Raw genomic sequence first — 57671 nt, 5'->3', positions numbered from 1 at the left:
AATAAAAGTTAACATACGTTCGCTCAGTACATTTTTATGATGAAACCACGAAAAACAGCTTGCGGTCTTCACACCAGCAAGCTGTTACACGCTTTAAAACGATATTTCATTTCGATAAGGCTTCATGACTTCAAGCACATGCTCAAATTCATCCTTTGTTCGAAAAGGAATGCCTTGCTCAAGCTGCTTTTCCACATGGCTTTCTAAACGGGACGTATCAATTTGAAAAAAGAGATGAATAGGCTCCGCCCAGCCGTCAGGCCTTCCATGAAACGTAGAAATCACACCGTCCTCTGATAATCCGATATATCCATTTGCTTTACTTAATGGAGAGATATCATCAATTTGCTTTCTAAAAAGGGCAAAATCCTCTTTTTGTTCTACCAGCGTCCAGCCTTTATACTGCGCCCAGAATGTGTCTTTGTCTTCTAATGAAGCCCGGTGTCTTTCAATACTCACATCGCCGTCTAGATAGACTTTTTCAAGCTGGACGGTAATAGAGTTTGACTGCTTTTGCAAGTGTTCTTTCCCTTCCATATCCGCAGCAAAAAAAAGCACACTTGTCATGATAAGTCCTGTAACGAAACATTTCATCTTCACTTTCACTATTTACACCTCTTTAGAACATGAGATCGATGCATGACATATGTAGTTTGACCCATTTTTCTAAACATTAACCAAATCGATGATTCAAATGTATGTTAAGAGTCTTTCGTTGTATCCTTCATTCGTAAATGTTATGTTTTATACAATCCATTGCTTTATCGAATGACACGGTTTTTTCATCATTCGTTTTTCAGCCGCATAAACTGAAACCAAAGAAGGTGAAGTCAATGTCAGATGTCAAAAGATTAGCCGAATCGATTCAGTATCATGAAGAGAAACGTTTTCATAAGCTTGCCTATAAACCGGCAGAGCTTGAACTGTGCGGCAAAGGAAGAAGTGCCTATGTCTTTTTATACAAAAAAGACGGCAAGAAAATGGCACTAAAAGTCTTTTTCCCTTCTTATCAGCATATTGCCCGCAAAGAGGCTGCCATTTACGAAAAACTTTCTGGTTCGTCTTACTACCCTGAGATTTATGAGTCTGGGGATCAGTATATTTTAATGGAATATATTAAAGGCTACACATTCTATGAATGCCTTACAAAAGGAATTCCTATTAAAAAACAAATGATTGAACAAGTCGATGATGCGCTGGAGGAAGCGCGCGAGAAAGGATTGAATCCTTCTGATATTCATCTGCGCAATCTGATCTTAACAAAAGAAGGGCGGATCAGGGTCATTGACGTTGCCAGGTTCACGCAAACGAAAGCATGTCATCAATGGGATGATTTAAAAGCCGCTTATGCCTATTACCAAAAACCTTTTTTCCCTAAAAAAGCACCGCGACTGTGGCTTGAAGTCATTGCTTATTTGTATAAAAAGAACTGGCTGTCCCGCGGGCAGCTTAATAATCGAAATGATTTTTCTGCATAATGAAAGCCGCTCTCTACGAGCGGCTTTCTGCGTTATTCTGTTTCTACATGGATACTATTGACGTTTAATAGGTTAATGATTTCATTATTCAGCTTAAACCAATGATTGGCTTCTTCAATTTTTTTATACACATCATAGGTAGCTGGACGTTTGAGCTCGAAATCAAGCACTTCCCCATTGTTCATATGAAATGTTACCTTAAATACTTTCATCATAAGATCACCTTCCACTCTTCTTGTTCGCTGGTCAAATAGATCAGCTCTTTTCATTCATTCTCTATTGAACTCGTTTCCCCTCCTTGTTTCCATTCAAACCCAAGAAGTTTAAATTTTGTTTAAATTCACACAAACATCTATCTCTCAAATCTGCAAAGAAGTATATTAGTTAAAAAGGAGGCTGCCCTTGATGAAGCAAAAAAAGAAACGAACATCTCCAGAAAGAAAAACAGTCTTTTTTCATTTAACAGATGCCCTCATTCCGAGTGTGGACATGATGGTATATGCAGTAAAGGCATTTTTTCACCTTTTAAGAAAAGCCTTCTCAGCCGTTTGATAAAACCCCGCACAGCATCGTGCGAGGTTCTTTTTTTAGGGCTGATAAATTTGACTTCCCTGGCTGACAAACTCCTTCGCCTTCTTTTCCATCTCTCTTTTCACTTCTTCAGATTGATTGCGGATATCATGAGAAATTTTCATACTGCAAAACTTCGGTCCGCACATCGAGCAAAAGTGAGCGGTCTTAGCACCTTCGGCAGGCAATGTTTCATCATGGAACGCCAAGGCTCTTTCTGGATCAAGTGACAGGTTAAATTGGTCCCGCCACCTAAATTCAAATCTCGCTTTCGATAAAGCATCATCGCGCTTTTGAGCCGCAGGATGTCCTTTTGCTAGATCAGCCGCATGTGCGGCAATTTTATAGGCGATTACGCCTTCTCTCACATCTTCTTTATTCGGCAGACCTAAATGCTCTTTTGGCGTTACATAGCATAGCATGGCTGTTCCGTACCAGCCGATCATGGCCGCACCGATGGCTGATGTAATGTGATCATACCCCGGCGCAATATCTGTTGTAAGAGGCCCTAACGTATAAAATGGGGCTTCCTTGCAAATGTCCATTTGCTTGTCCACATTCTCTTTAATTTTATCCATTGGCACATGACCGGGCCCTTCAATCATCACCTGCACATCATGTTTCCAAGCGATCTCTGTTAACTCACCTAACGTTTCCAGCTCTGCAAACTGCGCCTCATCATTGGCATCAGCAATCGAACCTGGTCTTAGTCCATCTCCAAGTGAAAAGGCAATATCATACGTTTTCATAATTTCACAAATGTCTTCGAAGTGAGTGTAGAGGAAATTCTCTTGATGATGAGCAAGACACCATCTTGCCATAATTGCCCCGCCTCTTGAAACAATTCCGGTCACCCGATCAACTGTGAGCGGAATATATCTTAACAGCACGCCCGCATGAATTGTAAAATAATCTACACCTTGTTCTGCTTGTTCAATTAATGTGTCCCTGTACACGTCCCACGTCAAATCTTCTGCGACTCCATTCACTTTTTCAAGGGCCTGATAGATAGGAACGGTTCCTACTGGAACTGGGCAATTCCGAATGATCCATTCTCTCGTTGTATGAATATCCTTTCCAGTAGACAGATCCATCATTGTGTCTGCCCCCCATCTGATCGCCCACGTCATCTTTTCTACCTCTTCATTAATGGATGACGTGACAGCTGAATTGCCAATATTCGCATTGATTTTGACATGAAAATTCCTTCCGATAATCATTGGTTCACTTTCTGGATGGTTAATATTCGAAGGAATAACGGCTCTTCCGCTCGCTACTTCCTCTCTAACGAACTCAGGGCTTAGCTCTTCTCTTATTGCGATAAACTCCATTTCAGGCGTAATGATGCCTTTTTTGGCATAATGCATTTGCGTCACGCGTGCTCCTTGTTTCGCGCGGAGCGGCTTATGATGAAAATCAGTTTGGACAGAATGGAAGGACTCCTTCTCCCTTGACCGATATCCGTTATCTTCCGGTTTTACATGACGCCCTTCATAGCTTTCTGTATCTCCTCTTTCTTCTATCCATGCTGCTCTAAGACGCTTTAATCCTTTTGTGACGTCAATATGAACGTTCTCATCAGTGTACGGTCCACTCGTATCGTATACTCGGACTGGTTCATTTTTTATGTCGCCCGCCTCTGTCACAGTATGTGAGAGCACAATCTCTCTTTTCGGTACTAAGATATCGGGCCTTGATCCTTTCTCATACACCTTTCGGCTGCCGTCAAAGCTGGATAATAATGATTGGTTGGATGGGACACTTTTCTTTTCCTTCATTTGCTGTTCTCTCCTTTTCTTCTTGTCACCGGACAGGATGGAATCAGCACCAGCAAAAAACCAGGCTCTATTTAAAGAACCTGGTTTCGTCGTCAGAAATAAACATGCATATCATTGATAGGATACATGCATCATCTTCAACTTCCCCACGCTGGTACGAGCCAGATCAGGTCCAAAGGGTTAAGAAGTTTATGCTTCTCTCTCAGCCCATTTACGGGCACCCCTAGTCACTTTTATTGATTTCCACATCAGTGTAGCACAGAGACATCATGAAGAAAAGAAGATTCAGGAAAATAGTTCCTTTCCCCTACAAGCGTTATGGATCATGTTGATATACAGTCTTCTATACATCATTTATCTCTATCATTTCAATCAAATCTGAAATAAACATTGATCCTTTTCTCCTATTATGTATAATTAATCTAAACGGAGAATTTTTATACAATTTAATCAAAGGAAGTTCTAGTCGATTGCAAACATTTCTCACATTTATCGTCGTAGGATTCTCAATTGCTCTGCCTGTTGGAGCAATCACGGTTGAAATGACAAAACAGGGACTCAAAAACGGATTCTTTCATGGTTTAACTGTCGGAGCAGGCGGTATGACCATAGACTTATTACTTATTTTGGCTTTATATGCTGGATTTGCTCAGTTTTTATCTTTGCCGTTTGTTCAAATCCCGCTCTGGCTGATCGGAGCTGTATTTTTAATGATTCTCGCATACGATTCCATTAAAAATGCGGATCAAGATATCCATTTAGCAGGAGAAAAGGTCAATAAATCATTCGCAAAAACATATCGTAACGGCTTGCTCGTGGCGGTATCTCCTGGAAATCTTGTGTTCTGGGTTTCTGTTTTTGGTGCTGTACTTGCGGATGCGTATACAAAAACAGATTCATCTGAATTTATGCTGGCTGCCGGCGGTATTTTGGCAGGGATTCTCCTTCATGACATCGGTCTTCTCACACTTGTATCCTTAACAAGAAAAGTGATGAATCGAACGATGATCAAGTGGACATCCATTATTGCTGGTATTTTATTACTAGGGTTTGGCTGTTATTTCTTTTACGAATTTTATATAGGCATCAAGGTTTATTTTTAAGAAAAGGCTAAAGTTCGTAATGAACTTTAGCCTTTTTGTGTCAAACTATCGGGTCATGCCTGTTTGGCCTGTTTCAAATTGCGTTCTTCTCATGTCTCTAAAGCGTGTGAATGCACCTTCATCTTTTATGACTTGGACTGCTCTTCCATCCGCATAACGAGTCGCTGCTTCTTCTACTTGTGATACGCCTTCTGACGTCAGGCGGCCATCTGATTTAATGGCAATATACACATTCTCATCCGTCACCATGACTTGAGAGTCTGCCACGTGATTCATTTTATTGATACGGTTGGCAATTTTTCTTGAACGCTGGATGTTCTCTTGTTTATCGTAGCCTGAGAACGACATTTGATTATGATAGTTCATATCTCCATGACTGTAGCGTCCATCTCCACCTGTGAGAGGCATTCGATCATCAGCTTGAGGACGTGTACGGTAATCAACATTTGTTGTATTTCTCCCGTTCATTCCCTCCATGAGTTCAGAAACTGGTCCTTGATGATCTTGGTTGTTGTCTTCCGCTCGTTGATTCGAATGATAACCAACCGGCTGGCCTGATTGATTATGACGTGTATCGACACCTGCGTTATTATTTGCACCACATGCCGTTAAACCAATAGGAAGAAGCACTAATGCGATTGTTTTTTGCCATTTTTGTCTCAAACGAAAAACCCCCTGTACAAATTCAATCTCATGAGCGCGAAACAGGCTCTGTTTTAGCATGTACAGTTAGGAAAAAAATCAAGCTGTCAGTTATAAACAAAAAAAGGAACGATTGAGATCGTTCCTTCTGTCATTAATCTTCTTCTTCTTCCTCTGGCCTTGCAAAAACGGATTGACCTGGATATGGCTGCATGTAAGGCTGAGCTGGATAAGCCCCCATTTGGCCATAAGGAACAGGATTCGGATAATGTCCTGGCCAAGGCTGATGATGCTTCATGCCATCATCGCATCCGCAATCTTCCTTGCCATATGCTGCATTTGGAACGTTTGGATAAAAGCCTTGATTTGCGTTGGCATTTGCATTGGCGTTTGGATGCGTATGGTGATGCCAGTGATGTCCGTCGTTTGCATGGTGCTCATAATTTTCTCCGTAGTAAGCAGGCGCTTGATACGCAGGATAATACGGATGAGCCGGGTATGGATATGGCATCATATGATGATGATAATATGGATGGATAGGATAACATAAGCCTGATCCCGGTAAAATTGGCGATGCCGGCACCATTTGCTGCGGATATGGATACATCGCCGGCATGTAATGACCATGACCATAACCAAAATAAGGATCATATGGTTCATGATGATGATGCTGGTGATGATGCTCGTTATTTTCAGCCACTCCCCCTACCGCTGCCCCTCCCACATTTGGCATTTGCGGGAAGTTAGGAAGGTTCGGATAATTGCCATGCTCCATGTCTTTTCCCTCCTCTTTTTGATGCGGAATATGAATAAATGGATCATACCCCTTTGCCACTTCATCTTTTAGATGACCTTTATTTTCATGATGCAAATGGTCCTTGTGATCTTTATGTTCCTTATTTTCATGATGGACATGACCCTTGTTATCTTTGTGGTCTTTATTTTCATGATGCAAATGATCCTTGTGATCCTTTTTGTCATGAACGTGATCTTTTTTTTCATGATGATCTTTTTTGGGAGGAGGTGTGAATGGCTGGTAGAGATTGGTCTGATAATAGTTCACATCCACTTGCGGAAAAACTGGCTGCTCGATTTTTGGCACTGGCGGTACATATGGTACCGGTTCATTTGGCTTTTCCTTCGGTTTCGTATCTTGCACTTGCACGACATCTTTTGGCTTTTCTTTCACATACGGATGTTCTTTCGTTTTTGGCATTTCTTTTGCTTTGTGATGATCTGTTTTCACAGGAACACCACTAGATGGAATTTTAATCTTCATACCCGGCATGATCAAATCAGGATTACTGAGCTGTGAATTTAGTTTTTTCAATTCTTGAAAGTCGACTCCGTATTTCTTTGAAATTTTCCAAAGGGAGTCTCCTTTTTGCACAATATGAATTTTCAACGTTTTCCCCTCCTATGCAAAACGTGAACGTAACGGTTATGTCAGAAGTACAATATGTTTCAACATAAATTTATGCCTATTTACAAGCCGATATGATAAAAACTTGTTTTCTGATAGGAGGGGCTGATTCATTATTTAATGGCGAGCATTTTCTCGAGTGCAAGCAAAGCGTCTTTCGTGATGTCTTCATTGACCTGTATCAACCCGGCCGGCTGACCCTTCTCAATGCTTTCCAGTGACCATAACAAATGAGGCAAATCAATCCGGTTCATAGTCAAACATGGACACATATCTGGGTTAAGGGATTCAATTTGTTTATCTGGGTGCTGCGCAATGATCCGTTTGACTAAATTCATCTCTGTTCCAATCGCCCATTTGCTTCCTGCTGGTGCCTGTTTAATCGTATCAATAATAAATTTCGTTGAACCTGCTAGGTCAGAAGCCCTTACGACCTCATGCGTGCATTCAGGGTGAACAAGAATTTGAATGTCACGGTCTTTTTTTCTCATTTCTTCTATATTTCGAACAGTAAATTTCTCATGTACGGAGCAATGGCCTTTCCATAAAATCATCTTAATACGGGAAAGCGGCTGATCGGTGATGAGCTTTTCTTCTATCTGATCCCAGACAGCCATTTCTTCTAGCGGAATACCTAAATCAAATGCTGTATTACGTCCTAGGTGCTGATCAGGGAGAAACAGAATCCGTTCTTTTTGTGTCAGCGCCCACTCGAGTACTTTTTTAGCATTTGATGAAGTCACTGTTGCCCCGCCATGTTTGCCAACAAATGCTTTAATGTCTGCTGTTGAATTGACATACGTAAGCGGAAGTATTGTATCCCCAAACAAATCAGTGAGCTGCTCCCATGCTCTGTCTGTTTGTTTCATATTTGCCATATCTGCCATGGAACAGCCTGCCCTCATATCTGGCAATACAACGCTTTGATTTTTGTTTGACAGCATATCTGCCGTTTCTGCCATAAAATGAACACCGCAGAACACAATGTATTCAGCCTCATGATTGTCAGCAGCTATTTGTGCCAGCTGCAATGAATCTCCTGTTGCATCTGCAAATTCAATGACCTCATCCTTTTGATAATGGTGGCCTGGTATAAAAAGCTTTGAACCAAAAGCACGCTTAATGTCTAACACTCGCTGCTTCATCTCATCATCAGAGCGGTGTTTATATTCATCTGGCATCATGACTGCATGTTGATTGGCTAATACATTAAGCATGGACATGAGTTGTTCCCCCTTTATGACTGAATTCCATATTCATACTAAAATCAAATGCTGGAGCAGAATGTGTCAGAAAGCCAAGTGAAATAAGGTCGACTCCTGTGCCCCTGTAGCTTGGCAATGTCTCTAGCGTGATGCCTCCTGAAGCCTCTGTCAGAATGGACTCTGGCGTCATTTGTTTAAAACGTTTTACTTCGTCTGGAGAGCAGTTATCAAACATAATGACATCTGCTTTTGCATCAATGGCTTCTATAAGCTGCGTTTCTGATTCAATTTCCACTTCAATTTTCACCATATGACCGGCATATGCTCTTGCTTTCTCTACAGCTTCACGAATAGAACCGCATGCTGCAATATGATTATCTTTAATCATCACCCCATCCGATAAGCCAAAGCGATGATTCTTTCCACCGCCTGTCTTTACTGCGTATTTCTCTAACATACGCAGGCCGGGTGTCGTTTTTCTCGTATCACAAATCGTAATAGACGGGTCAGCTAATCTGCGGACCGCCTCATGTGTTAAGGTGGCGATACCTGTCATTCGCTGCAAAAGATTTAAAATGACCCTCTCTCCCTTTAATAAGTCGTTGACTGGGCCCTTTATTTTCGCTAGTACAGCGCCTGAATGAATCCAATCACCTTCTTGAAAATACAGCTCAGTTTGAATCTGTTCATTCAACAGGCGGTACCCTAAATCAATCACTTGTGATCCTGCCAACACACCAGATTGTTTCGCAATGATAAAAGCTGTTCCCTTCTTGTCTCCAAAGATGGCATCTGCTGATACATCTCCAAAGCCAATATCTTCTGTGAAAAAATGAGTGAGCATTTGTTTTAACTGTAAACGTTCCATTTGGCACCGATCCTTTCATTTTTCATGATATGAATGTGACCTTTTTCATGAACAATCTGCCTGCCCCGCCACAACGCATCGCTCCGCTCTGGATAATCCATTCGATAATGGCCGCCTCTGCTTTCTGTACGGAGTAATGCAGATTTGGCAAGGCAAACCGCTAATGCCCATTGATTGCTTAATTCGATCTGTTCATTTGTGATATCCTTCACATTAATTTGCTGAAAATTGACACGTTGCAACGAATGAAGCAAGGTCTGCAAGCCTTTTTCATCTCTCACAATGGCCGCAAATGTAGTCATCCATTGTCTCAGCTGAGTTGTTGAAATCATTGGAACCATCCATATTTCTTGAATTGAAAAAGGTGGACTTGTTTCTTTCTGTTTAGGCAGTTGTTCAATTCTCTGTGCCGCTTTGCTGCCTAACACGAGACCTTCCAGAAGAGAATTACTCGCCAATCGATTCGCACCGTGTAAGCCAGTACAGGCCGCTTCTCCAATGGCAAATAGCGCTGGAACAGTCGTTTCTCCATATTCATTGACGCTGATGCCGCCCATTAAAAAGTGCATACCGGGGGAAATTGGCAGCCTGCCGTTTTCCATATCGACGCCTGCACGCTGGCACATCTGAGCTATGGCCGGAAAACGAGCTGAAAAATGCGGAATATCATGGATGTTAAGATACAATTGATGACCTAATTGCTGCTCATGAAAAATAGCTCTAGCGACCACATCTCTAGGTGCTAAATCAGCTTGTGGGTGAATACCTTTCATGATCCGCCTGCCTGTTTCATCTTCTAAATAAGCTCCCTCTCCCCGTACTGCCTCTGAAATGAGGCCAACTGCTTTTCCAGCGATTGTTAAAAGAGTTGGATGGAATTGAACAAATTCGAGATCCACTAATTGTGCCCCGGCTCGATAGGCCATCATCAGTCCGTCTCCTGTGATAGAAGGATCATTTGTATTTGTCTCATACAGGGAGCCGCAGCCGCCAGTTGATAAAACAACGGCATCTGCGGTCATCGTATGTACGTGTCCTGTCTCGTCTTTCCATACAACACCCGTACATGTCCCTTCATGAATCAATAGATCAATGACATGATGATATTCGTATAAATGAATATGTGAGCCGAGCTGACTTTTCAGAAACTGTACAAGGGTTTTACCTGATTGATCTCCTCCTGCATGCAAGATGCGATGAGTGGTATGTGCTCCCTCTTTGCCTAATTGCGGCTCTCCTGCCTCATCTTGATCAAATGGACAGCCTTCTGCTACGAGCTGCTCCACAAGGCGTTTTCCAAGTCTCACGATTTCTTGTACCGTTCTTTCATCATTGTGATCACAGCCGGCAGCTAGTGTATCTTGCACATGCTGCTCAGCTGAATCATGTGCTGAAAAGGCAGCAGCGATTCCTCCTTGTGCCAGCATGGAATTACTAGATGAACATTGTTTTTTTGTCATCATGATGACCTGGCAGCTTTTCGAAATGGTTTTTGCAAAGGAAAGCGCTGCAATGCCTGATCCCACCACAATGACTTTTTTGATTGATGACACCATCGCCCCTCCTGTCATTTACACCTGTCTTGACACATATCATTACACAACACTAAAATAAATACAAGAAAAAATTTTCACACGGGAGATGGATGGGTTGGTTTATTTAGATTACGCAGCTTCTACACCTGTTTCAGAGGAAGCACTGCATGTTTTTGAGCAGCTAAGCAAAAATTTCTACGGAAATGCAAGCAGCCTTCATGATGCTGGGGGAAAAGCAAATGACATATTGACTTACAGCAGACAATCACTAGCTGCCATGATCGAGGGTGAACCGGATGGGATCTATTTTACAAGCGGTGGAACTGAATCCAATCTCCTTGCGATTCAATCGATCATCAATGGACTGCCAGCACATCAACAGCATGTCATCACAACTTCAGTTGAGCATCCTTCTGTTCATTATGCAGTTAGCAGCTTAGAGCGTCTTGGCGTAAAAGTCACGATCATTGAACCGAATCAGGATGGAATCATAACAAAGGACATTCTCAAAAAAGCATTATTGCCTGAAACAGGACTAGTATCTATTCAGCATGCTAATTCAGAAACAGGAATTATCCAGCCGCTTGCTGAATTAGCGCCTCTTTTAAAAGAAAGGAACATTCTTTTTCATACAGATGCTGTGCAAACATTTGGAAAGATTCGTGTGTCCATCAAAGAACTTGGAGTCGATGCCGTGTCCATCTCAAGTCATAAAGTGTATGCTCCTAAAGGCGCTGGTGCCGTTTATATGGGGGCTCATGTTCCTTGGAAACCTTTATATACAGGAGCAGTTCAGGAAAATGGCTTACGTCCAGGGACAGTAAACGTTCCATGTATCGGTGCTTTTGCTGCCGCAAGTGAACAAGCGATGCTTAGGCTGGATGAACAGCAAAAATTAGATAAGCAGCTGCGTGATTATTTTCTTCAGCAGTTAAAAATAAGACAGCTGCCAGTTCGTACGCTTCAGGACAATGATAATCGCCTCGCGCTTCCTCATATTATTGGTTGTTTTTTTGAAGGGTTTGAAGGACAATATGTAATGTTAGCATGTAACCGGCATGGGATTTGTCTATCTACTGGAAGCGCATGTGCTTCCGGTTATCACCATCCTTCCCCTGCTGTGAAGGCATTGCGTGTATCAGATCGTGATGCCCTACAATTTATTCGACTATCATTTGGATATCAGTCATCAAAAGATGACATCGATCAGCTTTTGCATACATTTGAGCATTTGCAAAAGGAGAAGAAGGGAGCTTAGGACGTGGAGCAAGAGAGGAAACTCATTGGTGAAGAAAGAAGAAACGCCATTTTAGAGTGGCTGAAAGAAACAGTCACACCGCTTACTGGAAGCTTTTTAGCTAAAAAGGCGGCTGTCTCTCGGCAAGTCATTGTACAAGATATTTCATTATTAAAAGCAAAAAACGAACCCATTATTGCCACAAGCCAAGGCTATGTGTATATGGCAGCTCAGCATGCGCCAGAAAGAGAAATTGAACAAATCATCGCCTGCAAACATGATCCTGCTCGTACAGAAGAGGAACTGACCTTGATTGTAGACTTTGGAGTGACGGTGAAAGATGTGATCATTGAGCACCCTGTTTATGGTGAACTGACGGCCTCTATTCGCGTCAGCACACGGAAACAAGTCGCTGATTTTGTCCATCATATTTCTAACACCGGCGCGTCCTACTTGTCAGAACTAACAGACGGCGTGCACCTGCATACTCTCACTTCTTACAGCCAAAAGCAGCTTGACCAAGCCATTCAAGCGCTGGATGATGCTGGGTTTTTAATAAAAGACTAAAAAAATAGTGTCCTGCACGGGACACTATTTTTCATTCGTTAATTCATATGTTTGATAGCTGCCAAGCAGCTTGACCTCACAGCCAATCGCTTCTAATTCTTGAATCGCACCAGGGACGAGGACATCATCCATTTCTTTTTCAATGTCAATAATAAATAAATAATGTCCAAGACCTGTTTTTGTCGGACGAGATTCAATTTTTGACAAGTTAAGATTCCGCCAAGAAAAAGCAGACAGCACGCGGTGCAATGCGCCTGATTGGTCATCCTTAGGCAGACTGACCACAATGGTCGTTTTTGGCTTTGATGAGAAACCAGAATTCATTGGGAACGATGCGTTAGGATCTTTATGTAAAATCACAAAGCGTGTATGGTTGTGCGGATAATCATGAATGTCTTTTTTCGCAATCGTCAAACCATACGTTTTTGCGGCAATTTCATTGGCAATAGCCCCGACAGCTTCATCTGGATGCTCACTGATGTATTTTGCTGCATAGCCTGTTGATTCCACTGGCCGATGAGGAATATGAGGGTACTGCTTTTTCAGAAATTGATGACACTGGGCAATAGCGTGAGGATGCGATTGAATGACATCTAACGTCTCCCAGCTCTCCGCTCTTGATGGGTGGACAAGCAAATGCTGCCGAATTGGTGCTGTCATCTCCCCCACAATGGACAGCGCTTCTTCATGAATTAAATAATCAATCGTTAAGTTCACAGAGCCTTCGAGTGCATTTTCAAGTGGAACGACCGCCAAATCGACTTCGCCCTTTGACACAGCATCCATACATTGCGGAATCGTTGCATAGGCACGCTGCACCGCATCTTTTGGAAAACAAGAGCATACGGCCAAATGAGTAAATGTTGCCTCTGGTCCAAAATAACCTACAGTTAATTGCTTCATCTGCTATGATCTCTCCTTTTACGCCCCAGAACCTAGAATTTCGACTTTTTCGACAAATTCAAGCTTTCTTAATTGATTCATGACGGTGTTGATATCATCTGCCATACCAGCTGTACTAATCGATAGGGTAACATTCGCTCTTCCTTGCAGCGGAATCGTTTGGTGAATGGATAACACATTACAGCCAGAGTCAGCCACAATTTGAAGCAGTCTTGACAGAGCCCCAGACCGGTCTTCAAGGTGGAAAAACAATGTGATGATCTGCTCTTTCACCATTGTATAAAATGGAAAAACAGCATCTCGGTATTTATAAAAAGCACTGCGGCTTAAATCCGCTTTTTGAACAGCATCGGCAACTGAATCCGCTTTTTTGCGATCGAGAAGCTTTTTGACTTCAAGCGTTTTTCGCATCGCATCTGGAAGTACATCCTCTCTTACTAAATAGAACGTTTCTTCTTTCACCTGTTTTCTCCCCTTTTAAAAACGGGAGAGCCCATGGTCTGGACCCTCCTGTTGATCAATCAATAAATTCGAATTCAAATTCAAGCAGACGAATGATGTCGCCATCTTTTGCACCGCGCTCACGCAACGCATCATCGACACCCATTCCGCGCAGCTGTCTAGAGAATCGTTTAACAGATTCATCTCTTGAGAAGTCTGTCATCTTAAAGAGACGCTCAAGTGCTTTACCCGTTAAGACAAATGTGCCATCAGGATCTCTAGAGATCTCAAATGGTGCATCGCCTTCATCAAACCTGTACATCACGCGATTATCCGACAGCTCCTCTTCATTATAGAGCGGGAATTCCGGTGTTGTTTCAAGCTGATTGGCGATTTCAAATAAGAGCTCACGAAGCCCTTCTCTTGTGATCGCACTAATCGGGAACACTTTATAGTCATCCGTTAATTTTTCTTTAAATGCCTCTAGATTGTCAGCTGCATCTGGCATGTCCATTTTGTTCGCAACAATGATTTGCGGACGCTCAGTCAATCTCATATTGTACTGCTCAAGCTCTTCATTAATCGTCACATAGTCTTCGTATGGGTCACGCCCTTCAAGTCCAGACATATCAATGACATGGACAATGACACGTGTACGCTCAATATGACGTAAAAATTGATGACCTAAGCCAACGCCTTCGTGCGCTCCTTCGATCAGTCCTGGCAGATCCGCCATAACAAAGCTTCGGTTATCGTCTGTTTCAACAACCCCGAGGTTCGGTACAAGCGTTGTAAAATGATAATCCGCAATTTTTGGTTTCGCAGAAGAGACAATCGAGAGCAGCGTTGACTTCCCGACACTTGGGAAACCAACAAGTCCAACATCTGCAAGTACTTTTAATTCTAAGATGACGTCACGTTCTTTACCTGGCTCACCGTTTTCAGACAGCTGTGGTGCAGGGTTTGCTGGTGTTGCGAAGCGTGAATTCCCACGTCCGCCACGTCCGCCTTTGGCAATGACAGCCCGCTGCCCATGCTCTGTCAAGTCAGCTAGTACTTGTTCCGTCTCTGCATCTGTCACAACCGTACCCGGCGGAACTTTGACAATCATTTCTTCCGCATTTCGGCCATGCTGGTTTTTACTCATTCCGTGCTCGCCGCGGTCAGCCTTGAAATGGCGCTTATAACGAAAGTCCATTAACGTTCTAAGTCCTTCGTCTACTTCAAATACAACATCTGCACCATTTCCGCCGTCACCGCCTGCTGGACCGCCCTTTGGTACATATTTTTCACGACGGAACGCCACCATACCGTTTCCGCCGTCACCGCCTTTAACATACACTTTAACCTGATCTACAAACATAACTTCCTCCGTTTCTCTGCATCACATATCTCGTTCTTGCCTCAAACAAAGCTCAATCATGGACTCATGAGGCGTCACATGAAATTGCGTTATACTCATACATGGATAGTTTGCGTCATGAAACGCATTTAACGCATCCAAACTTGTTAATTTTCCTTTGAAATCAAAATATAAGATCACATCATTTTCTTCATGATCTGTTTGGAAAGTGACCGTTAAATGATTTTCAGTTTTTTGACAAACTGATTGATCGAATATCGAAAACAACTCCTGTGATACCGTTAGCAGCTGCGATTCATATGCTGATAAGTCTCGGGTTTCACCAAGCACTTCATATTCTAAGGTGATAAAATGCGACTCCCAATTAAATGTTAGAAAGTAATAGGCCAATTGGGGAATTTTTAAATTTGAGAGTTTGGATTCATGCTGTGCTTCAATGACCATTTCTTCTATAATTTCAAACACGCGGTCATATTTTTCTAATGTCAAGTTGCCTTTGATCAGCTGTAATTTATTCATCCAGTCGTGTCTTGAACGACTGAGCAGATAGATCAATTCATTTGTTAATGCAACGTGAGTTAATTTTTCATTTTCTTTACTTGGTATCTCTTCCATTATCGCACTCCCAATCGTTTGGTCTCTCTTTTAGGAGTCTTATCATCAATATGTCTCCCTGAATTATAACAGAGAAGACAGCATAGAAAAACACTAGTTATGTGAGGAAAGGTTGTTTTTTCTGATCGTATAGGAGAAAATGAGGCAAAGTCAGCAAACGTTCTTTGATATTTATGGAGTGCATCTTCTTTTATCATCTTCGGTACTGCTTGTAAAAAGTGAAAAAACTCCAGTCAATGACCGGAGTTTTTAGCAATTATTGTGCCGCAGGATATACGCTCACTTTTTTACGGTCACGACCGAAACGTTCGAATTTAACCGTTCCGTCGATTTTAGCGAAAAGAGTGTCGTCGCCTCCGCGTCCAACGTTTTCACCTGGATAGATTTTCGTTCCACGTTGACGATAAAGGATAGAACCACCAGTTACGAATTGACCATCAGCACGTTTAGCGCCTAAACGTTTAGACTCAGAGTCACGTCCGTTCTTTGTAGAACCTACCCCTTTTTTAGATGCGAAAAATTGAAGATCTAATCTAAGCATGAAGTTCACCTCCTATTTTTTTGTTGATATTCTCACATAATCGTGATAATCTCGTTCAATTGTCTCTAAGGAAACGACCATGCCTTCTAAAAGCAGCTGGGCTTTTTCAAAGGATACTGGATCTGTATCAGCCGGCAGTTCAAAAGAGAAGTAGCCGCCATCTTCACCAATATCAAGCAGTGGGTCCAATCCTGTCAGTGCAATAATTGAATTGACTGAGCCGAAAACAACAGCAGATACACCTGCACAAACGAGATCCTGACCTTTTTCAGCAAACTCGGCATGTCCAGTCATCTGAAAAGACGTAATGCTTTCATCTGCTGATGACCGAGTAATGGTTGCTTTGATCATATCACTCACACGCCTTAAGCGTTGATTTTTTCGATAACAACTTTAGTGTAAGGTTGACGATGACCTTGTTTCTTGTGGTTGTTTTTCTTCGGTTTGTACTTGAACACAGTAATTTTCTTACCGCGACCTTGTTTTTCAACTTTAGCCGTTACTGTTGCTCCAGCAACTGAAGGGTTACCCACTTTGACAGTGTCTCCGCCGACAAACAATACGTTTTCGAAAGTTACTGTTTCACCTGCTTCAGCAGCTAGTTTTTCAACATAAACAGTTTGACCTTCTTCAACTTTTACTTGTTTACCACCAGTTTCGATAATTGCGTACATCTCTGCACCTCCTAATAAACTCAGACTCGCCGAATACAGGGGGCCATAGGCACTTTACACCTGCTCCGCGCGGTTGTAGCACGGGTGCTACATATCCATAACATTAAAAAATATATCAAACTAGACGCAGAATGTCAATGTATTTTCACCATTAGTACGGTAAAAGAAGCTCTTCCATTGAGGAGGTGGTTCTGCGATCTGAAAAATACGCATGGAGCAGTTCATTTTCATCAAGCTGGCTCATCTTCACGCCATCTCTTTCAATAATAATTGGATGCTTACAGCCCCTTTGAAATCGTGCCATCACTTCGTATACTTTTTCCTCTGCACTTGCTCTCAGCGGAATCAGTTTTTCTACCTTCTGCTCTTTTTTACCGTAATACCGTTCTAGTAAGAAGCGAACCCTGACGTAATGCCGCTGCCTGTGCTCCATCACGAGTGAATAAGCTAAAAAAGTAAGCAGCACCCAGCCATTGAATTGCAGCGGTGCAAATAAAAGTAACCCTCCTGTCAATAGACCGAAAAAGACAAGTGAGCCTTTTATTGCTAGGGCATGTGCACGTTGGAAAGGGTAAAAAACAGATAAGAGCAAAAAGAATAATTTTCCGCCATCAAGCGGCCAAACGGGCAAAAGATTCACAAGGAAAATCGCCATATTATAAAAGGTAAACATGGTAAAGACATCGTGCGAGATAAGAGAAGCCTCCATGAAAAGCCATGCCATGAGCTGGAGCGGTACATGCTGAAGCGGCCCGCACAAAATGACCGCCAGCTCTTCTTTTAACGGACGGTTCCCATGTTCCTCTACTTCCACCGTTCCGCCAAATGGCAGTAAAAAAATACGCCGAATGCGCCAATGATAATAGCAGGCAGCCGCTGCATGTCCAAGTTCATGGACACAGACAATCACGAGCAGACAAAGCAGCGGCTTGATTTGACCTGACAGAATCGCAAACGCCATCACAATCCACAGCAGCGGATGGATGTGAATTTTCGTCAGCATGAGCAGCCATCTATTCAAAGGTCATCACCTGAATAGGATCGATAAATTGTTCATTTTGCTTAATGGCAAAGTAATACGTGCCCTTCCCTTGATCATCAAGCGAAATCTGGCCAATTTTTTCACCCTTATCAACAAAATCGTATAAGGCCACATCGGCTTTCTTTAATTGACCGTACCAGCTATAGCTGTTATCTGCATGCTGCACTACAACGGTTAGCCCTGTATCGCTTTGTTTTTTCACCTCGACCACGTAGCCTTCCTTCATACTATCAATGGCTTCAGCGGATGTCTCCACTTTGACACCTGCTCCATTTTGCGTAAAGGATTCCTGCACTTTACCAGAGGCAGGAACAGCTAGTTCTTGATTCGCTTGTACGTCCTTTTGGCCATCTTTTTTCTCTGTTAAAAAGGCCAGCGGATGTCCAACTGTTTTTTCAAACCAGCGGTTAGCAGCAGCAAATTGAAAATCTTGCTCAAAAGTCTGAGTAATCATTGGCTTCAGCTGCTGAAACGGACCTGTCTGACCTTTAAATGAAATGGCTGCAATCAAGACAAGGGACGCTGATAATAAGCATTTAAGCACAAAGGTATTCGGGTTAAATAAGGGATGACGGTATTTCTTTGGCTGATGGGACGCCGGTTCATAGGAGGTCGAGCCAGAATGCTTTTCTTCCTCTGTCAGCATAACCCATGGCGGGATATCTTCTTTTTTCTTGAAAGCCGTCTTCTTAGGAGGAGCGGCTGGCTGCATCATTTTGCGGCGCTGCGCGATTTTCTTTCGGTACTCGTCCACTCTTTTCATGAGATCACCCTTTACATACAAACAGTTTGTACATTTTATGTGACAACCCCATCTGATATGCAACAAAAAGACCGATTCTCATCGAATCGGCCTCTGCGTGCAGACAAACCCTCGCATTCGGTGTCAGGTCTGCGCTCCGGTACTCACGAATGTCAAATTCGCTTCGCAAAGGCAGCCGTCTTTCCTAGACTGCAAAGGTTTTCTATCACGGTTCAGTGATTATGCTCTTACACCAAAAAATGCTTTGAGCTTTGCAAACATTCCCTTGTTTTCTTCTTCAAAAGATTGAAGCGGAACAGATTCGCCTAGTACCCGGCGGGCAATATTGCGATAGGCAATCGATACTTTGTTTTTAGCATCCATAACAATTGGTTCACCATTGTTTGAAGCCTTAATCACATCATCATCATCTGCTACAATGCCAAGTAGATCAATCGATAAGTGATGTACCACTTCATCTACATCCATTGAATCGCCATTTTTCGCCATGTGTGTACGAATACGATTGACAATCAAACGAGGCGGTTCGATATCTTCTTGTTCTAACAAACCGATGATTCGGTCCGCATCTCTCACAGCTGAGATTTCAGGCGTCGTCACGACAATGGCCTTGTCTGCACCGGATACAGCATTTTTAAAGCCTTGCTCAATTCCAGCAGGGCAGTCAATAACAACATAATCAAAGTCTTGTTTCAATGATTGAATTAATTCTTTGATCTGTTCCGGCTCTACAGCCGTTTTATCACTTGTTTGAGCAGCAGGTAAAAGATACAAAAGATCCTCGAAACGCTTATCTTTTACAAGCGCTTGATGAATTTTGCATCTTCCTTCTACTACATCGACTAGATCATAAATAATGCGGTTTTCTAGCCCCATCACGACATCCAGATTCCGAAGGCCGATATCGGTATCAACTAGACACACTTTTTTCCCTTGAATTGCTAGTGCTGTGCCTAAGTTTGCAGATGTTGTTGTTTTGCCAACGCCGCCTTTTCCTGAGGTAATCACAATAGCCTCGCCCAATTTCACATTCCTCCCTCAAGCCTTGTCAGATTAGGTCTTATATGAGCCAATTGCTGCAGGCGTTCAATGATCATATTGCCATCTATATCTAAATAAGCACATTCCATTTCATTTCCATCTTCTTTTTGGTCTGGTGCACGGTTAAAAACTTGTGCGATGCGAAGCTGTGTTGGAATCATATGAGATGCCGCAATAACAGCCTGTTTGTTGCCATTACATCCAGCATGCGCCACACCTTTTAATGCGCCAAGCACAAAAATATTTCCTCCTGCGCGAATCGTTCCGCCAGGATTGACATCTCCTATTAATAAAAGATCTCCTTCGACATGCAACACCTGTCCAGAGCGCACAATTTTTGCTACAGAAGTAATTTCAGCCTCTGCTTTTAATCGTCTCGCCTCTTCAGTTGACATGACTTCACTTTCAATGGAGTGGATGACGAGATGTTCATTTTCAGACACCGCTTCAGTCAAACGTGTCTCCTGATCCTCTGTTAAATACCGAAAACCAAGCTTAATATGCACATTGACCTTATGTCCTTCTCTTCCATCTGTATATTGCTCAAGTAATAGAACCTCTCGCAAGCCGGAAAGAAGGTCATCAAACGAACAGTCATCATTTAACTGTAATGTTAATCCGTTTTTTGTACCTTTTATCGTCACATATTGCTGTTTTTGAGTTTTCAAGATGCTCACCTCAACAACATACTCATTTCGCCGTAATTGGACAAACTCCTGCTTTTATTCGTCGATCAGTCCTTGTTTCACGTGGGTGAAAAAGAGCCTAAACGGCACAACAAGTATGAGAGACGCAGCAGTATTTAAAAGAATCGTTGGAATAAAGCGTTCGATGACATACGTATTAAACGGCATAATCCCTGGTTGAATTGTCGCTTGAACGCCGTATACATAAAACTCCATCACGGAAACAGCAATAATCGACAGAAAGACAACGACTAACATATTCGTTTGCAGAACTTTAAAGGCTTTTGCTAACAAATAGCAAAGCGCCCCAAAGCCAAACATATGAACACCAAGTATGCCTGTATATGAAATATCATATAAAAGTCCAAAGATAAATCCGTAAATCACACCATATTTTTGATTCACAAAAGCAGTCATAAATACAAGTGCGAGTAAAATGAAATGAGGAGCTAAAATTTGATTCTCTGAAACAAATGGGAGCTTCACTAAATCAACAAAAATGCTGTCAAATACGAAGATAAACAACATGACGAAAGCAAGAAGGACACGTTTCACGAGCCTTCCTCCTTCGTCAATTCAGATGCATCTGCTGTACTTGTGCTGCGATTCACCACAATCACGCGGTCTAAATTGTTGAGTTCAGCCGCTGGTTCTACGTAAATGATCTTTGTCAGGCCGTAATGGTCTGGCTCGATTTCACTTACCTTACCAATCGTTAAGCCTTGCGGGAATACGCCCCCTGCTCCAGATGTTTCAACAAGATCTCCTTTTTTGACATCCCCATCTGCATCGGATTTCAGAATATTCATAGTCAGCATTTTTTTCTTGCTGTCATAACCGTTAATGATTCCATTGAGTTCTTCTTTGCCCTTTTTCGCAAAAATTTTCGTTGAAATTCTATTATTTTGGTCAGTAGAGCTTAGCAATCTTACAGTCGAAGTAAAATTGTTGAGCTTATCACTTTCAATCTTCCCAATTAATGCGCCACTCTCATTAGTGACTGCCATATCTTTTTCCACGCCTTGTTTTTTCCCTTTATCAATCATCACAAAGCTATCCCAAAGAGAAGGGTTTCTTGCGATAACAGTTGATAGAATTGGCGTGTAGTCACGAATAGAGTTCACATAGCCAAGCTGTTTGCGAAGCTTTTTGTTCTCATCTTCTAGTTCTTGAAGTTTCGCCTCATATTGAGTTTGTCCATCAAGTTTTTTTCGAAGACGCTCGTTTTCATCATATGTGTTCTTTAAATCTTGTACGTTCCCATAAATACCGGCAATAAATTGTGATGGTTTATGAAAGACACCTTGAAAAAAGCCTGTCGTATCCCCCACTAATTTTTCCGGCCATGAAGCACCTCTGCCGCTTTTCACTGAAAAACCAATCATGGCCACCAGTACGATGACACAGACAAGGAGCAACATTAATCTTTTATTCATAAAAAACTGCGGCATGTCTTACACCTCTTTAATTACGCCCGATTATCGATTATCTTTTGATTTTCCTTTGAACAAATGAATATGTTCTAGTGCTTTCCCTGTCCCGATTGCCACACAGTCAAGCGGGTCTTCTGCAATAATGACTGGCATTTTCGTTTCATCGCTAATGACTTTGTCAAGATTACGCAGCAGTGCACCGCCTCCTGTTAAAACAATTCCGCGGTCCATAATATCTGCTGCGAGCTCAGGCGGGGTTTTTTCAAGAGTCATTTTCACTGCATCGACAATTGTTTCCACCGTATCGCGAAGCGCTTTTGCAATCTCTTCTGCCGTAATAGAGATTGTTTTTGGCAGACCTGTTAAAAGGTCACGTCCGCGAATGTCCATCTCATCATGTACGTCAGGCTGCGCAGAACCGATTTCCATTTTAATCGCTTCTGATGTACGATCACCGATCATTAGGTTATACGTTTTACGGATGTAGCTGCTGATCGCATCATCCATCTCATCTCCTGCCACGCGGATTGATTGTGATGTCACAATGCCGCCAAGAGAAATAATCGCTACTTCTGTTGTACCGCCGCCAATATCCACAACCATACTTCCTGTTGGTTCCCATACAGGAAGGTTAGCACCGATTGCCGCAGCAAATGGTTCTTCAATAGGGTATGCGTCACGTGCACCAGCTTGTCTTGTTGCATCAATGACTGCACGCTCTTCTACAGCTGTAATACCAGATGGTACACATACCATGACGTAAGGTTTACGAGCAAAAAGCCCTTTGCCTTTTAATGCTTGATTAATGTAATATTTCATCATTGTTGCTGTCGTCTCGTAATCTGCAATGACACCGTCTTTCATTGGGCGTAGTGCCACAACATTACCAGGTGTACGGCCAATCATGTTTCTAGCATCATTTCCGACTGCCACTATAGACTTCGTATCAGTTTCCAAGGCTACGACCGAAGGTTCTCTTACAACAATGCCTTTTCCTTTAATAAAAACAAGCGTATTCGCTGTGCCAAGATCTATTCCAAGGTCTTTTGTACCAATTCCAAACATATGTATGTATCTTCCTTTCTTAAACCAAAATTCCCTTAGGGAAAAACTCATAAACTCTATTATATCGTAAAACATTGAAAAAAAAAGTGTTACAAATACCCTTTTTCCTTCAAACTCACAAATTTTTGATCACCTATGACAAGATGATCAAGCAGCTGTATTCCAATCAGCTGTCCACATTCAAAAAGTCGCTGTGTGACTTCAATATCTTCCCTGCTCGGCGTCGGATCTCCAGATGGATGGTTGTGCACACATATAAATGAAGCAGCGGACCGTTTAAAGGCCTCTTTGAAAATTTCACGCGGGTGAACGATGGATGAGTTCAAACTTCCAATAAACACGGTATGTTTATGAAGAACTTGATTTTTAGTATTGAGATAAAGACAAACGAAATTTTCCTGTTGTAAAAACCTCATATCTTCCATCACAAAGTTTGCCCCATCCTCTGGTGTGCGGATCACATAGCGGTTGTCCGTCGTTTGATGGTGTAATCTAGTGCCGAGTTCTAAAGCAGCTAAAAGAGAGACCGCCTTCGCCTTTCCAACTCCTCGAATCTTCGACATTTCTTCAATTGAGGCTTCTCTTACAGAGCGAAGACCGCCAAATGTTTGCAGAAGTCTTGCGGAAATTTGAAGAACTGATTCCTTTTTTGTGCCTGTCCTTAAAAGAATCGCAACAAGTTCATGGTTTGACAGACTGCCGGGACCATGTTTGATCAATCGTTCTCTCGGCTTTTCATCTTGAGGAAAATGCTTTAGCAACATAGGGAAATCGTTCATGATGCCCACTCCTTTTAGATTCCTTCCTGTCATCAAAAAGGGGTGATTCCAAATGTTTCGAGCACTCTAACTGTTTTAGCAATAGGGAGACCTACAACGGAAAAATAATCACCATCTATTTTTTGAACAAACAGTGCGCCTTTTCCTTGAATGCCATAGCTTCCCGCTTTATCAAGCGGTTCTCCCGTTTCGATATAGCGGTCTATTTCATTTTGCGTAAGTGTCCAAAACGTCACTTCTGTCTGTTCATAAAATGTTTCTTTTCTATTCTCTGACTGAATCGTGACACCCGTCAAGACTTGATGTGTCTTTCCTGACAATAATTGAAGCATTGAGGCCGCTTCTTCCTTGTCTTTTGGTTTACCAAGACATTTGCCGTCAATTGCAACAATCGTATCTGCACCAATAATCACAGCTTCGGGATATAATCTTTGAATATCACTTGCTTTTTGTTCTGCCAACCATTGGACGTTCTCTGCAGGAGAAAAGTTTCGATTTATTTCTTCTTTTAATTGACTTGCTTGAATGTCATAAGAAAACCCTGCTAGATCAAGCAATTCTTTTCTTCTAGGGGATTGAGATGCGAGAATCAATTGGTTCATGTTTGTTCATCCTTTCAGGGTTTAGCCTAAGAAGTAAGATACCCATTCATCCTATCAAATGTACATCTTACCGACAATTTACGAAAATTCATTTTTCATGTTCCTTCATCATTATGTTGGATGCAAAAGAAAAAAACTAGTCATTTTTTGACTAGTTTGGTTTCTTAAAATATGATTTTACGTATTTAATTGATCAAGCAGTGCCTGCTGAGATTTCCACCCGTTTTCAGCAGTAGGTTCATTTAACAGCTGCACCGCTTTCAGCAAACTGCTTTTAGCTGGTGCGTCCGTTGTTTTAGCACTTTCAAGCTCAGAGATCAGCTGCGCAACGTCCTTTTGATCCACATCATCCCCTGCAATGACCTTAGAGGATAAAACAGATGCCTTTTCTATTAAACTAGTCAGCTCCTCCGGTACTTGAAATGAGAGCTCCTTGCCTCCCCACGCCTCAAAGTGCTGATCAATCAGCTTCTTCCCAACAGCACTTGTCATGCCCTGTTCTGTCGCAAGCCCAGCAATGACATAATAGCCATCATCCATCGAGACCTTTTTCCCCGCATATCCTGCTTCTTTTAAACTGCCAACTAATTCATCTGCTCCTTTTTCAGAGGAAAACTTTCCAGCCTGTACGACATAGGTTGAAAAACTGCCAGAGGCGCTTTTTTCATCCTTATTCTCTTTTGATTCATCAGCAGTATCTGCTGGGGGCGCATCCCCGCCCGCTTTCATTGATGATTGATTTCCGGACGCTGAAACGCTGATATCTCCCCCTGATGGATTCTGAGTACCATCTTGACTTAAGCTAAGTGCAAACACACCAAGGCCTGTCCCAAGAACCACTGCAAACACAATCGTTGTCATCACTCTCTTAAACGGGCCGCGGTTTTTACCGAACTTCTGGTCAAAGGAGCCTTTTTTCTTTTGATAAGGTGTGACGACCTTTGGGTCAGAATGATAAATATGATCAGCTGCGTCATCCCACTGGAAGTCTTCTTCTTTCGGTTTAGCCGGTTCTTCCTCGGAAGCAGCTGTCTCCTGTTCTGACTGCCTTTTTTCCTCCCAATTCGAAAACGTCACTTGATCATCCTCTTGCTGTTTTGGCGGCTGGTGGTCATCTTCATGAAGCATTTCTTCTTTGCCATTAATATTGACTTTTAACCCTTGTTTTTTTGCCTGCCTTTTTTTCACTGTCATTCCCCGCTTTCTGACATTGTTTGTAAGAAAGACCTTTTTGTCCAATGAATCAGCGCGAATGTAACCCGTCCTTCTTTCTGTTTCACACTTTAACATAGCGGATAAAAAAAAGAACAAGACTTTTGTCGGCACGGAAAAAAAGTGTTCGCCAATTTTTTCAACCGATCGACCCGGCCAACGGGAGCATGACATGAGCGCCATAGAGATACAGCCAAAAAGAAAAAGAGATCGCAGGAACAAAGGGAAATGGCTCATCTAATCGAAAAGAAAAAACCTTCGCATAGACGATTCCAGCGATACACGAGAGAAAAAGAATGAGAAGGAATGGCTTTAAGCCAAAGCAAAATGCAAGCACACCGAACAGCTTCATATCAGCTCCACCCATGCTATTTGGCTTGAAACGATCTAAACTATAAAACAAGAGAAAGCAAAAAAGAAGCGAAGCCGCTCCTTCCCACCAAATAAGAAGAGGTTCAAGCGTGCGGTATATGACGAAAAGAGGGAAAAAGAAGAGAAACAGCTCGTTTGGCACCCTCATATAAAGGAGATCGCTCACGACAGCAATCACAAATAAACTACAAAGAATCACAAGAAAAAGACCTTCAAACGAAATACCAGCGATTCTATACATGAGCAAAAAAAGACTGCCTGACAGCAGCTCAATCAGTGGATATAGCATTGGCAGCCGAGTGCCGCAATGTTTACAAGTCCCCCTCAATAATGCATACGAAACTAGCGGAATCATCTCACGCAAGGAAAGCGGCTGTTTACAGGCTGTGCAGTGAGAACGAGGAAAAAGAATAGACCGCTTCAGTGGCAGCCTTTCACCGACTAGATGAAAGAATGACCCCATGGTGACGCCCGCAAGAAACACAAAAATGCCTATCATATATCGTGACCCCTTCCGAGAATAAGATAGACCGGATTTTACCATAGCGATTCACCTTGAACACCTAATGAAAATGTGATTTCCCCTCTCATTTACATTTCAAAAGAAAAAAGACGCACATTGCATAGAAGAAATTGCGTCTTTTGCTTACCTTAAAATACGATTTCGGATATCTTGTATAAGCAATTATTTTTACGCTCATTTTGTAAGAAGAGCACTAAAATTAACACCATATATTATCTCAACAACACTTCCATCACTATTAAATAATAATTTATTTAATAGTTTCTAGATTTTTTTTCCATTATTTTTATCATTACCTTGATCGTCTTCATTCTCTTCTTCATTTTGCTCTTCATGAAATTCAATACTGGTGTTTCCAGTAATATTGTCAAAGGGAGTATAGTAAACACCTATGCTTTTCCTTAAAATAATTCGTTTAAAAAGGATGACAACTATTAAAACAACTATTAATAACATAAAAGAAAGAAGTACTCCACTGATAATAAACAAGTTATTCCTCCTTTCAGGTGAAAATTGAGGGAAAGCGTTTTAAAAATTAAATTACAATCTGTTAATTTATAAATTAATACTACGCGATGCACCTTTTTATCCATTGTACTATACAGTTACATTAAACCCAAAATAATCCATCATAAAAAGTAGCAGTCATTACTTGAAGTGAAATTTGATTAAAAATATCTCATATATCATCATAGAGGGAATAAGAAAGGATGGGCATCGAATAAAAAATGTTCACTCCATATAGAATTCCTTCCCGTCATCAACGCTGCAACTTGAGTACCTAGTAAACCCGCTCTTTTACATTTCAAAAGAAAAAGACGCACATTGCATAAAAGCAATTGCGTCTTTTGATTACCTTAAAATACGATTTCGTATATCTGAAATAAAATAAAGAGAGCCAGTCACAAGAATCACCGCTGAAGGATCATCACTTTTTTTCTGAATGAACTCAAGCACTGTACGAGGGTCATCATCATACGACTTTGCGTCTAATTGACTGCATACATAAAGCTTTTCAGCTGATTCGGCTCTTGGAAAATCAAATGAAACAAAATGAATAGAAGAACTTACAGCATCAAGCTTTTGAATCATTTGCTTGTACGGCTTATCTTTTAAAGCACTAAAACATATATGCACCTGTTTACTAGAAAAATGAGCTTGTACGGTTTCAATTAAACGGTCGATCCCTTCTTCATTATGTGCGCCGTCTAAATACACTGGAGGATGATCTTTAACCTTTTCAAACCTCCCAGCCCAAACTGCCTGCCGAATGCCTTCATATATTTGCTCTTCTGTCACGCTAATATAGCCTTCTTGCTCCAGCCATTCAATGAGTAAAACAGCAAGGGAAGCATTTTGCCTTTGATGCGTTCCAATTAATCCTGTTTCAAGCTGAGGATACTGCCCTTTTGATGTGCGTAATGTGAAACGTTCACCTGTTTCTGTCGGCTGCTGCTCATCAAAGCTGCATCTATCTTGTAAAGAAATACATTCGGCATTCTTTTCTTTGGCTGTGTTTTGAATGACAGCAAGAGCTTCTGGCTGGTGGACTGCCGTAATCATTGGAATACCCGCTTTGATAATACCCGCTTTTTCAGCTGCAATCTGTTCAAGTGTGTCACCTAAAATGGCCATATGATCATGACCAATCGACGTAATTGCTGTTAAGATTGGCACAGCAATATTTGTAGAATCAAGCCTTCCGCCAAGCCCTGTTTCCAAGAGGACAAAGTCTACTTGGTGCACATGAGCAAAATAAGCAAATGCACATGCTGTAATGATTTCAAATTCTGTTGCTGCGCCAAGCTCTGTTTGATCTAATTCATCAACAAGAGGCTTGATTTCATTCACCAAACTCAGCCATTCTTCATCCTCTATAGGCGCTCCGTTCACGCTGATTCTTTCATTGAACGTTAGTATAAACGGAGAGGTGAAGGTTCCGACTGAATAGCCGGCTTCCTGTAAAACAGAACGTGTAAACGCAATGGTTGATCCTTTGCCATTTGTACCTGCAACATGTACTGCTTTTATGCTTTGTTCCGGATTTCCTAGTCTGTTCATCAGCCATTTCATTCGTTCAAGACCCGGTTTTACGCCAAAGGCCAGTCTGCTGTGAATCCACTCAATCGCTTCATGGTAGGTTGTAAACAATGTCATCTCTCATTTCATACGAAATTTTCAAAAAAGACGACTCCATTTCATTAGGAGCCGTCTTTTCACTCTTATGCTTTCAGCTCTTCAATACGCTTTTGAACAGCTTCGCGTTTTGCGACATAATCACGTTCTTTCGCACGCTCTTCTTCTACGACACTTTCAGGCGCTTTTTTCATAAAGCCTTCATTGCCAAGCTTTTTCTGAACTCGTTCCACTTCTTTTGTCAGTTTATCAAGCTCTTTTTGCAGACGAGCAATTTCTTCATCTAAGTTGATTAAGCCTTCAAGCGGCAGAATGAGTTCTGCTCCAGAAATGACAGCCGTCATCGCTTTATCACTAGCTGGGACATCTGTGCCAATTTCAAGAACACTTGGGTTCGTGAATCGCTCAATATATGAACGATTTTTCTCTAAACGTTCCTGAACATCAGACGTAGATGCTTTAATGTAAAGCTCAACTTGTTTGCTCATTGGCGTGTTCACTTCACTGCGAATGTTACGAACAGAGCGGATGAGTTCAACAAGCAGCTTCATATCAGCAGAAGCTTGTTCGTTGGAAAGCTCCGGCTTCACTTCAGGCCATGCCGCTACAGTAATAGACTCACCTTCATGCGGTAGATGCTGCCAGATTTCTTCTGTTAAGAACGGCATAAACGGATGTAAAAGTCTCATTGTTTGATCTAATACATACGCAAGGATCGAACGAGTCGTTTTCTTTGCTGCTTCGTCTTCACCATAAAGCGGAAGCTTCGCCATTTCAATGTACCAATCACAGAAATCATCCCAAATGAAGTTGTATAAATGTCTGCCCACTTCACCGAATTCATACTTGTCAGCAAGCTGTGTGACACTTTCAATTGTTTCATTTAAGCGTGTTAAAATCCATTGATCAGCAACTGATTTTTCTCCTGATAAATCAAGCTCATCATACGTTAAACCATCCATATTCATTAAAGCAAAACGGGATGCGTTCCAAATTTTGTTCGCAAAGTTCCAAGTGGATTCAACCTTTTCAAAGCTAAAACGAAGATCCTGGCCTGGTGAGCTTCCAGTCGCTAAGAAATATCTTAATGAATCCGCACCGTATTTGTCGATGACCTCCATTGGATCAATTCCGTTGCCAAGCGACTTACTCATTTTACGTCCTTGTTCGTCGCGGATGAGCCCATGAATGAGGACATCTTTAAACGGTTTTTCTCCTGTGAATTCAAGACCTTGGAAGATCATACGGGACACCCAGAAGAAAATGATGTCATAGCCTGTTACAAGCAGATTGGTTGGGTAGTAGCGCTTGAAGTCTTCACTGTCTGCATCTGGCCAGCCCATTGTAGAAAACGGCCACAGCGCTGAACTAAACCATGTATCAAGTACATCGTTATCCTGTTCCCAGTTCTCAATATCTTCTGGCGCTTCAAGTCCAACGTATACTTCTTTCGTTTCTTTATGATACCAAGCCGGAATGCGGTGTCCCCACCATAGCTGACGAGAAATACACCAGTCACGGATATTTTCCATCCAATGTAAATATGTCTTTTCAAATCGGTCTGGAACAAATTGAACTTGGTCGTCCCCTTTTTGCAGATGAATGGCTTCGTCTGCCAGCGGCTGCATTTTCACAAACCATTGTGTCGATAAATACGGTTCAACGACAGCTCCACTTCGCTCACTATGACCAACTGAATGCATGTGATCCTCAATTTTGAACAAAATGCCTTCCTCTTGTAAATCCTTCACAAGCTGTTTGCGGCATTCGAAGCGGTCCATTCCTTTGTATTTCAGGGCATTCGCATTCATTGTGCCATCTTCATTCATGACAAGAATACGCTCAAGCCCATGGCGGTTTCCAAGCTCAAAGTCATTCGGATCATGAGCAGGTGTAATTTTCACAGCACCTGAACCAAACTCCATATCGACATAATCATCACCGACGATTGGGATTTCACGGCCTGTGATTGGTAAAACCACTGTTTTTCCAATCAAATGCTGATAGCGTTCGTCATCAGGGTGTACGGCTACGGCTGTATCCCCCAGCATTGTTTCAGGTCTTGTTGTTGCAATTTCAATTGAACCTGTTCCATCTGAAAGCGGATATCTCAAGTGATAAAACGCACCTTGAACATCCTTATAAATCACTTCAATATCAGAAAGTGCCGTTTTCGTTGCTGGATCCCAGTTAATGATGTACTCTCCGCGATAAATAAGCCCTTTTTCATACAATTGAACAAACACTTGGCGAACGGCTTTATTCAGACCTTCATCTAAAGTAAAACGTTCACGGGAGTAATCGAGCCCAAGACCCATTTTCGCCCACTGGCTGCGAATAAAATCTGCATATTCTTCTTTCCACTTCCACGTTTCTTCCACAAATTTCTCCCGGCCAAGGTCATACCGGCTTACGCCTTCTTCGCGAAGCTTTGCCTCGACTTTTGCTTGAGTCGCAATACCGGCATGGTCCATACCTGGAAGCCAAAGAACGTCATAGCCCTGCATCCGTTTCATACGTGTCACGATGTCTTGTAGTGTAGAATCCCATGCATGCCCAAGGTGCAGTTTTCCTGTCACGTTTGGTGGAGGAATGACGACTGTATATGGATCTTTCGTTTTGTCATTTTGTGCTTCGAAGAATTTCCCTTCAAGCCAGTACGTATAGCGGTCTTTTTCAATCGCATTTGGATCGTACTTTGTTGGCATTTCTTGATTATTTGTTTCCATTTGTGTAACCTCCACATTTTTTCGGCTGATGAAACATAAAAAAAGCCTTTCCATCCTTATAAAAGGACGAAAAAGCTTTTTCGCGGTACCACCTTTTTTCACGAGACACATACACGTGTCCCATACACTCTAAAGGATAACGGGGTTCTCCCGAATTTCTCTACTTGTTCATTCAAGAAATTAAGCTCACAGGCGACCTTCCAAACAAGTACATCCTAGGAAACCTTTCAGCTCTTGGCTTCCCTCTCTTTAGGGTCTTGCTCGTACTCTTCCTGATCCACGCTTACGATATATCACGTTCATCAGCACATACTCATCTTTTATTAATATTACTAAATGCCTTTTGTTTTCGTCAATCATCTTTTCCGCTTTTCTTCTTCTTTATACAAATTGGGCAGGCACCCTTCGCCCTTTTGCCCATATGATAATAACAAAATGAAGAAGGAGGGCGTTTGATTTGAAGAAGATCAATCCTTACACACTCCCCCCCTGGCTGAGACAAATTCGGGCAGTTGCCTCCCAAGTCGTTCTCCCGATTGCTATATTTCAAGGATTTCGTACGATCATTTTCCCTACAACATTTGACGTCCTCATTCTAGGTATTCTTATTTTTCTCGCCTGTGCCTTTCATCTTGATTGGTTTTAAAAAACTCATGCTTATGTACCTGTCCATATAAAGCCAACGCAGCATAACCTCGTCATTCCGCTGATGACGAGGCACTTTGTTCTTCTTCAAGCCGTCTAGCCTGCTCAATCTCATGAATCTTCATAACGGTCGGCTCAGAATTTTTCATCTGCCAATACGCTCTTAACAGCTGCTGACAGCTTTCCATTTCATCCTGTCCGCCTGCTTCATAAGCTTTTACTGTATCAAACAGCCCTTGCGGATAAGCAAGGTAGCTTAGGAACAAATGCAGTTCTTCCTCCCGAAGAGGGTTTCCTTTTTGATACTTATAAAACAAAGAAGTGCATTCAGGACAAGACGTGGGATAGGTTTTGAATGTCCGAAAGAAATAGGTCAGAAGATCATAGATGGGGGCGGCTTTTTTAGACCGCTCGAAATTGGTGAAATGTCCTGTTCCTACATCATTATACAAAAAATGATGGATCGATAGCTGTCCATGATTTAGCACAACACGCGTTGTCTCTTTGTCTTTCATTTCTTCATGCCAATCTTCTAAACGCTCAAGCGCAAATTCGCTGGCAGACATCGCCTCTGAAAAATACATAGCAGCGGCCAGCTCAAATGGCGACATATACCACGTTTGTTCTGCCCGCTCTATAAATCGTTCATACATGTCTTTCTCTGTTTCCCATCTGCTCTTGATTTGGGTGTAATGCGCTTCTATCTCTTGCTCTGTGATATCCATCATGACTTCAGTACGCTTATGAAGTCTTGCAATCTCTTGAAATAAATATTCGTGCTTATCGTCCTGCTCTTCTCTCTTTTCATTCGTCAGCCACGGCATCAGATAGTATGCATACTGGCTTTCCCGATGACTTGAGAAAAAGGAACCGCTCTTCGTCCGATAAATCGGCACAAAGGAGCGATATCCCTTTGATTCTAGTTCAAGCATTTGTTCAGTAAATTGCATATGCCGGTTGGCTTTTACTCGCTTCAAGGCAAATACACCCTGCTTTGTATATACCTTGATGACAACAGGACTGACAGGTTCAATATATTCAGCCTCAAGTCCGTATTCGTATAAGACAGATTGGATTTCATCCACGTTCACTCACCACATTTTCTCGGTCAGTCATCGCTTGCTATGCATTACTTTTTTGATATTCAGGAATATAAAGAATCTGCCCTTCCTCAAGCTCCGCATCAATCGATAATGAGTTTGTGCGAAGAAGCTGCTGCACATTCAATTGATATCTCTCACAAATACGATCGACCGTATCTTCTTGCTGAACTATACATATTTTCATGCGGGAAAAATCTTCCTCCTCCTGCTTAGCGAACAGCTTTGTTAAATAAAGAGAGTTCTCACTGCCAGACGTTTCTCTCACGTCTTCTTCAAGCTCCTCTTCTTCTTGAGCTGACTCATATATTTTAGGTGCTTCCCGTTCATATAACCGCCCGAGCTGATATTCATCATCGTGCGCCTCATGCTCAGGCTCCACTTGATCAGCAGGTGATTCAAAAACCGGATACGACTGTACCGTTTCTTCCTGCTCTTCAGCAGCTTCCGGATCCTTTCTTACTTCCACTTCAAAGAACGGCTCTTCCCGCTCCTCTTCTTCTAATAGCTTTGGCGGTTCAAAAAATGGCGGTTCCTGCACCTGAGCTTCAGGGATGGATCGATAACCAAGCGCCACAGCTTCTTCTTGATTATTCGGCTGTTCTGGTTGTTCCGGTTGTTCTGGCTCTTCAGGTTCTTCTAATTCTTCAGGTTCGTCGGACGCTTCCTCTACTTCCCTGTTCACCAATTCTATCTCAATTTCTTCTTCATCTTCTTGTACTTCCTGCACTTCCTGTTCCTCTTGCTCCGCGCGGGTGTCATGTTGGAATACAGGCTGATTCTCATCATGCTCACGTTCTTCGCCTTGCAGCTCTTCTTGTTCTTCATGTTCCGGCTGCAACTGATAATCGTAGGCCATATCGCCATAATCCACTTCAGAACGATGGACAAATTCATACGGCTCCTCTACAGGCGCAGGAGGCGTTTCCTCGTCTAATAAGCCCTCAATGGCTAAATCAGCCTGAATGGTAAGCAAACGATTCTCTGTCAGCTGGTAATCAAACGCATCAATAAACACAAACACATCATTTAAATGACTAATTTTGTTCTTCGGAATGGTGATATCGACTGGAAATTGATGCAGAAGCTCCGCCGTTCCGTCTTCTCTGACCTTTACCTCATCTGCTTCCCTGTATGTTGGAAAGGAACTCAATTCACCCAATAGCTCCTCTTGATTTATGTTGTATTCTCCTGTTAGCTCGAGTGAACCTCTAATAGAAACATAATCATTCACTTCTTGAACGAGAATGTCAGGGTCGAGAGAAATTGACAGCAGCTCACTGACTTCCTGTCCGCTTTTGAAATAAATGGATTCTTCTACCGAAAACTGTAATCGATTGTTTTGAGACAAGTCGGTGTCCTCCTTTCATCTAATCCTTAAAAAATAAAATTAGATGTCAATACAGTTGTATGTGGGAGGAAGTGAAAATATGATTGGTTTTCTCCAATGCAAAAAGCCGATATGTCTCCATATCGGCTTTTGTTTTATCGACGTAGTTTTTGAAAAACCTTTTCCACTGTCTCAATCGTATATTCGATGTCTTCGTCTGTATGAGCTGTTGACAGGAATAGTCCTTCAAATTGAGAAGGCGGGAGGAAGATGCCGTGATCGGCCATTTCCTTGTAAAATTCAGCGAATAAAGCAAGATCAGCTGTTTTTGCTTTGTCATAATTGATCACTTCTTCATTTGTAAAGAAGAATCCGATCATGGAACCCGCACGGTTAAACGTTAATGGAATTCCGTATGCTTTTGCCGCTTTCGAAATGCCTTCTTCTAAACGGTCACCTTTTCGTTTAAATTCTTCATAAGACTCAGGTGTCAGCTGTTTTAGGGTTTCTAAGCCTGCTGTCATCGCAAGAGGGTTACCAGATAACGTTCCTGCTTGATAAATTGGACCACTTGGTGCAATTTGTCTCATAATATCCGCTCTTCCGCCATAAGCACCGACCGGAAGACCGCCGCCAATGACTTTACCAAGGCACGTCAGATCAGGTGTGATGCCAAAATAGCCTTGCGCGCAGTGATAATCCACACGGAAGCCTGTCATGACCTCATCAAAAATAAGCAATGATCCGTATTGCTTCGTGATGTCTCTTAGCCCTTGCAAGAAACCTTCTTGCGGAGGGACAACCCCCATATTTCCTGCGACCGGCTCTACAATAACACCAGCGATATCATCTCCGAATTCTTGAAAAGCAACTTGAATACTTTCTAAATCATTGTACGGCACTGTGATTGTGTTGCTTGCAGTCCCTTCAGGAACACCAGGACTATCTGGCAGTCCAAGCGTTGCCACTCCAGAACCCGCTTTAATGAGTAAAGAATCACCGTGGCCATGATAGCAGCCTTCAAATTTCACAATTTTATTTCTGCCTGTAAAACCACGAGCTAGACGAAGTGCACTCATCGTCGCCTCTGTACCAGAGCTGACCATGCGAATAACTTCGATGGAAGGAACCCGTTCTGATACAAGTTTAGCTAATTCATTTTCAACTAACGTAGAAGCACCGAAGCTTGTCCCATTTTCCGCTACTCGCTGAATGCTTTCAACAACACGGTCATTCGTATGTCCTAAAATAAGCGGTCCCCATGATAAGACATAATCGATGTATTCATTTCCATCAATATCATAGATCTTGGCGCCTTTGCCTCGTTCCATAAAAATTGGGTCTGTGTTGACTGATTTAAATGCACGCACAGGGCTGTTGACACCACCAGGCATTAAATGCTGTGCTTCTTCAAATGCTTGCTTTGATTTTTCATAGCTACGTCCCATTTCAACGTCCTCCTGTCTATCCGTTCTTTATTCTGAGAGCCATTTTGCTGCATCTTTTGCATGATACGTGATAATGAGTTCTGCTCCTGCACGTTTCATACTTGTCAGCATTTCAAGAACAAGCTCTTTTTCAGAAATCCAGCCATTTTGAGCAGCGGCTTTCACCATTGCATACTCTCCGCTCACATTGTAAGCAACAACAGGGAGTGTAAATTCATTTTTCACATCACGCATAATGTCTAAGTAAGAAAGGGATGGTTTGACAATTAAGAAGTCAGCTCCCTCTTCTACATCAGATTGCGCTTCTCTTAGTGCTTCTAAACGGTTTGCAGGGTCCATTTGATATGTTTTACGATCTCCAAACTGCGGTGTACTATGTGCCGCATCACGGAACGGACCGTAAAAAGCACTTGCATATTTCACCGCATATGACATGACAGGTACATGAATAAAGCCTGCTTCATCAAGTGCCTCACGAATGGCAACAACAAATCCGTCCATCATATTTGAAGGCGCGATGATATCTGCACCTGCACGCGCTTGGCTGACAGCAGTTTTCGCTAATAGCTGAAGAGATTCATCATTTAAGATTTCTCCATCTTCAACGATTCCGCAATGTCCGTGATCTGTATATTGGCATAAGCAAGTGTCTGCAATAACCACGAGCTCTGGGAAATGCTTTTTGATCTCAAGCGTTGCTCTTTGAACAATGCCGTGATCGTGATACGCCTCACTGCCTACATGATCTTTATGATCTGGCACACCAAATACAATGATTGATTTGATGCCAAGGTCCACAAGCTCTTGGACTTCTTCTTTCACAAGATCTACAGAAATGTGATATACACCTGGCATTGAAGAGACTTCTTTTCGGACATTTTCTCCCTCTACAAAAAAGATCGGGTAAATGAAATCAGATGGTCTTAAAAAGGTTTCTCTGACTAATTCTCTCATTCCTGCGCTTGTCCGCAATCTGCGGTGTCTGTTAAATTTCATCAATGGTTCAACTTCCTTTCAGATAAACGGCACATTAAATCAAGCATTCCGTCTATCGTATAAGTTTCTGGGGTTTCAGATGAAATCCCGTATTGAAGCAGTGCCTCTTTTGTCAGAGGACCGATCGTCACAAAACAGGTGTCAGATGCAGCAAGCTTCGCTGCATCTGCTTCCATCACATGCATAAAAGAATGAACAGTGGATGAGCTCGTAAATGTAATAAAATCAAATGATTGCTTCGTCATTGCCGATTTAAGAGCAGCAATTCCTTCCTCATCCTTGACTGTTTCATATAAAATCCATTCTTTTACGTCTATGCCGAGCGGAATGAGGGTCTCTTTGACCACATCTCGTGACAGATGCCCTTTTGCTACAAACACACGCTCTCCTGGGCGTACATGGTCAAGTAATGCATCTGCCAGCTCTTCCGCTATGAATCGTTCTGGCACCACATCCACCTTCAAGCCGTGCTGCTCAAGATAGGCAGAGGTTTTCTCTCCTACAGCAGCCACTTTCAAATGGGTTAAGCTCTTATGTAAATGATGGTCTTTTATGTAATTTAGAAAAAAAGACGCACCATTCACACTCGTGAAAACAAGCCATTGGCTATTTTGTAAGTCCTTTAAAAAGGCCTGCGCTTTTTCTTTTGTGAGCGTAGCCTCAAACCGAATAAGAGAGGTTAAAACCGCATGGCCGTTCAGCGCTTCGATCTTTTGCTGAAACACGCCCGCTTGACGTTCATTTCGAGTGACAAGCACCGTCTGTCCGTGAAGCGATTTGCCTATGCTCATTGAGACAGATCCTTTTTCACCTTGTCGATCAAATCCTTTGCTCCCTTATCGGCCATCTGCTTCGCACACGCTGTTCCAATAGCTTCAGGGTCAGTGCCTGTGACGGTTTCTCGAATAATCGTGTGCCCATCAGCAGATGCAACAAGACCTGTTAGTTCAATTTCATGATGCTCATTCATTGTTGCATAGCCAGCGATCGGCACCTGACAGCTTCCATCCATTTGTTTGAGGAAGGCTCTTTCTGCAAGGACCGTTTTCTTCGTATATTCATTCGTAAATTGGGCGAGAAGCTTAAGCAGCTCTTCATCATCCCCGCGGCACTCAATCGATAGCGCGCCTTGTCCAACGGCAGGAAGGCAAGTCTCAGGAGATAAAAATTCCGATACGACCTCTTTGCTCCATCCCATTCTGGACAGACCGGCAGCCGCTAGAATAATGGCATCATACTCTTCATTTTTCAGCTTTTCCAATCTCGTATCAATGTTTCCTCGAATCCATTTAATCTCAAGATCTGGTCTTTCCTGAAGAAGCTGGGCGCTGCGCCGTAAGCTGCTTGTTCCCACAATTGCGCCCTTAGGCAGTTCGCTGAGACTTAGATGATCCTTCGAAATAAGTGCATCCCGCACATCTTCACGCTCAGGAATACAGCCAATAACTAAACCTTCTGGAAGAGCAGCCGGCATATCCTTCATGCTGTGCACCGCCATATCGATATCATGATTCAGCATCGCCTGCTCGATCTCTTTAACAAACAGTCCTTTTCCGCCAACCTTAGATAAAGTCACATCTAAAATTTGATCACCCTTTGTCACAATTTCTTTTATTTCAAAAGAATAAGAAGGGTTTAGTTCAGACAACTTTTGAATGACCCATTTTGTTTGTGTAATTGCCAGCTTACTTCGTCTAGAACCTACTTTAATTGTACGCAATACGTCTTCCTCCCGACAATGCCTTTAAGACTCATCATTATTGAAACCAATGAAAGGTTGATAAGCTACCAAGCAGAAAATAATTGATCATCAGCACAAGAAATGAAGCGACATTCCATAGTGCCACGATTTTGCCCTGCATATTTCTCACCAATCTGATATATAAGTAAAAGCCGTATAAAAACAGCATAATAAACGAACCAAGCACCTTTGCATCTGTCCAGTACAACGTATCATACGAAATATATGCCCAAATGATGCCAAGAATTAAACTAAGCAAGAGCATAGGCACACCAATAATGTTTAATACGTACGCCATATGATCCAGCTTTGATAAGTCTTCAATTCTCAAAAGCCATTTTCCCCATTTTTTCTTTTTCAGCAAACGATATTGAAAGAGATAAAGCAGTGAAAACGCAAATGAAAGTGAAAAGGCACCGTAGGATAAAATCGCCATCGTAATATGAATCACGAGCAGTTCACTCGTCAGCTTCCCCGTTAGTTCTGCTGAATGGAGATCAGATGGTGTAAAGGTGTGAATCGCCATCATGGAAAAGCCGATCACATTTGTAAAAAAGACAATAAATTCAACGCGCAATACCTTTGTGAGCACAAGAGACAGTGTCACAAGCACCCACGTATAAAAATATAACCCCTCTGCTACATTCAACACAGGGAATCGGTCTGTTTCCATCATAATATAGAACATGTAGACTGTTTGCAGCAGCCAGACAATAGAAAGCAACCAGAAAGCCATTTTTCCAGCCTTCCGGTTGTGTTGAAGAAAATCTATGAAATAGAACAAGACACTTAGCGCATAGATTAAGATCGTTGCTTCATTGAGTCTCGCTACAATGGATTCCATCATCGCTTAATCACTCACTGGCAACTGTAGCAAAGCCTTGCGCCATATTTGGTTTGAACAGCTGAAATGATCCTTGCTCCACCTGCATCGGCTCGACCTTTTGCTCTTCATCTTCAACCTGTAAATCAAAGATTTCTTTAAAGAGTAAAAGCTTTTCCTCTGCATTTGGCTCCGCGGCAATTTCTTTTGCCTTTAAGATAGGATCTTTCAGCATTTGGTTGATGATGCTTTTTGTATGTTTATTTAACAGCTTCATTTCACGGTTTGTGAGGTTTGGAAGCTTCCGCTCAATACTCTGCATCGTATCGGCTTGAATAGTGAGTGCTTTTTCTCTAAGTGCAGAAATGACCGGAACAACACCTAACGTATTCAGCCATTGCTTAAATTCTACAATTTCTGCTTCAATCAGGAGCTCAACCTGCTCAGCCACTGCACGGCGCTCTTTTAAGTTAGCAGCCACGATGCCTTCAAGGTCATCAATGTCATACAAAAAAGCACCTTCTACTTCAGAAATGGCTGGATCTAAATCACGGGGTACAGCAATATCTACCATAAATAGAGGTCTGCCCTTCCGCTTTTTATTCGCACTTTCGACCATTTCTTTTGTAATGACAAATTGTTTCGCACCCGTTGAGCTAATTAAAATGTCCGCTTCGGATAATGTTTTTTCTAATTGGTTTAAGCTCTTAGGCTCTCCTGAAAAACGACCGGCCAATTCCTTTGCCTTCTCAAACGTTCGGTTGATGACCGTTACTTGGCCAATTCCTTGACCTTGAAGGTTTTGAGCTGCCAGTTCGCCCATTTTGCCCGCACCAAGAATCAGGACATGCTTATCAGAAAGACGCCCAAAGATTTTTTTGGCAAGCTCAACAGCTGCATAGCTGACAGACACGGCATTAGACGCAATATCCGTTTCCGCATGAGAGCGCTTCGCAACGGTTACCGCCTGTTTAAATAAATAATTGAAAACGGTACCAATGGTCTTCTCCTCTTGAGCTACTTTAAAGCTGGAACGTACTTGACCGAGTATTTGCGTTTCACCAATGACCATGGAATCAAGTCCACAAGCCACACGGAATAAATGCTCAACCGCTCCATCGTTTTCATAGAACTTCAAATATGGAGAGACATCTTCCTTTTCTAAACCGAACCAATCGGCTAAAAATCTTTTTATATAAAACCGTCCAGTATGAAGCTGATCTACTACTGCGTAGATCTCTGTTCGATTACATGTTGAGATGACGATATTCTCTAGAATGCTTTTTTCTTCTTTAAGCTTGGACATCGCTGTTCCGAGCTCACTCGGTTCAAAGCTCAGCTGTTCCCGTATCTCAACAGGGGCTGTTTTATAATCTAAACCCACAACAAGAATATGCATAACTTCAGCTTGCACCCCCAACGCCCTGTCTAATTTATAATAATTACAATATAGAATTTATTATTTATAATGATTATAACATATATTCATTTTTAACTGGATAAAAATTGTGAACAGATTTCAAAAATGTTGTGATATAGTAGAAAAATGTTCGACACCAATTATGCCAGATCATCACTTCAAGCAATTTACCAGATTTGGCGCGTGCGGACAAATGATCTGCTTAAAAGAAGGTGACATCTTTGAAGAAGAAATCCATTTTGCTGCCGCTCACTTTATTGGCTGTAGCGCTATATGCCATTCTCTCAGGAGGTCAATTTGACATTTGGAAGGATCAAGAGAAATGGTATACACTTATACTGCTTTTTGGCCTCGCGTTCTTATATCAAGGAAAAAAGGAGCAAGAAAGCGCTCATGTGTTTATCGGTATGCTCATGACAGGCCTTTCGCTACACTTTATTCTACAGCCTAAATTGGACCACTGGCCAGACACATTTACAATGATTGTGTTCATCGTAGGACTTGCACTCTTTGTGAAATCATCTCAGAAAAAAGAATATCGAATTGAAAGTGTTGTGCTGATCGCACTCGGTTTGTTCCTTTATTTCTTTCAGCAAATTACAAAACAGCTAAGTTCCCTTTCAATCCCTACTTCCGGCTTTGAATTGTACTGGCCTTATGTACTGATTGCTGTCAGTCTCCTCTTATTATTTTTAAAAAGGAAATAACTTATACAATAAAAAAGGCATCTGCTCATGGCAGATGCCTTCAGCGTAAAGAGACAAACCCTCGCATTCGGTGTCAGTCCTGCGTGCTGGTGCTCACGAATAGCAAATTCGCTCCGCGCCAGTACTCGTGCTTTCTAGACTTCAAGGGTTTTCTTATCTTGCCGAAAAGAAGACAAAGAATAAAAAAAGCACCTGCTCATCGCAGATGCTTTTTTTAGCCGTTTACCTTCGCAAGAATCGCATTCCAGGCTTCATCTTTTCCCTTTTTTGTTTCAGAAGAGAATAGGATGAGTTCATCTGAAGGGTCAATGTCGAGCGTCTGTTTGACGACTTTCGCATGTTTTTCCCATTTGCCTTTTGGAATTTTATCCGCTTTTGTTGCGATGACGATCACGGGAACTCCGTAATATTTAAGGAACTCATACATGTTCACATCATCTACTGATGGCTTATGGCGCAGATCCACAATTTGGACGACTGCTTTTAATTCTTCACGCATTGTAATATACGTTTCGATCATTCTACCCCAGGCTTCGCGCTCTGTTTTTGATACTTTGGCAAAACCGTAGCCCGGAACGTCCACAAAATGGAGCATATCATTAATAATGTAGAAATTAAGCGTCTGGGTCTTACCTGGTTTAGAAGACGTACGCGCTAAATTTTTACGATTAATCAATGAGTTGATGAACGAGGACTTTCCAACATTTGATCGTCCAGCAAGCGCAATTTCAGGCAGTCCGCCGCTCGGGTACTGCTCTGGTTTCACCGCACTAATGACGATATCTGATTTTGTTACTTTCATCTTCCCTCTCCTACCAACGCTTTCTCAAGCACCTCATCTAAATGTGAGACCGGAATAAAGGTTAGTCCTTCTCTCACACTTTCAGGAATATCATCAATATCCTTCTCATTGTCCTTTGGAAGAATAATGGTTTTCAATCCTGCACGATGTGCGCCTAATGCTTTTTCTTTTAGTCCGCCAATCGGAAGCACTCTTCCTCTTAACGTTATCTCTCCTGTCATACCAACCTCTTTTGACACAGGACGTCCTGTGAGTGCTGATACAAGAGCCGTCGCAATGGTGATACCAGCTGATGGCCCGTCCTTTGGAACCGCACCCTCTGGAACATGGATATGAATATCGTGCTTTTCATTAAAATTAGGATCAATGTTCAGTTCATCTGCTTTGGATCGAATATAACTGAATGCCGCCTGTGCAGATTCTCTCATGACATCACCAAGCTTACCTGTTAACAAGAGCTTGCCTTTACCAGGAGAAAGCGATACCTCAATTGATAAGGTGTCTCCGCCAACAGTCGTATACGCAAGTCCTGTGACAACCCCGACTTGGTCTGTCGTTTCAGCCTGACCATAACGGTAAAGTCTTTTTCCGAGAAATTCAGATAAGTTCTTTTCCGTCACTGTGATGCGCTTGCGGTCTTCAGCCACAATCGCTCTTGCCGCTTTTCGGCAAATGGCTGCAAGCTGACGCTCTAATCCACGAACTCCTGCTTCTCTTGTGTAATAGCGAATCATATCATAAATCGCTGCTTCACGAAGCTGCAAGTTCCCTTTCTTTAATCCGTGCTCCTTTAGCTGCTTCGGCAGAAGATGATCTTTCACAATCTCTGCTTTTTCAACCTCTGTATACCCTGCAATCGTGATAATCTCCATTCTATCACGAAGTGGACCTGGAATGGTTGCTAAATTGTTGGCAGTGGCAATAAATAACACCTGCGATAAATCAAATGTCTCTTCAATATAGTGATCGCTAAAGTTGTGATTTTGCTCTGGATCCAGCACTTCAAGCATCGCAGAAGACGGATCACCTCTAAAATCAGAGGACATCTTATCGATTTCATCTAAAAGAAACACTGGATTCATTGTGCCTGCCTTACTCATCCCACGAATGATACGGCCTGGCATCGCCCCTACATATGTTCTTCTATGTCCGCGAATTTCAGATTCATCACGCACCCCGCCAAGAGAGATACGGATAAACTTTCGGTCAAGTGATTTAGCAATCGATTTGGCAAGTGACGTTTTCCCTACCCCAGGAGGTCCTGCTAAGCAAAGAATCGGTCCTTTTAATGAATTGGTCAGCTTCTGTACAGCAAGGTATTCAAGTACACGTTCTTTGACTTTTTCCAGTCCATGATGCTCATCATCTAAAATTTCACTTGCAAGCTTTAAATCTAGACGATCTTCTGTATAGATGCCCCATGGAAGATTAATCAGCCAATCAATATAATTTCGAATGACAGAGCTCTCCGCAGAGCTTGAAGGAATTTTTTCATAACGGTTCAATTCTTTTAGCGCCGTTTCACGAACAGAATCCGGCATGCTGGACTCTTCGATTTTAGACATTAATGAACTGACTTCGCCTGTTTTCCCTTCCTTGTCTCCAAGCTCCTTTTGAATGGCTTTCATTTGTTCACGCAAATAATATTCTTTTTGCGTTCGTTCCATTGAACGTTTGACGCGCTGGCCAATTTTCTTTTCAATTTCCAGCACTTCTTTTTCATTGTGGATTAAGCTGATGACACGATTCAGACGCTTTTTGACATCCACTGTTTCCAGTACTTCTTGTTTGTCCTTTAATTTGAGCGGCAGGTGAGAAGCGACGATATCTGCCATTCTCCCCGGTTCCTCAATATCCGTCACCGTTGCATATGTTTCAGCTGAGATTTTTTTTGAAATTTTTATGTACTGATCAAAATGATCTAACAAAGTGCGCATGAGTGCTTCTGCTTCTGCGTCCTTTAATTCTTCTTCTGTCAATTCTTTAATATCGACGGACGTATAGTCCTCAAGCTCCACATATGACTCGATCTGCGCTCGATTTAAGCCTTCAACGAGTACACGAATCGTTCCATTCGGCAGCTTCAGCATTTGTTTGATTTTTGTATAGGTGCCGACTTTGAAAATTTCCTCTTCACCTGGTTCATCTATTGAAATTTCCCGCTGTGTTGCTAGAAAAATCATATGATCGTTCATCATCGCCTGTTCTAATGCTTGAACAGACTTCTCGCGTCCAACGTCCAAATGCAAGACCATTGTTGGATAAACAAGCAAGCCTCGCAATGGGAGGAGCGGAACATTCTTTTTGATTTCATCTGCCATGTTGATTGACACCTCCGTCACTAGTATGAATCATTATAATATACCTGTTTCAGTCTTGTACAATGTAAAAGACTTGAGAAATGATGATCTTACCGTAGTATACCCTTTCTTTTTATCTTGAAAAAGAAAAAAAGATCTATTTCACTAAAAAATCCCCATATGTGATGGGGATTAAACAGATTTTCTTTTCATTTCCTCTTCTAGTCCATCTTTCTTCTCGTCTGGCGGGTTGACCAAACAGTGATCCAGCACCTCTTGGAAGTGCTTCACAGGAACAATGGTGACGCCTTCAATCTCTTTTAAGATCGACTGCTGGTTGTCATAAGGAATAATCACAGTTGTGGCACCAGCTTGTTTCGCCGCCTTAATCTTCGGTATCACACCGCCGATCGGCTTCACCTGACCCTGCAATCCGATTTCACCTGTCATTGCTGTCAGATGATCAATCGGGATTTGATGAATGGCAGAGAAAATCGCCGCCGCCATGGCAATCCCAGCAGACGGTCCATCAATAGGGGCACCGCCTGGAAAATTAATATGGATGTCATATTCATTTGTCCGTATCCCTAAGTTTCTCAGCACTGTTAATACATTTTCAACAGATCCTTTTGCCATACTTTTTCGTCGAATAGATTTAGACTGACTGCCAATGCTTTCTTCTTCTGCAATGCCTGTAATGTTGATACTTCCTTTTTCGAGTGCCTTACATATATTCACTTCAATCTCGAGCAAGGCACCGCTGTTTGGTCCGTAGACTGCCAGACCATTCACTACACCGACTTTTGGCTTTTCCGATACTTTTTGTTCATATCTTGGTGTCAGCTGGCTTGAGTGAATGACCCACTCGACATCGGCGATCGTGATGTCTTTTCTGTTTTCCGTGACGGCCATTCCAGCGGCGATCTGCACCATATTGACTGCTTCACGGCCATTTTTCACATAAGAGGTTAACAAGTTCAGCCCTTCATCACATAATTCCTTTTGGATTTTCTGGACAGCCTTAGCAGCGACAATTTTCAGTTCATGCCGGTCAAGGTCCTTAAAGAAAATTTCCAAACACCTCGATCGAATCGCTGGTGGAATTTCTTCAGGTGTTCTTGTCGTGGCACCTATCAATCGAAAATCAGCCGGAAGTCCATTTTGAAAAATGTCATGAATGTGATTCGGAATTTGAGTGTTTTCCTCACTGTAGTAGGCACTGTCTAAAAATACTTTCCGATCTTCAAGGACTTTCAGCATTTTGTTCATTTGAATCGGATGCAGTTCCCCAATTTCATCGATAAACAGAACCCCGCCATGCGCATGCGTAACGGCTCCTTGTTTTGGCTGCGGAATGCCTGCCTGTCCCATCGCTCCCGCCCCTTGGTAAATCGGGTCATGCACGGAACCAATGAGCGGGTCTGCGATGCCCCGTTCATCGAATCTTGCGGTTGTGGCATCGAGCTCCACAAAAACCGCATCTTTCTTAAACGGTGAATCAGCATGACGTTTCGCTTCTTCCATGACAAGACGGGCAGCGGCTGTTTTTCCAACCCCCGGTGGTCCGTAGACAATGACATGCTGAGGATTCGGTCCGCACAGCGCTGCTTTTAGAGCACGAATGCCGTCTTCCTGCCCTACAATATCTTGAAACCCCTTTGGCCGGACTCTCTCTGATAAAGGCTCACTCAGCTTGATTGACCGCATCTTTCTGAGTGCTTCCATTTCTTTTTTTGATTCTTTGTCTATCGTCACCTTTTGTGTGCGCTGATTTCGCAGTAAGTTCCAAAAGTACAGCCCGATGACGATACCAAAGAACAGCTGTATAAATAATACGATTCCTGTCCAGCTCAATCGGTGCTCCCTCCTTCATCTATCGTATGTATTGGTTTCTGTCTGCTAGTATTTCCTAGAGCTGGACGGAATAAACACGTCTTCTACGATAAATAAAAAACTCCTGAATCAAAATGATTCAGGAGCGAGACTTCTCTTATGCAGATGTTTTAGTATCTTTGTTAACGACTGTGCCATCCTTTAACACAAGACGCGGCGGCTCACCATCAGCAACCGTTGCACCAGTGATGACACATTTTTCAATATCATCACGAGATGGAAGGTCAAACATGACATCAAGCATGATGCCTTCAATGATCGAGCGAAGACCACGAGCTCCTGTTTTACGCTCAATTGCCTTTTTCGCAATTTCGCTAAGAGCATCTTCTTCAAATTCAAGCTCTACATCGTCAAGCTCAAGCATTTTTGTATATTGCTTAACAAGCGCATTTTTAGGCTTCGTCAAGATTTCTACAAGTGCTTTTTCATCTAACGGCTCTAGGCTTGCAATAACCGGCAGACGACCGATGAATTCTGGTATTAAACCGAAGCGAAGCAAGTCTTCTGGCAGTACTTTTGATAGAAGGACTTCTTTTTCAAGATCTTCGACTTTATTTTCCGCACCGAATCCAATTACTTTTTGACCTAAGCGGCGTTTGATGATTTGCTCAATCCCGTCAAAGGCTCCTCCACAAATGAAGAGGATGTTCGTCGTATCAATTTGAATGAATTCTTGATGCGGATGCTTACGTCCACCTTGAGGCGGTACACTAGCGACTGTTCCTTCAAGAATTTTCAAAAGGGCTTGCTGGACGCCTTCCCCAGATACATCGCGAGTGATAGAAGGGTTTTCTGATTTTCTTGCTACTTTATCGATCTCATCGATGTAGATAATGCCTTTTTCCGCTTTTTCCACATCATAATCCGCTGCCTGGATCAGCTTTAGTAAAATATTCTCTACGTCTTCACCAACATACCCCGCTTCAGTTAATGATGTTGCATCTGCGATCGCAAATGGAACATTTAAAATACGTGCGAGTGTTTGTGCAAGTAATGTTTTACCGCTTCCTGTTGGTCCAATCATAGAAATATTACTTTTCGAAAGCTCAACATCATCAATCTTGCTGTTGGAATTGATCCGTTTGTAGTGGTTATACACCGCTACAGCTAAGGATTTTTTCGCATTGTCTTGTCCGATGACATATTCATCAAGAATCTCCCGAATTTCATGAGGCTTCGGAACATCCTTGAATTCAACTTCTTCCTCTGTGCCGAGCTCTTCTTCAACTATTTCCGTGCAAAGCTCGATACATTCATCACATATATATACGCCAGGTCCTGCGACCAGTTTACGCACTTGATCTTGCGTTTTTCCGCAAAACGAGCATTTTAATTGACCTTTTTCCTCGTTGAATTTAAACATTCTTTCACCCCTTATTCTTCTTCACTTGCCTGTAGCTAACAGTCAGCTACCTTTCTGGGTCCAGTATGTATGCATTTTACCATACTTTCCTAAAAGACGGTAACGATGTGTTTCTAACACTGCACATTGAGATATGTATGACAGAAAGATGCGACTTACACTATCGTTTCCAAAAGAAGCGATGATAAGTCAAAAATTGTACAAAACAAGGCACGAGTCACTCGCGCCCTGTTTTATTATTATGCACCATATTAACGGTTTTCTACAAGAAAATCAATTGCTTTACGAACTTTTAGATCTTCTTTCATTGCTTCAGTAGATCCGATCGCTTGTTTGATATTTTCAATTGGCATGTTGTATGCTTCAGCCATTTTTGAAAGTTCTTCTTCCACTTCTTCGTCAGACACTTGTAAGTTTTCTGCAGCAGCAATTGCTTCAAGTGTTAGGTTAGATTTTACGCGTTTAGCAGCATCTTCTTTCATTTGCTCTTTCAGCGCATCTTCATCTTGTCCAGAGAATTGGAAGTAAAGCTCAAGGTTCATTCCTTGCATTTGAAGACGTTGTTCGAATTCTTTCATCATGCGGTCTAGCTCAGTGTCAACCATCGCTTGTGGGATGTCAACTTCCGCATTTTCAGAAGCTTTCGCAACTAGCTCTTCACGAAGTTTTCCTTCTGCTTCGTTTTCTTTTGCTTCTTCAAGACGTTTCTTCGTTTTTTCAGTTAACTCAGCAAGCGTTTCTACTTCTTCATCAACATCTTTAGCGAACTCATCGTCAAGTGCTGGAAGTTCTTTTGCTTTGATTTCATGAATTTTCACTTTGAATACAGCTGGTTTACCTGCAAGGTCTTCAGCATGGTATTCTTCTGGGAATGTAACTTCTACGTCTTTTTCAGCGCCAGCTTCAAGACCAACTAATTGCTCTTCGAAACCAGGAATGAATGAACCAGAACCTACTTCAAGAGAGTAGTTCTCAGCTTTTCCGCCTTCGAATGCTTCTCCATCAACGAATCCTTCGAAATCAAGAACAACTGTATCGCCGTTTTCGATTGCGCCTTCTTCTTTGACAACAAGCTCAGCTTGACGGTTTTGCATGCCTTTAAGCTCTTCTTGTACATCTTCATCAGTAACAGCTGTGTCGTCTTTTTCTACGTTAAGACCTTTGTAGTCACCAAGTTTCACTTCAGGCTTCACTGTTACTTTTGCAGTGAAGATTAAGTTTTCGCCTTTTTCGATTTTCTCAACATCGATTTCAGGGCGGTCAACTGGCTCGATACCAGCTTCGTCGATTGCTTTTGGATATTCAACCGGAAGAAGAATATCTAATGCATCTTGATAAAGAGATTCTACACCAAAACGCTGCTCGAAAAGACCACGTGGTACTTTCCCTTTACGGAATCCAGGGATCGATACTTGCTTAACCACTTTCTTAAATGCATCATCAAGTGCTTTGTTAAATGTTTCAGCGTCAACTTCTACAGTTAGTACGCCTTCGTTACCTTCTTGTTTTTCCCATTTTACTGACATGTGTGTTTCCCTCCAAAAATCTATTCAGATTGTGCGTTGCTCCATTCTAAAGCATCATAAAGACTTCGTCCAATCAAAAACCACGCACTCCGCTAAGAAGCTTGCATTATGTATACAACATTTGACTTGATTATACATATCGTCTTTCAACCGTTGGAATCTGACAACTGCACTATATATGCACAAATACAACCATTATATTATAACATAACAAGTCCGTCTTTCAACTAAATCGACAAATTACAAATAAGAAATTTCCTCAATATCTTTCAGCATTGTGCAAGCTTCTCTCAGCTCTCGTTCGTTAAATTCATACAATAGATGCAATTCTTCGAGTTCAATCTCAATTCCATGCATTTCATAGCCGACTTTATGAAGTGCCGCTGCCCAAAGACTCGGATCTGTGTATTTAGGAAGAAATGGATACAGCACAAATAAGTGCCGGCGCCATAACTCTTCCACGGCTTGGTAAAGGGTCGGATTCTCATTGCCAAGCGTGTCATCAAGCATACGAAGGACTTGCTGAAGGAGCGGCATCTGCTCTGGCTTTACAGCCTCAGAAGGAATAAGGGTTAAAGAATCACCGAATTTTGTCACATGAACCGGTTTTGCCACATCATGATCTGCCAGAAGCTGCAGGATCATTGATTTGACCAAAGGATTCCCATCAGGATTTTGTAAGATTGTATTTAATAGACCCATATGCGGTGTAATATTCCGGTCTTTCAATGAATGAATGAACTGGACCTGTTCTTCCGGACGCTTCAGCATATCATCTATGTTGACCTCACTTCCGGCGTCCTCATCTTCATCTAAAATCTCTTCAGGTGAGTCGATCATTTTTCTGCTAAATTCGAGCAGCTTGTAAAAATGCTCCGCACTTTCTGCCGGAAGATGGTTTTCCTCGAGCACAGCCTCAATCGTCTGTTTGACTTCTTCATATTCTTTCAGCTGAATAAGGATCGTCATATACACTTGGAGCACAGTGAAATAGTGGCCATATCCTTCATGCAGCATTTTTTCACAAACACGCTTTGCATCCTGTAGCTCACCAAGCTCCAGAAAACAAATGGCCATTCCAAGGTGAATATCGGATTCTTCATCGTCATCGTACGATTTAGCTTCTGAAAACAAGTGAAGCGCCTCTTGATACTGTTTATCTTTTAATGCTGCCATTCCTTTTTCAATCAGTCTTTCTTTCAGACCAGGAAACAAAATGACATTATCTTTCTTCTTGTCATGCTTCATGCTTACGTTCCTTTCGGGCGCATATTTTTTATCAGTTTACCAACGAAGATTAGTAAACACAAGTAACGAGAGGTTTTCATGCAAAAAAGAAGCCGTCACACCTCGGGCGGACAGCTTCTCGTTGCTTAAGCGCGCAGCCAGCTGCTGCGCTTTTCTTCAAATGCTTGAATGTCATCTTCTAGAAGTAATGTTAATGAAATCTCATCATAACCATTTAGGAGCATTTCTCTCCAGTGAGGGTCGACTTGAAAAGGGGTGATATTCCCTTCATGATCTTCTATCTGCTGTTTTTCAAGATCAACCGTCATCTCATACCCTTTGTTCTCATATGACGCAGCGAAGGTTTTCCACACATCATAATCAAGGCGAATCGGAAGCATCCCATTTTTAAAGCAGTTTTGATGAAATATATCTGCGAATGATGGTGCGATGACAATTTTAAAGCCATAATCATCAAGCGCCCAAGGAGCATGTTCCCTAGATGATCCGCAGCCAAAGTTCTCCCCTGCGATCAAAATGGATGCTCCTTCATAGATCGGCTGATTTAGTTCGAAATCTGGATTTGGGCTGCCATCGGCTAAATAACGCCAGTCGAAAAAGGCAAAGCGGCCATATCCTGTTCGTTCGATTCTTTTTAAAAATTGCTTCGGAATAATTTGATCTGTATCTACATTGATACGGTTAAGCACAGCGGCTTTTCCTTTATGAGTGACTAAAGGCTCCATCTATGACAACTCCTTACACGACTGTTTTCTCTTGATTAAACTTCCTGACATCGACAAAGCGGCCATGTATCGCAGCCATTGCAGCCATTGCCGGGCTGACAAGATGCGTTCTCGCACCCTTCCCTTGACGCCCTTCAAAGTTACGGTTTGATGTGGACGCGCAGCGTTCGCCCTCCGGTACCACATCGTTATTCATACTAAGGCACATACTGCAGCCTGATTCTCTCCATTCAAATCCTGCTTCAAGGAAGATTTCATGAAGACCTTCTTTTTCTGCTTGCAATTTGACACTTTGAGAGCCAGGCACCACAATCGCTCTGACATGATCTGCTACTTTTTGTCCTTCAATCATAGAAGCAGCTTGACGTAAATCAGTCATTCTTGAGTTCGTACATGAGCCGATAAAGACATGCTCAATCGTAATATCTTCTATACGCTGATGCGGGTGGACACCCATGTATTCGTAAGCACGAATTGCTTCTTTTTGATCATCTTCTTGTGCAAAGTCCTCAGGTCCTGGGATTGATGCATCCACAGGCAGTACCATTCCTGGGTTAATTCCCCACGTAACCATTGGTGAAATCTGATTTCCATCTAATACAATGGTTTTATCGTAGGTTGCACCTGGATCTGTTCTAAGTTCTTCCCATTCTTTAATAGCTGCTTCGAAGTCTTCACCCTGCGGTGCATATTTGCGGCCGCGGCAATATTCGAAGGTGACTTCATCAGGTGCAATCAATCCTGCTCTTGCGCCTGCTTCAATTGACATATTACAAACGGTCATCCGCTCATCCATCGTCATGTTTCTGAATACTTCCCCAGTGTATTCAATGACATAACCTGAGCCGAACTTCACGCCGTGCGCACCAATGACGGCTAAAATGACATCTTTGGCGGTTACCCCTTTTTGAAGCTTTCCGTCTACTCTAATTTCTAGCGTTTTCGGACGCTGCTGCCAAAGTGTTTGTGTAGAAAGTACATGTTCAACCTCACTAGTACCGATCCCAAAGGCAAGTGCACCAAACGCGCCGTGAGTTGATGTATGACTATCTCCACAAACGATTGTTTTCCCCGGAAGTGTCAATCCAAGCTCAGGTCCAACGACATGGACAATTCCTTGGTCAACACTGTGAAGGTCAGCAAGACGAACGCCAAATTCCGCACAGTTGCGCTCTAAGGCACTCACTTGCTTTTTAGCAATCTCATCTTTGATCACAAATCGATTCACTGTTGGGATGTTGTGATCCATCGTCGCAAACGTATTTTGAGGTCTTCTCACCTTGCGTCCTTTTTGTCTTAATCCTTCAAATGCTTGAGGTGATGTCACTTCATGCACCAAGTGCAGATCAATATATAAAAGGTCTGGTTTTCCCTCGCCGCTTTTGACTACATGCTGATCCCATATTTTTTCGATGATTGTTCGAGGCATAACCCTTTTCCTCCCTCTACCTAATTCCACAAGATTCTATTTACACAATGGTTTGCACGCGCTGCTTGAGTGCGTCTACAACCGCATTAGTGATTTCTTCAGTCGTTTGATAAGTTCCCTCTTTTGCTGCTAAATCTTTTGTTCGTTTGCCAGAGGCAAGAACAGCTTCGACAGCTTCTTCTATTGCAGCCGCTTCTTCTTCTAATGAAAAGGATGTTCTAAGCAAGCTTGCTGCTGATAAAATGGTTGCCAGAGGGTTTGCAACGTTTTGCCCCGCAATATCGGGTGCTGAACCATGAATTGGCTCATATAAATGAAGGCCAGTGCTTGATAAACTAGCAGATGGCAGCATGCCGAGTGATCCAGTAATCATCGAAGCTTCATCGCTTAAAATGTCACCGAACATATTCTCTGTCACAATGACATCAAATTGAGCAGGCTTGTAAATCAACTGCATGGCAGCATTATCGACGAGCATATGCTCAAATTCAACTTCTGGATATTGGGCAGCAACTTCTTCTACCGCATCCCGCCATAGTTTACTAGAAGCAAGGACATTCGCTTTATCCACAGACGTCACTTTTTTCCGTCTCGTTAAGGCCATGTCGAACGCTTCTTTTAATACGCGGACAATTTCTTCCTTTGTATAAAGGAGCGTATCAACGGCAGCTTCTTTTCCTTCATCATCCGTATAGCGTTCGCTTGGTTCACCAAAATAGAGACCGCCTGTTAATTCACGAACGATGACGAAATCCACTCCGTTAATGTGATCCTGTTTTAATGGTGATGCCTCGCTTAAACTATCGAACACCTTTACAGGGCGGATGTTGGCAAATAAGTCCAGCTGTTTACGAATGGCGAGCAGGCCTTTTTCTGGACGGAGCTCTGGCGGGTTTTGATCCCACTTTGGTCCGCCGACTGCTCCTAATAAAATCGCATCAGCGTTTTTGCATACATCTACTGTTTCCTTTGGAAGCGGGTTATTTTTTTCATCTATTGCGATACCGCCAATGAGCGCAGTTTCGAATTCAAATTCGTGTCTAAATTGAGCCGCTGCCTCTTGAAGGACTGCGACTGCAGATGTCACAACTTCCGGTCCGATTCCATCGCCGGGCAAAAGTGCAATTTTCTTTTTCATGAGAACCTTCCTCCTTTCCTATGAGATCGCGTGATGTTTCTCAATTTCAATCAGATTTGATTTGAAGATTAAATGTCTGTTCACTGCATTGACGTAAGCTTTTGCCGATGCTTCAAGTACATCTTGCGCTACACCGCGTCCTGCTGTTTCTTTTCCTTCTATTGAAACAGTGACATATACTTCTGCTAGTGCATCTCTGCCTTTTCCATTTGATTGAATGCGGTAGTCCAGCAAATGAATTCTTTCTTCCATACAGCGCTCAAGCGTGTTGTACACAGCCTCTACACTGCCTGCACCTGTGGCTGCTTCTTGAATGACTTCCTGCGTTTCTTGGTTTTTCAGAGAAACTGTTGCTGTTGGCATTTGTTCTGTTCCATAGTGCACTTGCAGACTTTCAAATTCGTAGCCAATTTTTCGGTCTGCTACTTTTTCTTCTAATATAATAGAGATCAAGTCATCATCGGTAATTTCTTTCTTCTTCTCTGTCAAGTTCTTGAAAGTCTCAAAGAATTTATTGATTTCGTCTTCCGTTAGTTTAAAGCCTAGTGTTTTCATACGGTCTTTAAACGCGTGTCTTCCGGAGTGTTTTCCAAGGACAAGCACATCTGTTGTCACGCCGACAAGCTCTGGTGAAATAATTTCATAGGTTGTTTTTTCTTTGAGGAAGCCATCTTGGTGAATACCTGATTCATGTGCAAATGCGTTGTTTCCAACGACTGCTTTATTACGCGGCACAATCATTCCTGAGTATTTGCTCACTACATCACTTGTACGCTTAATTTCATTCAATTGAATCGTTGATTCGACCTGGTAAAAGTCTTTTCGAATATGAAGAGCTACTGCAATTTCTTCTAAAGCGGCATTTCCAGCGCGCTCGCCAATTCCGTTGACAGCCGTTTCAATTTGATCTGCTCCATTTTCAATGGCAGCAAGTGAGTTTGCCACAGCCATTCCTAAATCATCGTGACAGTGAGCGGACAAGTTGACGCGGTCGATATTTGGAACGTGTTCCTTCATATATTTAAAGATGTTTCCGTACTCTTTTGGCGCTAGGTATCCAACTGTATCTGGCAAGTTAATGACACTCGCCCCAGCGTCAATGACCTTTTCTACAATTTCTGCCAAGAAAGCAAGATCTGTACGGCACGCATCTTCTGCCGACCATTGGACAACTGGAAAACGTTCTTTCGCATATTTCACCATTGCGACAGCCTGTTCTACGACTTCTTCACGTGTTTTCTTTAGTTTATGCTTCAGGTGAATATCAGAAGTGGCAATAAAGACATGAAGCCTTGGCTCCACTCCATCTTTTAATGCTTCCCATGCAGCATCAATGTCACCTTTCACACATCGTGCAAGACCAGCAACAGAACAGTTTTTAATCGTTCTTGCAATTTCTTGTACGCCTAAGAAATCCCCTCGGGATGAAGCGGGAAATCCCGCTTCAATGATATTAACCCCAAGGCGCTCAAGCTGCTTTGCAATGATTAGCTTTTCTTGTGCATTTAAGTTCACTCCTGGTGATTGCTCTCCATCCCGAAGTGTTGTGTCAAAAAAATTAATTTTCCGCACCGACGCTCACCGCTTCCTTTTTCTTTCCTTGTTTAACGAAAGGCATCATTTCACGAAGCTTTCTACCAACGATTTCAATTTGGTGCTCATTTTCATTTGCATTGATCGCATTGAAACGTGGACGATTCACTTGGTTTTCAACAATCCATTCTTTTGCAAATGTTCCGTTTTGGATATCAGTCAAAACAGCTTTCATTGATTCTTTTACTTTTGCATCCACAACGCGTGGTCCTGATACGAAGTCACCCCATTGTGCTGTATCAGAGATTGAATATCTCATGCCTTCTAATCCTTCTTCATACATAAGGTCAACGATCAATTTTAGTTCATGCAGACACTCGAAGTATGCAAGCTCTGGCTGATAACCAGCTTCTGTTAACGTTTCGAATCCTGCTTTTACTAGTGAAGTAAGGCCTCCACAAAGAACTGCCTGCTCACCGAATAGATCCGTTTCTGTTTCTTCTTTAAATGTTGTTTCAAGAACGCCCGCTCTTGCTCCGCCGATCGCTTTTGCATAAGCAAGTGCTTTGTCTTTCGCTTGGCCAGATACATCTTGATAGATAGCAAATAGGGCAGGTACACCAGCGCCTTGCTCATATGTTCTTCTCACAAGATGTCCTGGTCCTTTTGGCGCTACAAGATACACGTCTACGTCACTTGGAGGAACAATTTGATGGAAGTGAACGTTGAATCCGTGTGCGAATACAAGTGAGTTGCCACCTTCTAATTGATCTTTGATTTCTTCATCATATACTTTCTTTTGCTGCTCATCTGGAAGTAGTACCATCACGACGTCTGCTTGTGCTGCTGCTTCTTTTACTGTGAATACTTGATGGCCGTCTTCTTGTGCTTTTGTATAAGATCCGCCTTTTCTTACGCCGACGATCACATCTACGCCGCTTTCTTTTAAGTTCAATGCATGTGCATGACCTTGTGAACCGTAACCAATGATTGCTACCTTTTGACCATTTAATACGTTTTCTTGAATATCACCGTTATAATATACTTTTACCATTTGACTCTCTCCTTTTGTTTAGACAATTGAAATTGTTTTATTTGTTTGCGGCTTTTGCTGATTATCTCTCGCAAAGGCCGTAGTGCCAGTTCTGGCGACTTCTTTAATGCCGTATGGCTTAAGTAATTCAATGAGTGCTTCAATTTTTGAAGACTCACCTGTCACCTGAATGACGACACTCTCTCTGCTCACATCTACAATAGAAGCTCTAAACGGTTCAATGACACCCGTGATCTCCATTCTAGATGCTGGTGCAGATACGACTTTTATCAAAGCCAGCTCTCGCTGAACGATTGATTGGTTTGTAATGTCTGTTACTTTCAGAACATCGATTTGTTTGTTCAGCTGTTTTGTCAGCTGTTCGATGTCTTTCTCCTGGTCTACATGGACGACGAACGTGATGCGTGATACATCTTGAATCTCAGAATGGCCGACCGTAATGCTTTCAATGTTGTAGTGTCTTTTAGTAAAGAGGCCTGTGATTCTGTTCAGTACGCCTGATCGATTTAATACAGTCAACACAATAATTCTTTTCAAGGTTTCACCCCCACCATCTCATGAAGTCCTTTCCCCGGTGCTACCATCGGGAATACTTTTTCATCTCGCGCTACATTGACATCGATGAAAACAGGCTCTCTAGAGGTTAAGGCTTCTTCAAGCTTTTCTTTCGCCTCTTCGTCTGATGAGATTCTGATTCCTTTAATGCCATAAGCTTCAGATAATTTGACGAAGTCTGGCTGCTCTGAAAATTTAGAATGTGAGTAGCGTTCTTCGTAGAAAATTTCTTGCCATTGTCTTACCATTCCAAGGCTGTGATTATTGAGTACAATCACTTTGACTGGAAGGTTCAGCTCACGGATAACGGCAAGTTCTTGCAGGGTCATTTGGAAACCTCCGTCTCCTAAAATCGCTACAACAGTTGCCTCTTGATCAGCCAGCTGAGCGCCGATGGCTGCTGGTAATCCGAAGCCCATTGTGCCAAGACCTCCAGATGTGACCCACTTATCTGCATTTTCAAATGGATAGAACTGTGCCGCCCACATTTGATGCTGTCCCACATCAGTTGCGACAATGGCTTCACCTTTTGTGAATTGATGAATGTATTCAATCAGCTTTTGAGGCTT

Annotated in this window: 57 protein-coding genes, 1 riboswitch and 2 other annotated features (1 of these 60 running past the window's edge); of the genes, 7 read left to right on the top strand and 50 right to left on the bottom strand. The window is 42.3% G+C overall.

The window, feature by feature from the left end:
* Positions 1-93: 93 nt before the first annotated feature.
* Entirely contained in the window at positions 94-594 is a 501-nt protein-coding gene (locus M1D84_RS06475) for an intercompartmental signaling factor BofC (protein WP_073979823.1), read from the bottom strand.
* Between the two features lie 239 nt (positions 595-833).
* Between M1D84_RS06475 and M1D84_RS06470 the strand changes: the two genes are divergently transcribed.
* Positions 834-1478 (top strand): serine/threonine protein kinase, encoded by a 645-nt coding sequence (locus M1D84_RS06470; protein WP_034279877.1) that lies wholly within the window; start codon positions 834-836, stop codon positions 1476-1478.
* 32 nt (positions 1479-1510) lie between these two features.
* On the opposite strand, the gene M1D84_RS06465 is transcribed toward M1D84_RS06470, so the two are convergent.
* Positions 1511-1693 carry a hypothetical protein gene (locus M1D84_RS06465; protein ID WP_008342761.1) on the bottom strand — a complete coding sequence of 61 codons (183 nt, stop codon included), beginning with the start codon at positions 1691-1693 and terminating at the stop codon, positions 1511-1513.
* A gap of 190 nt (positions 1694-1883) precedes the next feature.
* On the opposite strand from M1D84_RS06465, the gene M1D84_RS06460 reads away from it, so the two are divergent.
* Positions 1884-2030 (top strand): hypothetical protein, encoded by a 147-nt coding sequence (locus M1D84_RS06460; protein ID WP_183002031.1) that lies wholly within the window; start codon positions 1884-1886, stop codon positions 2028-2030.
* A 35-nt stretch (positions 2031-2065) separates the two neighbouring features.
* On the opposite strand, the gene thiC is transcribed toward M1D84_RS06460, so the two are convergent.
* On the bottom strand, positions 2066-3826 hold the full coding sequence (gene thiC, locus M1D84_RS06455) for a phosphomethylpyrimidine synthase ThiC (protein ID WP_056767991.1): 1761 nt from the start codon (positions 3824-3826) through the stop codon (positions 2066-2068).
* Between the two features lie 126 nt (positions 3827-3952).
* Positions 3953-4061, bottom strand: a riboswitch (TPP riboswitch).
* A gap of 235 nt (positions 4062-4296) precedes the next feature.
* Here thiC and M1D84_RS06450 point away from each other — a divergent pair.
* Entirely contained in the window at positions 4297-4929 is a 633-nt protein-coding gene (locus M1D84_RS06450) for a LysE family transporter (protein WP_024423148.1), read from the top strand.
* Between the two features lie 45 nt (positions 4930-4974).
* Here M1D84_RS06450 and M1D84_RS06445 read toward each other — a convergent pair whose 3' ends face one another.
* From M1D84_RS06445 to nadB, 5 genes are all read right to left on the bottom strand, one after another.
* Entirely contained in the window at positions 4975-5592 is a 618-nt protein-coding gene (locus tag M1D84_RS06445) for a YhcN/YlaJ family sporulation lipoprotein (protein ID WP_024423149.1), read from the bottom strand.
* A 133-nt stretch (positions 5593-5725) separates the two neighbouring features.
* Complete coding sequence (safA, locus tag M1D84_RS06440) at positions 5726-6976, bottom strand: SafA/ExsA family spore coat assembly protein (RefSeq protein WP_332284084.1); 1251 nt, start codon at positions 6974-6976, stop codon at positions 5726-5728.
* Positions 6977-7107: 131 nt separating this feature from the next.
* Positions 7108-8217: a quinolinate synthase NadA gene (nadA, locus tag M1D84_RS06435; protein ID WP_135032973.1), complete on the bottom strand. Its 1110-nt coding sequence runs from the start codon at positions 8215-8217 to the stop codon at positions 7108-7110.
* Positions 8204-9067: a carboxylating nicotinate-nucleotide diphosphorylase gene (nadC, locus tag M1D84_RS06430; protein ID WP_034621107.1), complete on the bottom strand. Its 864-nt coding sequence runs from the start codon at positions 9065-9067 to the stop codon at positions 8204-8206. Before nadC ends, nadA begins: the two co-directional genes overlap by 14 nt.
* Complete coding sequence (nadB, locus tag M1D84_RS06425; protein ID WP_270127618.1) at positions 9049-10623, bottom strand: L-aspartate oxidase; 1575 nt, start codon at positions 10621-10623, stop codon at positions 9049-9051. Before nadB ends, nadC begins: the two co-directional genes overlap by 19 nt.
* Positions 10624-10717: 94 nt before the next feature.
* Between nadB and M1D84_RS06420 the strand changes: the two genes are divergently transcribed.
* Both M1D84_RS06420 and M1D84_RS06415 read left to right on the top strand, forming a co-directional pair.
* Entirely contained in the window at positions 10718-11860 is a 1143-nt protein-coding gene (locus M1D84_RS06420; protein WP_415474759.1) for an IscS subfamily cysteine desulfurase, read from the top strand.
* 3 nt (positions 11861-11863) lie between these two features.
* Entirely contained in the window at positions 11864-12406 is a 543-nt protein-coding gene (locus tag M1D84_RS06415) for a transcription repressor NadR (RefSeq protein ID WP_044331566.1), read from the top strand.
* 24 nt (positions 12407-12430) lie between these two features.
* Here the strand turns inward: M1D84_RS06415 and pheA are convergent, their stop codons facing one another.
* The 21 genes from pheA to M1D84_RS06310 form a co-directional block, all read right to left on the bottom strand.
* Complete coding sequence (pheA, locus tag M1D84_RS06410; protein ID WP_024423155.1) at positions 12431-13309, bottom strand: prephenate dehydratase; 879 nt, start codon at positions 13307-13309, stop codon at positions 12431-12433.
* Between the two features lie 18 nt (positions 13310-13327).
* A complete protein-coding gene (locus M1D84_RS06405; protein ID WP_008342790.1) occupies positions 13328-13771 on the bottom strand; it encodes an ACT domain-containing protein in 444 nt (147 codons plus the stop codon).
* Positions 13772-13826: 55 nt separating this feature from the next.
* Positions 13827-15113, bottom strand: coding sequence for a GTPase ObgE (gene obgE / locus M1D84_RS06400; RefSeq protein ID WP_024423156.1), 1287 nt, complete (start codon positions 15111-15113; stop codon positions 13827-13829).
* Between the two features lie 21 nt (positions 15114-15134).
* Positions 15135-15728 carry a sporulation initiation phosphotransferase B gene (locus M1D84_RS06395; protein ID WP_024423157.1) on the bottom strand — a complete coding sequence of 198 codons (594 nt, stop codon included), beginning with the start codon at positions 15726-15728 and terminating at the stop codon, positions 15135-15137.
* A gap of 256 nt (positions 15729-15984) precedes the next feature.
* Positions 15985-16269, bottom strand: a complete 285-nt coding sequence (rpmA, locus tag M1D84_RS06390) for a 50S ribosomal protein L27 (protein WP_003216586.1) — start codon at positions 16267-16269, stop codon at positions 15985-15987.
* Between the two features lie 12 nt (positions 16270-16281).
* Positions 16282-16620 (bottom strand): ribosomal-processing cysteine protease Prp, encoded by a 339-nt coding sequence (locus tag M1D84_RS06385; RefSeq protein WP_034621123.1) that lies wholly within the window; start codon positions 16618-16620, stop codon positions 16282-16284.
* A gap of 14 nt (positions 16621-16634) precedes the next feature.
* Positions 16635-16943: a 50S ribosomal protein L21 gene (gene rplU / locus M1D84_RS06380; RefSeq protein ID WP_003216781.1), complete on the bottom strand. Its 309-nt coding sequence runs from the start codon at positions 16941-16943 to the stop codon at positions 16635-16637.
* A 12-nt stretch (positions 16944-16955) separates the two neighbouring features.
* Positions 16956-17028, bottom strand: a sequence feature (ribosomal protein L21 leader region).
* 66 nt (positions 17029-17094) lie between these two features.
* A complete protein-coding gene (locus tag M1D84_RS06375) occupies positions 17095-17964 on the bottom strand; it encodes a M50 family metallopeptidase (protein ID WP_024423159.1) in 870 nt (289 codons plus the stop codon).
* Positions 17957-18748 carry a M23 family metallopeptidase gene (locus tag M1D84_RS06370; RefSeq protein WP_024427844.1) on the bottom strand — a complete coding sequence of 264 codons (792 nt, stop codon included), beginning with the start codon at positions 18746-18748 and terminating at the stop codon, positions 17957-17959. Before M1D84_RS06370 ends, M1D84_RS06375 begins: the two co-directional genes overlap by 8 nt.
* A 219-nt stretch (positions 18749-18967) precedes the next feature.
* Positions 18968-19771: a septum site-determining protein MinD gene (minD, locus tag M1D84_RS06365; RefSeq protein ID WP_017358134.1), complete on the bottom strand. Its 804-nt coding sequence runs from the start codon at positions 19769-19771 to the stop codon at positions 18968-18970.
* Between the two features lie 2 nt (positions 19772-19773).
* Positions 19774-20457: a septum site-determining protein MinC gene (minC, locus tag M1D84_RS06360; RefSeq protein WP_024423161.1), complete on the bottom strand. Its 684-nt coding sequence runs from the start codon at positions 20455-20457 to the stop codon at positions 19774-19776.
* A 54-nt stretch (positions 20458-20511) separates the two neighbouring features.
* On the bottom strand, positions 20512-21030 hold the full coding sequence (mreD, locus tag M1D84_RS06355) for a rod shape-determining protein MreD (protein WP_024423162.1): 519 nt from the start codon (positions 21028-21030) through the stop codon (positions 20512-20514).
* Positions 21027-21926 carry a rod shape-determining protein MreC gene (gene mreC / locus M1D84_RS06350; protein ID WP_024423163.1) on the bottom strand — a complete coding sequence of 300 codons (900 nt, stop codon included), beginning with the start codon at positions 21924-21926 and terminating at the stop codon, positions 21027-21029. The genes mreD and mreC overlap by 4 nt, the downstream gene beginning before the upstream one ends.
* A 27-nt stretch (positions 21927-21953) precedes the next feature.
* Positions 21954-22973: a rod shape-determining protein gene (locus M1D84_RS06345; RefSeq protein WP_007501538.1), complete on the bottom strand. Its 1020-nt coding sequence runs from the start codon at positions 22971-22973 to the stop codon at positions 21954-21956.
* A gap of 89 nt (positions 22974-23062) precedes the next feature.
* Complete coding sequence (gene radC / locus M1D84_RS06340) at positions 23063-23737, bottom strand: RadC family protein (RefSeq protein ID WP_375851075.1); 675 nt, start codon at positions 23735-23737, stop codon at positions 23063-23065.
* 47 nt (positions 23738-23784) lie between these two features.
* Positions 23785-24354, bottom strand: coding sequence for a Maf family protein (locus M1D84_RS06335; RefSeq protein WP_024423165.1), 570 nt, complete (start codon positions 24352-24354; stop codon positions 23785-23787).
* 177 nt (positions 24355-24531) lie between these two features.
* Positions 24532-25548, bottom strand: a complete 1017-nt coding sequence (locus tag M1D84_RS06330) for an SPOR domain-containing protein (protein WP_029706176.1) — start codon at positions 25546-25548, stop codon at positions 24532-24534.
* Between the two features lie 157 nt (positions 25549-25705).
* On the bottom strand, positions 25706-26437 hold the full coding sequence (locus tag M1D84_RS06325; RefSeq protein WP_103131881.1) for a prepilin peptidase: 732 nt from the start codon (positions 26435-26437) through the stop codon (positions 25706-25708).
* A gap of 288 nt (positions 26438-26725) precedes the next feature.
* Positions 26726-26950, bottom strand: a complete 225-nt coding sequence (locus M1D84_RS06320; RefSeq protein ID WP_406845724.1) for a DUF3951 domain-containing protein — start codon at positions 26948-26950, stop codon at positions 26726-26728.
* A 363-nt stretch (positions 26951-27313) separates the two neighbouring features.
* Entirely contained in the window at positions 27314-28618 is a 1305-nt protein-coding gene (locus tag M1D84_RS06315; RefSeq protein WP_103131880.1) for a bifunctional folylpolyglutamate synthase/dihydrofolate synthase, read from the bottom strand.
* 65 nt (positions 28619-28683) lie between these two features.
* Positions 28684-31326, bottom strand: a complete 2643-nt coding sequence (locus tag M1D84_RS06310) for a valine--tRNA ligase (RefSeq protein WP_103131879.1) — start codon at positions 31324-31326, stop codon at positions 28684-28686.
* A gap of 59 nt (positions 31327-31385) precedes the next feature.
* Positions 31386-31615 (bottom strand) — a binding site (T-box leader).
* A gap of 168 nt (positions 31616-31783) precedes the next feature.
* Between M1D84_RS06310 and M1D84_RS06305 the strand changes: the two genes are divergently transcribed.
* The gene (locus tag M1D84_RS06305; RefSeq protein WP_003216497.1) at positions 31784-31972 is read left to right on the top strand and encodes a hypothetical protein; all 189 of its coding nucleotides are present in this window, start codon (positions 31784-31786) and stop codon (positions 31970-31972) included.
* Positions 31973-32024: 52 nt separating this feature from the next.
* On the opposite strand, the gene ysxE is transcribed toward M1D84_RS06305, so the two are convergent.
* The 8 genes from ysxE to hemA all read right to left on the bottom strand — a co-directional run bounded on the left by ysxE (position 32025) and on the right by hemA (position 40808).
* Positions 32025-33056 carry a spore coat protein YsxE gene (gene ysxE, locus M1D84_RS06300; RefSeq protein ID WP_458106430.1) on the bottom strand — a complete coding sequence of 344 codons (1032 nt, stop codon included), beginning with the start codon at positions 33054-33056 and terminating at the stop codon, positions 32025-32027.
* 37 nt (positions 33057-33093) lie between these two features.
* Positions 33094-34422 (bottom strand): LysM peptidoglycan-binding domain-containing protein, encoded by a 1329-nt coding sequence (locus tag M1D84_RS06295; protein WP_213404618.1) that lies wholly within the window; start codon positions 34420-34422, stop codon positions 33094-33096.
* A gap of 134 nt (positions 34423-34556) precedes the next feature.
* Entirely contained in the window at positions 34557-35849 is a 1293-nt protein-coding gene (gene hemL / locus M1D84_RS06290; RefSeq protein WP_213404617.1) for a glutamate-1-semialdehyde 2,1-aminomutase, read from the bottom strand.
* Between the two features lie 27 nt (positions 35850-35876).
* Positions 35877-36845 (bottom strand): porphobilinogen synthase, encoded by a 969-nt coding sequence (gene hemB / locus M1D84_RS06285; RefSeq protein ID WP_029706177.1) that lies wholly within the window; start codon positions 36843-36845, stop codon positions 35877-35879.
* Entirely contained in the window at positions 36845-37636 is a 792-nt protein-coding gene (locus M1D84_RS06280) for a uroporphyrinogen-III synthase (RefSeq protein WP_213404616.1), read from the bottom strand. Before M1D84_RS06280 ends, hemB begins: the two co-directional genes overlap by 1 nt.
* Positions 37633-38565 (bottom strand): hydroxymethylbilane synthase, encoded by a 933-nt coding sequence (gene hemC, locus M1D84_RS06275; RefSeq protein ID WP_025092449.1) that lies wholly within the window; start codon positions 38563-38565, stop codon positions 37633-37635. Before hemC ends, M1D84_RS06280 begins: the two co-directional genes overlap by 4 nt.
* A 37-nt stretch (positions 38566-38602) precedes the next feature.
* Positions 38603-39433, bottom strand: coding sequence for a cytochrome c biogenesis protein (locus M1D84_RS06270; protein ID WP_024423174.1), 831 nt, complete (start codon positions 39431-39433; stop codon positions 38603-38605).
* Positions 39434-39440: 7 nt separating this feature from the next.
* Positions 39441-40808, bottom strand: coding sequence for a glutamyl-tRNA reductase (gene hemA, locus M1D84_RS06265; RefSeq protein ID WP_024427831.1), 1368 nt, complete (start codon positions 40806-40808; stop codon positions 39441-39443).
* A gap of 242 nt (positions 40809-41050) precedes the next feature.
* On the opposite strand from hemA, the gene M1D84_RS06260 reads away from it, so the two are divergent.
* A complete protein-coding gene (locus tag M1D84_RS06260) occupies positions 41051-41536 on the top strand; it encodes a hypothetical protein (RefSeq protein ID WP_034661687.1) in 486 nt (161 codons plus the stop codon).
* A gap of 214 nt (positions 41537-41750) precedes the next feature.
* On the opposite strand, the gene yihA is transcribed toward M1D84_RS06260, so the two are convergent.
* The 13 genes from yihA to ilvB form a co-directional block, all read right to left on the bottom strand.
* Complete coding sequence (yihA, locus tag M1D84_RS06255) at positions 41751-42338, bottom strand: ribosome biogenesis GTP-binding protein YihA/YsxC (RefSeq protein WP_024423177.1); 588 nt, start codon at positions 42336-42338, stop codon at positions 41751-41753.
* A complete protein-coding gene (lon, locus tag M1D84_RS06250; protein ID WP_332284063.1) occupies positions 42335-44659 on the bottom strand; it encodes an endopeptidase La in 2325 nt (774 codons plus the stop codon). Before lon ends, yihA begins: the two co-directional genes overlap by 4 nt.
* A 171-nt stretch (positions 44660-44830) precedes the next feature.
* Positions 44831-46492, bottom strand: coding sequence for an ATP-dependent protease LonB (gene lonB, locus M1D84_RS06245; protein WP_458106429.1), 1662 nt, complete (start codon positions 46490-46492; stop codon positions 44831-44833).
* 136 nt (positions 46493-46628) lie between these two features.
* Positions 46629-47894, bottom strand: coding sequence for an ATP-dependent protease ATP-binding subunit ClpX (gene clpX, locus M1D84_RS06240; RefSeq protein WP_024423180.1), 1266 nt, complete (start codon positions 47892-47894; stop codon positions 46629-46631).
* A 251-nt stretch (positions 47895-48145) separates the two neighbouring features.
* A complete protein-coding gene (gene tig / locus M1D84_RS06235) occupies positions 48146-49420 on the bottom strand; it encodes a trigger factor (protein WP_024423181.1) in 1275 nt (424 codons plus the stop codon).
* A 240-nt stretch (positions 49421-49660) separates the two neighbouring features.
* Entirely contained in the window at positions 49661-50668 is a 1008-nt protein-coding gene (gene ddcA / locus M1D84_RS06230) for a DNA damage checkpoint antagonist DdcA (RefSeq protein WP_283859531.1), read from the bottom strand.
* A 125-nt stretch (positions 50669-50793) separates the two neighbouring features.
* Positions 50794-51393, bottom strand: a complete 600-nt coding sequence (leuD, locus tag M1D84_RS06225) for a 3-isopropylmalate dehydratase small subunit (protein WP_024423183.1) — start codon at positions 51391-51393, stop codon at positions 50794-50796.
* Between the two features lie 13 nt (positions 51394-51406).
* Entirely contained in the window at positions 51407-52822 is a 1416-nt protein-coding gene (gene leuC, locus M1D84_RS06220) for a 3-isopropylmalate dehydratase large subunit (RefSeq protein ID WP_025092482.1), read from the bottom strand.
* A gap of 40 nt (positions 52823-52862) precedes the next feature.
* On the bottom strand, positions 52863-53960 hold the full coding sequence (gene leuB / locus M1D84_RS06215) for a 3-isopropylmalate dehydrogenase (RefSeq protein WP_283859532.1): 1098 nt from the start codon (positions 53958-53960) through the stop codon (positions 52863-52865).
* An 18-nt stretch (positions 53961-53978) separates the two neighbouring features.
* Entirely contained in the window at positions 53979-55532 is a 1554-nt protein-coding gene (locus M1D84_RS06210; protein ID WP_024423186.1) for a 2-isopropylmalate synthase, read from the bottom strand.
* Positions 55519-56547 carry a ketol-acid reductoisomerase gene (gene ilvC, locus M1D84_RS06205; RefSeq protein WP_332284059.1) on the bottom strand — a complete coding sequence of 343 codons (1029 nt, stop codon included), beginning with the start codon at positions 56545-56547 and terminating at the stop codon, positions 55519-55521. Before ilvC ends, M1D84_RS06210 begins: the two co-directional genes overlap by 14 nt.
* 18 nt (positions 56548-56565) lie before the next feature.
* Entirely contained in the window at positions 56566-57084 is a 519-nt protein-coding gene (gene ilvN, locus M1D84_RS06200; protein WP_007501584.1) for an acetolactate synthase small subunit, read from the bottom strand.
* Positions 57081-57671 carry the end of an acetolactate synthase large subunit gene (gene ilvB / locus M1D84_RS06195; RefSeq protein ID WP_025092480.1) on the bottom strand. Its footprint extends 1134 nt past the window's final position, so only the last 591 of its 1725 coding nucleotides appear in the window; its start codon lies off the right edge, out of view — the gene reads right to left on this strand; its stop codon occupies positions 57081-57083. Before ilvB ends, ilvN begins: the two co-directional genes overlap by 4 nt.

The sequence above is a fragment of the Bacillus sp. PK5-006 genome, assembly GCF_054161415.1.
This window is presented reverse-complemented; position numbering and strand designations above follow the sequence as displayed.

Coding starts and splice junctions, on each gene's coding strand:
- thiC (WP_056767991.1), bottom strand. CDS start 3,826: ATGAAGGAAAAGAAAAGTGTCCCATCCAACCAATCATTATTATCCAGC.
- rplU (WP_003216781.1), bottom strand. CDS start 16,943: ATGTACGCAATTATCGAAACTGGTGGTAAACAAGTAAAAGTTGAAGAA.
- M1D84_RS06465 (WP_008342761.1), bottom strand. CDS start 1,693: ATGATGAAAGTATTTAAGGTAACATTTCATATGAACAATGGGGAAGTG.
- hemL (WP_213404617.1), bottom strand. CDS start 35,849: ATGGGACGTAGCTATGAAAAATCAAAGCAAGCATTTGAAGAAGCACAG.
- M1D84_RS06475 (WP_073979823.1), bottom strand. CDS start 594: ATGAAATGTTTCGTTACAGGACTTATCATGACAAGTGTGCTTTTTTTT.
- lon (WP_332284063.1), bottom strand. CDS start 44,659: ATGGCAGATGAAATCAAAAAGAATGTTCCGCTCCTCCCATTGCGAGGC.
- M1D84_RS06325 (WP_103131881.1), bottom strand. CDS start 26,437: ATGATAGGCATTTTTGTGTTTCTTGCGGGCGTCACCATGGGGTCATTC.
- hemA (WP_024427831.1), bottom strand. CDS start 40,808: ATGCATATTCTTGTTGTGGGTTTAGATTATAAAACAGCCCCTGTTGAG.
- clpX (WP_024423180.1), bottom strand. CDS start 47,894: ATGTTTAAATTCAACGAGGAAAAAGGTCAATTAAAATGCTCGTTTTGC.
- pheA (WP_024423155.1), bottom strand. CDS start 13,309: ATGAAGCAATTAACTGTAGGTTATTTTGGACCAGAGGCAACATTTACT.
- nadC (WP_034621107.1), bottom strand. CDS start 9,067: ATGGAACGTTTACAGTTAAAACAAATGCTCACTCATTTTTTCACAGAA.
- nadB (WP_270127618.1), bottom strand. CDS start 10,623: ATGGTGTCATCAATCAAAAAAGTCATTGTGGTGGGATCAGGCATTGCA.
- M1D84_RS06270 (WP_024423174.1), bottom strand. CDS start 39,433: ATGATGGAATCCATTGTAGCGAGACTCAATGAAGCAACGATCTTAATC.
- M1D84_RS06330 (WP_029706176.1), bottom strand. CDS start 25,548: ATGACAGTGAAAAAAAGGCAGGCAAAAAAACAAGGGTTAAAAGTCAAT.
- mreC (WP_024423163.1), bottom strand. CDS start 21,926: ATGCCGCAGTTTTTTATGAATAAAAGATTAATGTTGCTCCTTGTCTGT.
- M1D84_RS06310 (WP_103131879.1), bottom strand. CDS start 31,326: ATGGAAACAAATAATCAAGAAATGCCAACAAAGTACGATCCAAATGCG.
- rpmA (WP_003216586.1), bottom strand. CDS start 16,269: ATGCTTAGATTAGATCTTCAATTTTTCGCATCTAAAAAAGGGGTAGGT.
- M1D84_RS06385 (WP_034621123.1), bottom strand. CDS start 16,620: ATGATCAAAGCAACCATTACTCGGTCATCAGCAGATGAAAGCATTACG.
- leuC (WP_025092482.1), bottom strand. CDS start 52,822: ATGCCTCGAACAATCATCGAAAAAATATGGGATCAGCATGTAGTCAAA.
- leuB (WP_283859532.1), bottom strand. CDS start 53,960: ATGAAAAAGAAAATTGCACTTTTGCCCGGCGATGGAATCGGACCGGAA.
- M1D84_RS06370 (WP_024427844.1), bottom strand. CDS start 18,748: ATGAAAAGAGTGGACGAGTACCGAAAGAAAATCGCGCAGCGCCGCAAA.
- tig (WP_024423181.1), bottom strand. CDS start 49,420: ATGTCAGTAAAATGGGAAAAACAAGAAGGTAACGAAGGCGTACTAACT.
- hemB (WP_029706177.1), bottom strand. CDS start 36,845: ATGAAATTTAACAGACACCGCAGATTGCGGACAAGCGCAGGAATGAGA.
- leuD (WP_024423183.1), bottom strand. CDS start 51,393: ATGGAGCCTTTAGTCACTCATAAAGGAAAAGCCGCTGTGCTTAACCGT.
- radC (WP_375851075.1), bottom strand. CDS start 23,737: ATGTTGCTAAAGCATTTTCCTCAAGATGAAAAGCCGAGAGAACGATTG.
- ilvC (WP_332284059.1), bottom strand. CDS start 56,547: ATGGTAAAAGTATATTATAACGGTGATATTCAAGAAAACGTATTAAAT.
- M1D84_RS06335 (WP_024423165.1), bottom strand. CDS start 24,354: ATGAACCAATTGATTCTCGCATCTCAATCCCCTAGAAGAAAAGAATTG.
- M1D84_RS06315 (WP_103131880.1), bottom strand. CDS start 28,618: ATGACATTGTTTACAACCTACCATGAAGCGATTGAGTGGATTCACAGC.
- M1D84_RS06395 (WP_024423157.1), bottom strand. CDS start 15,728: ATGGAAGAGATACCAAGTAAAGAAAATGAAAAATTAACTCACGTTGCA.
- M1D84_RS06470 (WP_034279877.1), top strand. CDS start 834: ATGTCAGATGTCAAAAGATTAGCCGAATCGATTCAGTATCATGAAGAG.
- obgE (WP_024423156.1), bottom strand. CDS start 15,113: ATGTTTGTAGATCAGGTTAAAGTGTATGTTAAAGGCGGTGACGGCGGA.
- yihA (WP_024423177.1), bottom strand. CDS start 42,338: ATGAAAGTAACAAAATCAGATATCGTCATTAGTGCGGTGAAACCAGAG.
- M1D84_RS06345 (WP_007501538.1), bottom strand. CDS start 22,973: ATGTTTGGAATTGGTACAAAAGACCTTGGAATAGATCTTGGCACAGCG.
- ddcA (WP_283859531.1), bottom strand. CDS start 50,668: ATGAAGCATGACAAGAAGAAAGATAATGTCATTTTGTTTCCTGGTCTG.
- M1D84_RS06460 (WP_183002031.1), top strand. CDS start 1,884: ATGAAGCAAAAAAAGAAACGAACATCTCCAGAAAGAAAAACAGTCTTT.
- M1D84_RS06280 (WP_213404616.1), bottom strand. CDS start 37,636: ATGAGCATAGGCAAATCGCTTCACGGACAGACGGTGCTTGTCACTCGA.
- nadA (WP_135032973.1), bottom strand. CDS start 8,217: ATGTCCATGCTTAATGTATTAGCCAATCAACATGCAGTCATGATGCCA.